Annotated in this window: 48 protein-coding genes and 2 pseudogenes (1 of these 50 only partly in view); 26 read left to right on the top strand and 24 right to left on the bottom strand. The window is 40.8% G+C overall.

Annotated elements, in window-relative coordinates; translation table 11 throughout:
• A partial coding sequence (locus tag CRO21_RS12610) for an efflux RND transporter permease subunit (RefSeq protein WP_141398135.1) occupies positions 1 to 312 on the top strand: 312 nt, incomplete at its 5' end.
• A gap of 177 nt (positions 313 to 489) precedes the next feature.
• On the opposite strand, the gene CRO21_RS12605 is transcribed toward CRO21_RS12610, so the two are convergent.
• From CRO21_RS12605 to CRO21_RS12575, 7 genes are all read right to left on the bottom strand, one after another.
• Positions 490 to 1167 carry a sarcosine oxidase subunit gamma gene (locus CRO21_RS12605; protein WP_345159289.1) on the bottom strand — a complete coding sequence of 226 codons (678 nt, stop codon included), beginning with the start codon at positions 1165 to 1167 and terminating at the stop codon, positions 490 to 492.
• Entirely contained in the window at positions 1167 to 4079 is a 2913-nt protein-coding gene (locus CRO21_RS17840; RefSeq protein ID WP_097079662.1) for a 2Fe-2S iron-sulfur cluster-binding protein, read from the bottom strand. Before CRO21_RS17840 ends, CRO21_RS12605 begins: the two co-directional genes overlap by 1 nt.
• 11 nt (positions 4080 to 4090) lie before the next feature.
• The gene (locus CRO21_RS12595) at positions 4091 to 4408 is read right to left on the bottom strand and encodes a sarcosine oxidase subunit delta (RefSeq protein ID WP_097079661.1); all 318 of its coding nucleotides are present in this window, start codon (positions 4406 to 4408) and stop codon (positions 4091 to 4093) included.
• An 11-nt stretch (positions 4409 to 4419) separates the two neighbouring features.
• Positions 4420 to 5658 (bottom strand): FAD-dependent oxidoreductase, encoded by a 1239-nt coding sequence (locus CRO21_RS12590; protein ID WP_097079660.1) that lies wholly within the window; start codon positions 5656 to 5658, stop codon positions 4420 to 4422.
• Positions 5659 to 5699: 41 nt separating this feature from the next.
• Entirely contained in the window at positions 5700 to 6587 is an 888-nt protein-coding gene (folD, locus tag CRO21_RS12585; protein WP_097079659.1) for a bifunctional methylenetetrahydrofolate dehydrogenase/methenyltetrahydrofolate cyclohydrolase FolD, read from the bottom strand.
• Positions 6584 to 7447, bottom strand: coding sequence for a formyltetrahydrofolate deformylase (gene purU, locus CRO21_RS12580; protein ID WP_097079658.1), 864 nt, complete (start codon positions 7445 to 7447; stop codon positions 6584 to 6586). The genes folD and purU overlap by 4 nt, the downstream gene beginning before the upstream one ends.
• 240 nt (positions 7448 to 7687) lie before the next feature.
• Complete coding sequence (locus CRO21_RS12575; RefSeq protein ID WP_097079657.1) at positions 7688 to 7924, bottom strand: hypothetical protein; 237 nt, start codon at positions 7922 to 7924, stop codon at positions 7688 to 7690.
• A 367-nt stretch (positions 7925 to 8291) separates the two neighbouring features.
• Between CRO21_RS12575 and CRO21_RS12570 the strand changes: the two genes are divergently transcribed.
• The gene (locus CRO21_RS12570) at positions 8292 to 9731 is read left to right on the top strand and encodes a methylenetetrahydrofolate reductase C-terminal domain-containing protein (protein ID WP_097079656.1); all 1440 of its coding nucleotides are present in this window, start codon (positions 8292 to 8294) and stop codon (positions 9729 to 9731) included.
• Positions 9732 to 9825: 94 nt separating this feature from the next.
• On the opposite strand, the gene CRO21_RS12565 is transcribed toward CRO21_RS12570, so the two are convergent.
• From CRO21_RS12565 to CRO21_RS12540, 5 genes are all read right to left on the bottom strand, one after another.
• The gene (locus CRO21_RS12565; RefSeq protein ID WP_097079655.1) at positions 9826 to 10959 is read right to left on the bottom strand and encodes an aminomethyltransferase family protein; all 1134 of its coding nucleotides are present in this window, start codon (positions 10957 to 10959) and stop codon (positions 9826 to 9828) included.
• A gap of 49 nt (positions 10960 to 11008) precedes the next feature.
• Positions 11009 to 12022, bottom strand: coding sequence for a heme-dependent oxidative N-demethylase family protein (locus CRO21_RS12560; protein ID WP_097079654.1), 1014 nt, complete (start codon positions 12020 to 12022; stop codon positions 11009 to 11011).
• 25 nt (positions 12023 to 12047) lie between these two features.
• The gene (locus tag CRO21_RS12555) at positions 12048 to 12992 is read right to left on the bottom strand and encodes a PDR/VanB family oxidoreductase (RefSeq protein ID WP_097079653.1); all 945 of its coding nucleotides are present in this window, start codon (positions 12990 to 12992) and stop codon (positions 12048 to 12050) included.
• Positions 12989 to 13507, bottom strand: coding sequence for a dimethylamine monooxygenase subunit DmmA family protein (locus CRO21_RS12550; RefSeq protein ID WP_097079652.1), 519 nt, complete (start codon positions 13505 to 13507; stop codon positions 12989 to 12991). Before CRO21_RS12550 ends, CRO21_RS12555 begins: the two co-directional genes overlap by 4 nt.
• A 377-nt stretch (positions 13508 to 13884) precedes the next feature.
• Positions 13885 to 15201, bottom strand: a complete 1317-nt coding sequence (locus CRO21_RS12540) for an ammonium transporter (RefSeq protein ID WP_097079650.1) — start codon at positions 15199 to 15201, stop codon at positions 13885 to 13887.
• A 284-nt stretch (positions 15202 to 15485) separates the two neighbouring features.
• Here CRO21_RS12540 and CRO21_RS12535 point away from each other — a divergent pair, with 284 nt between their 5' ends.
• The gene (locus CRO21_RS12535; protein ID WP_097079649.1) at positions 15486 to 16850 is read left to right on the top strand and encodes a flavin-containing monooxygenase; all 1365 of its coding nucleotides are present in this window, start codon (positions 15486 to 15488) and stop codon (positions 16848 to 16850) included.
• Positions 16851 to 16905: 55 nt separating this feature from the next.
• Here the strand turns inward: CRO21_RS12535 and CRO21_RS12530 are convergent, their stop codons facing one another.
• Both CRO21_RS12530 and CRO21_RS12525 read right to left on the bottom strand, forming a co-directional pair.
• Positions 16906 to 17496, bottom strand: coding sequence for a type 1 glutamine amidotransferase family protein (locus tag CRO21_RS12530; protein ID WP_097079648.1), 591 nt, complete (start codon positions 17494 to 17496; stop codon positions 16906 to 16908).
• 160 nt (positions 17497 to 17656) lie between these two features.
• On the bottom strand, positions 17657 to 18253 hold the full coding sequence (locus CRO21_RS12525) for a helix-turn-helix domain-containing protein (protein ID WP_097079647.1): 597 nt from the start codon (positions 18251 to 18253) through the stop codon (positions 17657 to 17659).
• A gap of 296 nt (positions 18254 to 18549) precedes the next feature.
• Here CRO21_RS12525 and glnT point away from each other — a divergent pair, with 296 nt between their 5' ends.
• The 5 genes from glnT (at position 18550) to CRO21_RS12500 (ending at position 24018) form a co-directional block, all read left to right on the top strand.
• Positions 18550 to 19941 carry a type III glutamate--ammonia ligase gene (glnT, locus tag CRO21_RS12520; RefSeq protein WP_228150444.1) on the top strand — a complete coding sequence of 464 codons (1392 nt, stop codon included), beginning with the start codon at positions 18550 to 18552 and terminating at the stop codon, positions 19939 to 19941.
• A 54-nt stretch (positions 19942 to 19995) separates the two neighbouring features.
• Positions 19996 to 20904: a class II glutamine amidotransferase gene (locus CRO21_RS12515; RefSeq protein ID WP_097079646.1), complete on the top strand. Its 909-nt coding sequence runs from the start codon at positions 19996 to 19998 to the stop codon at positions 20902 to 20904.
• A 59-nt stretch (positions 20905 to 20963) separates the two neighbouring features.
• On the top strand, positions 20964 to 21692 hold the full coding sequence (locus CRO21_RS12510) for a GltB/FmdC/FwdC-like GXGXG domain-containing protein (protein WP_097079645.1): 729 nt from the start codon (positions 20964 to 20966) through the stop codon (positions 21690 to 21692).
• A gap of 28 nt (positions 21693 to 21720) precedes the next feature.
• Positions 21721 to 23052: an FMN-binding glutamate synthase family protein gene (locus CRO21_RS12505; protein ID WP_097079644.1), complete on the top strand. Its 1332-nt coding sequence runs from the start codon at positions 21721 to 21723 to the stop codon at positions 23050 to 23052.
• 201 nt (positions 23053 to 23253) lie between these two features.
• Entirely contained in the window at positions 23254 to 24018 is a 765-nt protein-coding gene (locus CRO21_RS12500; protein ID WP_097079643.1) for a TorF family putative porin, read from the top strand.
• A gap of 70 nt (positions 24019 to 24088) precedes the next feature.
• Here the strand turns inward: CRO21_RS12500 and CRO21_RS12495 are convergent, their stop codons facing one another.
• The 3 genes from CRO21_RS12495 to CRO21_RS12485 are packed head-to-tail and all read right to left on the bottom strand — an operon-like array spanning position 24089 to position 26786.
• Entirely contained in the window at positions 24089 to 24880 is a 792-nt protein-coding gene (locus tag CRO21_RS12495) for a PAS domain-containing protein (RefSeq protein ID WP_097079642.1), read from the bottom strand.
• Positions 24881 to 24898: 18 nt separating this feature from the next.
• Positions 24899 to 25588, bottom strand: a complete 690-nt coding sequence (locus CRO21_RS12490) for a response regulator (protein ID WP_097079641.1) — start codon at positions 25586 to 25588, stop codon at positions 24899 to 24901.
• Positions 25578 to 26786 (bottom strand): sensor histidine kinase, encoded by a 1209-nt coding sequence (locus CRO21_RS12485; RefSeq protein WP_097079640.1) that lies wholly within the window; start codon positions 26784 to 26786, stop codon positions 25578 to 25580. The genes CRO21_RS12490 and CRO21_RS12485 overlap by 11 nt, the downstream gene beginning before the upstream one ends.
• A gap of 619 nt (positions 26787 to 27405) precedes the next feature.
• On the opposite strand from CRO21_RS12485, the gene CRO21_RS12480 reads away from it, so the two are divergent.
• The 9 genes and pseudogenes from CRO21_RS12480 to CRO21_RS12440 all read left to right on the top strand — a co-directional run bounded on the left by CRO21_RS12480 (position 27406) and on the right by CRO21_RS12440 (position 40987).
• Positions 27406 to 29769, top strand: coding sequence for a DUF1989 domain-containing protein (locus CRO21_RS12480; RefSeq protein WP_097079673.1), 2364 nt, complete (start codon positions 27406 to 27408; stop codon positions 29767 to 29769).
• A 139-nt stretch (positions 29770 to 29908) separates the two neighbouring features.
• Positions 29909 to 31123: pseudogene (locus CRO21_RS12475) on the top strand (ammonium transporter); the annotation flags it as partial.
• A gap of 186 nt (positions 31124 to 31309) precedes the next feature.
• A complete protein-coding gene (locus tag CRO21_RS12470) occupies positions 31310 to 32197 on the top strand; it encodes a DMT family transporter (RefSeq protein WP_097079639.1) in 888 nt (295 codons plus the stop codon).
• A gap of 89 nt (positions 32198 to 32286) precedes the next feature.
• A complete protein-coding gene (locus CRO21_RS12465) occupies positions 32287 to 32826 on the top strand; it encodes a sigma-70 family RNA polymerase sigma factor (RefSeq protein ID WP_228150442.1) in 540 nt (179 codons plus the stop codon).
• A gap of 30 nt (positions 32827 to 32856) precedes the next feature.
• Complete coding sequence (locus CRO21_RS12460; RefSeq protein WP_097079637.1) at positions 32857 to 33888, top strand: FecR family protein; 1032 nt, start codon at positions 32857 to 32859, stop codon at positions 33886 to 33888.
• Between the two features lie 274 nt (positions 33889 to 34162).
• Positions 34163 to 34471: a helix-turn-helix domain-containing protein gene (locus CRO21_RS12455; RefSeq protein WP_097079636.1), complete on the top strand. Its 309-nt coding sequence runs from the start codon at positions 34163 to 34165 to the stop codon at positions 34469 to 34471.
• A complete protein-coding gene (locus CRO21_RS12450) occupies positions 34471 to 35688 on the top strand; it encodes a type II toxin-antitoxin system HipA family toxin (RefSeq protein WP_097079635.1) in 1218 nt (405 codons plus the stop codon). Before CRO21_RS12455 ends, CRO21_RS12450 begins: the two co-directional genes overlap by 1 nt.
• A 217-nt stretch (positions 35689 to 35905) precedes the next feature.
• On the top strand, positions 35906 to 38389 hold the full coding sequence (locus CRO21_RS12445; RefSeq protein WP_097079634.1) for a TonB-dependent siderophore receptor: 2484 nt from the start codon (positions 35906 to 35908) through the stop codon (positions 38387 to 38389).
• A 390-nt stretch (positions 38390 to 38779) separates the two neighbouring features.
• Positions 38780 to 40987 (top strand): OsmC domain/YcaO domain-containing protein, encoded by a 2208-nt coding sequence (locus CRO21_RS12440; RefSeq protein ID WP_097079671.1) that lies wholly within the window; start codon positions 38780 to 38782, stop codon positions 40985 to 40987.
• Between the two features lie 83 nt (positions 40988 to 41070).
• Here CRO21_RS12440 and CRO21_RS12435 read toward each other — a convergent pair whose 3' ends face one another.
• Positions 41071 to 41841: an IclR family transcriptional regulator gene (locus CRO21_RS12435; RefSeq protein WP_097079633.1), complete on the bottom strand. Its 771-nt coding sequence runs from the start codon at positions 41839 to 41841 to the stop codon at positions 41071 to 41073.
• Between the two features lie 217 nt (positions 41842 to 42058).
• Between CRO21_RS12435 and CRO21_RS12430 the strand changes: the two genes are divergently transcribed.
• The 6 genes from CRO21_RS12430 to CRO21_RS12400 are packed head-to-tail and all read left to right on the top strand — an operon-like array spanning position 42059 to position 49226.
• Positions 42059 to 43414: an MFS transporter gene (locus CRO21_RS12430; RefSeq protein ID WP_097079632.1), complete on the top strand. Its 1356-nt coding sequence runs from the start codon at positions 42059 to 42061 to the stop codon at positions 43412 to 43414.
• A 32-nt stretch (positions 43415 to 43446) separates the two neighbouring features.
• Positions 43447 to 44262, top strand: a complete 816-nt coding sequence (locus tag CRO21_RS12425) for a shikimate dehydrogenase family protein (protein ID WP_097079631.1) — start codon at positions 43447 to 43449, stop codon at positions 44260 to 44262.
• Positions 44252 to 45079 carry a sugar phosphate isomerase/epimerase family protein gene (locus CRO21_RS12420; protein ID WP_171294048.1) on the top strand — a complete coding sequence of 276 codons (828 nt, stop codon included), beginning with the start codon at positions 44252 to 44254 and terminating at the stop codon, positions 45077 to 45079. The genes CRO21_RS12425 and CRO21_RS12420 overlap by 11 nt, the downstream gene beginning before the upstream one ends.
• Positions 45080 to 45083: 4 nt before the next feature.
• Entirely contained in the window at positions 45084 to 46853 is a 1770-nt protein-coding gene (locus tag CRO21_RS12410) for an FAD-dependent oxidoreductase (protein ID WP_097079629.1), read from the top strand.
• Between the two features lie 4 nt (positions 46854 to 46857).
• On the top strand, positions 46858 to 48612 hold the full coding sequence (locus tag CRO21_RS12405) for an FAD-dependent oxidoreductase (protein ID WP_097079628.1): 1755 nt from the start codon (positions 46858 to 46860) through the stop codon (positions 48610 to 48612).
• The gene (locus CRO21_RS12400) at positions 48609 to 49226 is read left to right on the top strand and encodes an NIPSNAP family protein (protein WP_097079627.1); all 618 of its coding nucleotides are present in this window, start codon (positions 48609 to 48611) and stop codon (positions 49224 to 49226) included. Before CRO21_RS12405 ends, CRO21_RS12400 begins: the two co-directional genes overlap by 4 nt.
• A gap of 172 nt (positions 49227 to 49398) precedes the next feature.
• Here CRO21_RS12400 and CRO21_RS12395 read toward each other — a convergent pair whose 3' ends face one another.
• Entirely contained in the window at positions 49399 to 50469 is a 1071-nt protein-coding gene (locus tag CRO21_RS12395) for a Gfo/Idh/MocA family protein (RefSeq protein WP_228150441.1), read from the bottom strand.
• Positions 50470 to 50836: 367 nt separating this feature from the next.
• Between CRO21_RS12395 and CRO21_RS12390 the strand changes: the two genes are divergently transcribed.
• Complete coding sequence (locus CRO21_RS12390) at positions 50837 to 51145, top strand: hypothetical protein (RefSeq protein WP_097079626.1); 309 nt, start codon at positions 50837 to 50839, stop codon at positions 51143 to 51145.
• A 189-nt stretch (positions 51146 to 51334) separates the two neighbouring features.
• Here CRO21_RS12390 and grxB read toward each other — a convergent pair whose 3' ends face one another.
• Both grxB and CRO21_RS12380 read right to left on the bottom strand, forming a co-directional pair.
• Positions 51335 to 51970, bottom strand: a complete 636-nt coding sequence (gene grxB, locus CRO21_RS12385) for a glutaredoxin 2 (RefSeq protein ID WP_097079625.1) — start codon at positions 51968 to 51970, stop codon at positions 51335 to 51337.
• A 25-nt stretch (positions 51971 to 51995) separates the two neighbouring features.
• Entirely contained in the window at positions 51996 to 52280 is a 285-nt protein-coding gene (locus tag CRO21_RS12380; protein ID WP_097079624.1) for a putative quinol monooxygenase, read from the bottom strand.
• A 206-nt stretch (positions 52281 to 52486) separates the two neighbouring features.
• Here CRO21_RS12380 and CRO21_RS12375 point away from each other — a divergent pair, with 206 nt between their 5' ends.
• The gene (locus CRO21_RS12375) at positions 52487 to 52960 is read left to right on the top strand and encodes a CinA family protein (RefSeq protein WP_097079623.1); all 474 of its coding nucleotides are present in this window, start codon (positions 52487 to 52489) and stop codon (positions 52958 to 52960) included.
• Positions 52961 to 52967: 7 nt separating this feature from the next.
• Here CRO21_RS12375 and CRO21_RS12370 read toward each other — a convergent pair whose 3' ends face one another.
• The 3 genes from CRO21_RS12370 to cysD form a co-directional block, all read right to left on the bottom strand.
• On the bottom strand, positions 52968 to 53336 hold the full coding sequence (locus CRO21_RS12370; protein WP_097079622.1) for a 5-carboxymethyl-2-hydroxymuconate Delta-isomerase: 369 nt from the start codon (positions 53334 to 53336) through the stop codon (positions 52968 to 52970).
• 78 nt (positions 53337 to 53414) lie between these two features.
• Complete coding sequence (gene cysN / locus CRO21_RS12365; protein ID WP_097079621.1) at positions 53415 to 55043, bottom strand: sulfate adenylyltransferase subunit CysN; 1629 nt, start codon at positions 55041 to 55043, stop codon at positions 53415 to 53417.
• 31 nt (positions 55044 to 55074) lie between these two features.
• Entirely contained in the window at positions 55075 to 55983 is a 909-nt protein-coding gene (gene cysD, locus CRO21_RS12360) for a sulfate adenylyltransferase subunit CysD (protein ID WP_097079620.1), read from the bottom strand.
• Between the two features lie 371 nt (positions 55984 to 56354).
• Here cysD and CRO21_RS12355 point away from each other — a divergent pair.
• Positions 56355 to 57116 (top strand): annotated as a pseudogene (locus CRO21_RS12355) (amino acid permease); it runs 635 nt beyond the window's last position.

Genomic DNA, 57116 nt, shown 5'->3' with positions numbered 1-57116 from the left:
TTTATTGCCTTATCAGGTGTGGCAGTATTAAACGGTTTGGTGATGTTGACCTTTATTAAAGAATTACGTGAACGTTATGATTTGCATTATGCAACCTGGCAAGGTGCAATTTTACGTTTACGTCCAGTGTTAATGACTGCGTGTGTGGCCTCATTTGGTTTTGTACCGATGGCATTGGCAACAGGCACAGGTTCAGAAGTTCAACGTCCACTTGCAACGGTGGTGATTGGAGGGATTATTTCCTCTACTTTATTAACTTTAGTGTTACTGCCTGTGATTTATCGCTGGATGAATCAGAAAAAGCAAGTTTAAGACTCAAACTTAAGACATTTAACAGGATTAAAATGTAGAAGTCCGGAGAAAATAAATTTCCCCTGATTGTTCAATCCTCTTCAATCTAATTGTATTTGAAGAAGATTAAATTCATAAAAAAACCAGATCCATATGTGATCTGGTTTTTTTAATATTACAGTAACAGCAACACTATTTTTAAGCACTGATATTGACACCAATCACTTGTCCATCAAATTCCGCAATTGCATCCAGTAGTACCTGCCATAAATACACCGCACTGGCACGATCACATAAAATATTAAATTTTGCCAGATCGGGACTGGAAACATTGATGATGATGGCATTGATTCGGGCGACAGATGTTTGTGCCACTTGTCCTGTGCTGAAAACGCTATGAGATAAATCTACCCCACATAGTTTTGCCATCACATCGACAATACAGCGACCACTGATCTGGAACCAAGCATGACTATCCTGACGAGGTAACAAATAGTTGGCGTGTTCCGATACCTGCCAATTTTTCTCAATGCTTGCGACGTGTTCACCAAAATCATTGAGTGTGCCGAGTAACAAGTATTCTGTCAGTGATAAACGTGCAACCCATTCATCGTTGTCTTGTGCTAGCGCAGTATTGGCGACGTCTGGCAGTTGATAACCTAAATCGTGTAGATAATCTGCACTGGCTATCCCACGAAAACCGACGCGACTCAGATTGGTTAAATCCAGCAAAGCACATTGCTGTATGATTTTTTCGGAGGAACTTGCCTGATCCAGAAAACTTTTACCACGACCAAAGTCCTTATAATTTAGACTTTTAATATTCTCAATCGGACTACGTTCCGCAGGTTGCCATTGGTTTTGAGTTTGCATCATTACATCTCCTGACGTTTGTTTTCTGGATCATAAAATGGTGCTTTGACGACTTTTGCATGGACGATCTCGGCACCTTCCACCCGAATCGGAAATGTGGCATCGACTGTGCTTTGCATAATAGACACATAAGCCAGACCAATGATTTTATCCAGTGTCGGTGAATATTCACAGGAAGTAATGTTGCCAGAAATATTATCACCCTCGAGTACAATATGACCTTCAAGCGGTTGCTTACTGTTTTTATCCAGTTCAAAGGCGACCAGCTTACGTTTCAGCGGTTGAGCCTCTAAAATGGCAATGGAGCGTTTGCCAACAAAGAAAGGTTTATTACGACTAACTGCCCAGCCCAGATCAACTTCCTGTGGATGTGACATACCATCGGTATCCTGACTGATGATGATGTGTCCTTTTTCCAGACGTAATAGCCGCTGGCTTTCCACACCAAATGGCAGCATGTCAAAGGCTTGACCTGCCTGCATTAGCAGATCCCACATAAATTCCCCATAACGGGTCGGAAAGTGAATTTCATACCCCAGTTCACCGACAAAGCCGACACGCATCACTCGTACGGGAATATTGTGAATCGTTCCCAGACGTACACCAAGATAAGGAAATGCTGCTGCACTTAAATCAATATCATGACAGACTTTTTCCATGACTTTACGGGCGTTGGGTCCTGCAATATTGACCGCAGAAATGGCTGTGGTGACATTGGTAATATCGACATTTAATCGCCATTGCACATTCCATTTCAGCATTTGTTGATAGATTCGATCTACCCCACTGGTGGTTGCCGTGACATAAAAATGCTGCTCGGATAAGCGGGCGCAAACACCGTCGTCAATCACGATACCATGTTCATTTGCCATGACGGCATAACGGGTTTTACCGATTGGCAGCTTGGCAAAACCAAAGGTGTACATGCGATTTAAAAATTCGGCGCTATCTGGTCCACGAATATCCAGACCACCCAAGGTGGATACATCAATCATGGCGACATTGTGGTGTACACAGTGCACTTCCTTGGCAATATTTTCCTGACGTTTATTGACATCACCATAAAACGCAGGGCGTTGCCATGTCCCTGCTGGCATCATTTGCGCATCAAGTTGTAGATGCCGTTGATGCATGGCGGTTTGGCGATAGGGATCAAAACCACGACCTGCGACATGTGCCAGTTTTTCTACGGTAAAAGGTGGACGGGCAGTGGTTACGCCTGTTTCAGTGACGCTACGCTGCGTGGATTTTGCCACCAGACGTGCAGTTGGCAGGGCAGAATGACGACCCTGTGACGGTCCCATACCCACTGTAGAATAGCGTTTGACCAGTTGCACATCACGATAACCGGTGCGGGTGGCATTCACAATATCGGCAATTTGTAGGTCTTCATCATAATCGACAAACTCTTTACCTTTCGGATGGGGAAAGATCGGCCATGGAAAATTAACCGAGGCTTCATTAAATGTTTGTAGAACAGGCGTAGCCACAAGCCCTAATTCACTTAATGCCAATTGTGCAACTTGTTGACCATCGGCAAGCACATGTTCAATATTTTGGATGCCATTGACTGAACCAGCAATAAATAAACCTTTGGGTAAGCCGGTAATGCTAAACATGGCTTTATTGTCAAGATAACTGAGTTTTCCACCTGCCTGACATAACAATTGATAGACAGGCATATAGCCTGAAGACATGCAAAGTACATCACACGCAATGGATGTGGGCTGGTTTGATACTTGTCCTTCGGCGCTAATACTACGAATATCTACGCCTGTGACATGCTGCATCGCAGTACTATGCTGTGCTTCATAAACGGTACTGTTCATATAGCAGTTGACATGCTGCTTTTCTAAACTGATTTTTAGAGCATTATTGGCTGGATTGGCGCGCATATCAACAATGGCTTGAATCTGAATGCCTGCTTCAAGGAAATCTAGTGCTGCCAGATAACCATCATCATTGCCCGTCAAAATGACTGCTTTTTGTCCTGGTTTTACTGCATAGAGTTTAATCAAGCGTTGTACAGCACTGGTTAAGATCACCCCCGGCAGGTCATTATTACGAAAGACTACAGGCTGATCAAAACTACCGCTTGCCACGATAGATTTTTTTGCACGAAGTTTGAACAGGCGTTTACCTTGAATAATCGGCAAATAATTGTCAGTAAACCATGCATTACAGACTGCATCGGTCATGATGGTGATATTTTGATGTTGTTTTACAGCGGGCAGTAGTTGTGCTTTGAGTTGTTCGGCTTTAACACCCTCTAGATCAAAACGTGCATAGTTTAAACTGCCGCCCAGAAGATGTTCCTGTTCGATCAGTATGACTTTTGCTCCTGCATCGGCAGCGGTTAATGCGGCCTGTAAACCTGCTGGACCAGAACCAATAATGGCAACATCGGTAAATAAATAAACTTTGTCATAATATTCGGGCTTAAAGTTTAAATCCAGAACGCCTAAGCCTGCTTTTTTACGAATGATGGGTTCCCAGAATTTCCAGATGCCTTTGGGTTTAAAAAAGGCACGATAATAAAAACCCACTGGCATAAATTTGGAAAATTTACCCAAAAAGGCATCCGAATCCTTGAGTAAAGAACCACTAAAATTTTGTCCTTCTACCACAAGATTGGGCTGAATTAATGTGGTATCTGCCAGTACATTGGCTTCTTGTTTGAGTTGGATTAGTGTATTGGCATCTTGTCCAGCCATAGTCAGCGGCGCACGGGGACGATGATATTTAAATGAACGGGACATGATCCAGCGTTGATTGGCGATTAAGGCACTGGCAATATTGTCACCTGCATAGCCTTGATAAATCGTACCATCAAACTGGAACGAAATCGGTTGGCTACGATCAAGCAGTAGACCATAAGGTAAGGGGAGCCGTTCAGTCGCCTGAGATTTATTCATGATTTAGACTCCTAAGCAGATTGATCTGCAACAGATTGACCCAGAAAATCCTGTGGGCTTAAACCCTTCTTGTTAAAGAATTCTCGTGGATCATAAGTGGCAATAATTTCATCACTGACGGTATGACGTTCGGCAATAAACCAGTAACTACTTGGCGTGTGCATCCACCATTCGGTGACAACACCTGCAATATTGTTACTATTAAAGACGTAATCTGCCCATTCTTCATCAGTGCAGCGATTCTGGTCGGGCATCAGTTTAAATTCTCCGCCATAGCTGAATTCGCTAATATTTCTGTCACCATTAAGTGGACAATGCATAATTTTCATCATTTTTCTCCTTAATGGCTGGCGGCAGTTGCGCCCATTTCATTGACTTGCTGGAATTTACTAAAGCGTTCCAAAGCAAACGGGGCAATTAATTTTGGTGTTTTGCCTGTTGCCACCAGCTCTGCCATGGTTTGACCACATATTGGTGTGGCTTTAAAGCCCCATGTGCCCCAGCCTGCATCAAGATAGTAATTGTCGTATTGCGATTTACCCATGATCGGGCTGTAATCCGGGGTCATATCGGTAATCCCTGCCCATTGCCGCATCAATTTGACATTTGCCATAAACGGAAACATTTCGATGGCATGTGCCAATAAGCTTTCTTTTAAATCCAGTGTCGAACGGGTGTTATAAAGTGGATAGGGATCAGAGCCACCACCAAACACAATTTCACCACGGCTGGTTTGCTGCACATAACAATGCAGGGCAGAAGAACTGACCAAGGGGGTTAAAAAAGGCTTGAACGGTTGTGACACCATCGCTTGTAACGGAAAGGTATGAATCGGTGCACGAATAGCAAGTTTATTCATGAGAATCGAGGACGCACCAGCAATCGCCTGTACTGCACAACCACATTGAATTGTGCCACGATTGGTTTTGATGGCTTTGATCTTATTGCCGTCTAGTACAAAATCCTGTACTTCGGTCAGTTGATGGATTTCCACGCCACGTTTGACTGCTTCTTTGGCATACCCCCACGCCACCGCATCATGCCGTGCCGTTGCACCATCGATGTGCCATAAACCTGCCAACACAGGTAAATGTGCAGGATCAAGATTTAAGCACGGCACCAGTTCCTTAATTTGTTGGCGATCTAGCATTTCGGTACGACCACCAAAATGTTTATTGACTTCTGCACGTTGTCGAAAGGCTCTTACCGTCGAATCTGTATGGGCAAGTGTCAACTGTCCACGCTCGGAATACATGATGTTAAAATCAAATTCATTGGACAGATTTTTAAACAGCTTGACCGATTCACTGTAAAATTTGACCCCTTCAGAGGTGAGATAGTTGGAGCGAATCACCGCAGTATTACGTGCAGTATTGCCACCGCCTAAATAGGATTTGTCTAATACTGCAATATTGGTGATGCCATGATATTTTGACAAATAATAGGCTGTGGCCAGTCCATGACCACCGCCACCAATGATGACCACGTCATAACTTGATTTCAGCGCTTTGGGCGGTGGGAAATCAACTTCAAGTGGATATTCTGAACTTAATCCATATTTGAGCAGACCCAATGGCATAATGTCTCCAAGTATCGTGCGAAATGCGATGTTAAAATGCGTTAATGTCCATGCTGAATATGTGTGGCATGCAAGGTATTTTTCATTAAATAAGCAATGGTCATGGGACCGACACCGCCAGGTACAGGCGTAATCGCACTGGCAATCGGATAAACACTGTCATAATCCACATCACCCACCAAACGGGTTTTGCCGTGTTGTTCAATACGGTTAATCCCGACATCAATCACCACTGCATTTTCTTTGACGTAGTCGGCGTTAATCATCTGTGGACGACCAATCGCTGCCACCAGAATGTCAGCTTGCTTACAGATGTCTTGAATATTCTGGGTTTTGGAATGTACGATGGTGACGGTACAATTTTCATGTAACAGTAAATTTGCCATTGGTTTGCCGACAATATTGGAACGTCCAATCACCACAGCATTTAAACCGCTTAAATCACCCAGATGATCCTTGAGTAAACGTAAGCAGCCTTTGGGTGTACAGGGCACCAGTACATCACGCCCCTGACTAAGCCCACCAACATTTTCACTATGAAAACCATCGACATCTTTTTCTGCCAACACGCTTTGCAATACAGTGTTTTCATCAATGTGTTTGGGTAATGGCAATTGCACCAAAATGCCATTTACCGAAGCATCTTCATTGAGTTCTTTGATCTTGGCCAACAAGGTTTCAGTCGAGGTATCCGCATCCATACGAAACTCGAGTGAGCGTATACCGACTTGCTCGGCTTTTTGTACTTTGTTGCGTACATAAACCTGACTGGCTGGATCAAATCCCACCAGAATTACCGCCAAACAAGGTTGAATACCTTGCTGTTTAAATTGATCGACTTCGGCTTTAACCTCTTGTAGTACCACTTCGGCAGTGGCTTTACCATCAATCACTTTATTGACAGCTTCTGTACTTAAACTGATGCTCATTTGAATACCACCGTACGGTCATCATTTAAAAACACGCGATGTTCGACAAAGTATTTCACCGCTTTCGACAGTGCTACAGTTTCGGTATCACGTCCGACAGCGACCAGATCATCGGGCAGATAGGAATGATCAACACGTTGAACTTCCTGCTCAATGATTGGACCTTCATCCAGATCACCTGTAACAAAATGGGCAGTTGCACCAATCAGTTTGACGCCACGGGCATAGGCTTGATGATACGGTTTGGCACCTTTAAAACCTGGGAGGAAGGAGTGATGAATATTGATGGCACGACCAGACAATTGGATACACAAATTGTCGGAAAGAATCTGCATATAACGGGCAAGCACGACCAGATCCGTTTTGGTTTCATCAACAATTTTCAGCAATTCGGCTTCCTGCTGTGCCTTGGTGTCTTTGGTTACAGGTAAGTAGATAAAGCGTAAACCTTCACGTTCTGCAACAGGGCGCATGTCTAAGTGGTTTGAAACCACAGCGGTGATTTCAAAATCAAGCTCACCTTTTTGACGACGATATAATAAGTTGAGGAAACAATGATCAAATTTGCTGACCATAATCAGCACCTTAACGGGTTGTTTTTTCTCAAAAAACTCTGCCTTCATCTGAAATTGATCAACAACATCTGCAAAGCCTGCTTTTAAGCCATCAATATCCCCAGAGCCATCATTAAAACGAAACACAATACGGGTAAAAAAACGCTTGGTGGTTTCATCATCAAATTGTGCCATTTCACTGATATAACACTGATTGGCTGCCAAATATCCAGAAATCGCTGCAACAATACCAGATGCGGCTGGACAGCTTATCTTTAATATATATTGGTCAATATCTTGCTGCATGGAGGAATCCTCTTGCTTTTATCGCTGAGTATTAAATAAAAAACATTTCGTTGGAGGTTTAAATTTCCTTTTAGGAAATTTATTTTATCTACAGTTAATTTATAATATATTTTGTGCTACGTCTAGCAGTTTTTGAATTTTTTTTTCTTGTCAGGAAACTTTATTGAAATTTAATAGAGGAAAAAGACGGGCAAGAAGACATGGGATCAACAGATCTTCTTGCTTAATGGGGAATCGACATTAATTCAGCACGTCTACACGATAAAATTGCTTTAATTCCAGTAATGTCTGAAATGGATTTTCAGCATTACATAAACTATTCAAATGTTCATGAAATCTATGCATCAACGAGCCATTGTTATTATTAATGACCCAGCCTTTGACCGATGCATCATCCACATTTTCCATATACAATTCACAGGTACTGGAATCTTGTAGTTTGATGCTTTTAATTTTAAAAAAACTTTTTCCATCCATTTTACTGACTCCTAAGATGAGAGGGCATCTTTGATGAAGCAAATTTAGTGCCATAAGAATATTTTTTAACTAAAAAGAATAAAATATTTAATTTTTAAATTATCTATTTGTTTAATAAAGGTTAAAATATAAGATTACATCTACATTATGGCATATAGCTTGCATTATTTAAGAATAATTTATTCTTTTTGAGAATAAAAACCTTATTTTAGTGCAATTTTTAGCCTTAAATGTATAGATGTACACCTTTAATTGGCGTAGTGATGACTCTTTATAGTGCATTATCATAAGGCATAAACTTATGTAGAATAGCTTATAATTTGTCTACTCTGCTGGACAAGCTGATTCATATTAAAGCTGGCGATTCATGTCTACCCTTGCAACTTATTTTTCAAAGCGACAATTTTGTTTTTCCATTGAATATATTGAACATGGTCAAACACAACTAGATTTTATTCAAGACATTGCTGGCGATCCGACCTGTGTCGCTATTGCAGATCGTGTACATGCCGATGAGGATCGTGCGCCCATTGAGATTACTCAATCCTTAATATCAAACACATCAGTGACACAGCAAAATGTGTTACTTCATTATTCGGGTAAGGGTAGAGATATCTCGGATTTGAAACAGTTTTTGCAAGAGGCAGCCCAGCGACAATATTTTGATGTGTTAATGTTGACAGGCGATCGACTAAAAAATCATGATTTTGGACAAACACAGCCAAAGCAGCGTAGTCGTTATCTGGAATCCGTTAATAGCGTGATGTATGCCAAGCAAGCCGATTCTAGATTTCATCTGGGTGTGGCATTTAATCCTTTTAAATACACCGAAAGTGAACGGGAAGCGCAATATTTAAAACTGCATAAAAAAATTAAGGCAGGCGCTGATTTTATTGTGACGCAACTGGGCTATGATTTGCTTCAGTTAAAACAATTACAGCTTTTTTTAACACAACATGCTTATCATATACCGGTCATGGTTTGTGTGATGCCTTTGACCTATGCTCGTGCAAAATCAATATGCAAACAAAGTGTTGCAGGGATTGTCATTCCTCCTGATTTACTGGAGTTCCTCAAACAGGAACATTTACGTGATGCCAAAGATGCCGAAGATAAAGTCTATCATCGTGCAGCCCTACATATTTTAATTGCCAAACATTTAGGCTTTGCTGGGATTCATTTATCTGCCTGTGAGCAGCCGCAACAGATCAGACAGCTTGAACAAGCCATCCTGAAATTTCAAGATTTAGATTTTAGCCAATGCTGGCAAAAATATTTGGACTTATTCGGACTGCCAGACATGTCTGCATTACGACCAGATTTAATCCCGCCACAATCTATTGGGGCTAGGCAAATGTTGAAATATTATAGTCTGGCTTATATCCATGACGCACTGTTCAATTCAAAAGTGGCAATGGTTGTTGGACGTTGGTTGTTTAAGGCAAAATTTTGGCAGCATCCGGTTGCAGATCGAACGATTTTAGCGGTTGAACATGGGATTAAATCGATTAGTGTCGGTTGTGATCGCTGCGGGCAATGTCGTTTGGCCGACACCCTCTATATTTGTCCTGAAACTTGTCCGAAAGGTCTGGCCAATGGTCCGTGCGGCGGTACCTCACTGGATCGTTGTGAATTTGGTGATCGTGAATGTATTCACAGTCAAAAATATCGGATTGCCAAGCAGGCAAAACAATTGTCAGTGCTAAAACAGAATTTAATTGCCACTGTGCCGATTCAATCACGGCAGCATAGTTCGTGGGTAAAATGGTTTAATCCAGCGCAAGACCGTCATAAACAATCATCATAAAAACACGTCGTAAAGCATCATCATTGCGCAGAAAAAGAAAAATCCCATCCGAGGGCAGGATTTTCCAAGGGGCTTACAGGTTGGGGAACTGGTATTAGCCTTTAACAAGGCGTTTTAATTTTTTCGGATCATCAAAGGGTAAGGTGTGGGCAATGGCATTGACGTCTAAACTGCCTTTTACCTGTAACACTGTATCTTGAACCGCATAAGGCACATCTAAACGGGCAATTGCCATGGATTTTCCAGTCAGACGGGAATACATGCCACAGGTAATCACGCCGACCTGTTTGCCATCTGCCCAAAGTGTGTCACCCATTGCAGCTGCTTGTTCGCCTTCGAGTAATACACCAAAGATTTTAAAGCGTTCTTTGCCTTTCAAGCGTTTATGTTCATATCCACCACGGAACTCGCCTTTGGTCGGTGAAACGGTAAAGTCCAATCCCAATTCCCACAATGTGTCACCAGACTTATCATTGGCAAATGGGAAATATTCAGAATTGTCATAAGGGAAGAACAATAAATAGCTTTCAACACGGCAATAATCCAGCGTGGTAAAGCTGGCAGCAACAATACCAAAATCTTTGCCTTGGGATAAAATGGTATCCCAGATCAGCGGGGCATCCATGGCTTTACAGAAAATCTCATAACCGCGTTCACCGGTATATCCAGTACGTGAAATCATTACAGGACAACCAAATAAACGGGTTTGCATGTGATGAAAATAAGCTAGATCACGAATCCCTGGCACATGCTTGGCAAGAAAATCAATTGCAGTTGGACCTTGTAACGATAAATCATGCAAATCATCATCGAAGATTACGGCGACCTGACGACCGACTGCACCACGGGTCAGCATTTCCAAACCAATCCCTGTCCCATGCACGACCAAAAATGAATTGGGACCGGTACGGTAAATAATACAGTCATCGACAAATTTACCTTCTTCATTTAGCATAGTGGCATAAGCTGATTTGCCAGGATAAATTTTGGAAATATCTCTTGTAGTGGCATATTCCAACAGGCTTTCTGCATGAGGACCGACGTAATGGACCTTCTTTAAACCTGAAACGTCCATCAAGCCTGCTTTGGTACGAATCGCCTCATGATGATCGGCAACATCTTGTCCTGCATATGTCCATGCAGTCCCCATACCGTTCCAGTCTTGCAGTGTTGAGCCCAGTGCCAGATGGCGGCTTGCCAATGCTGAAATGCGCCAAGAATTAGACATAATATTTTCCTTTCTGTTTTAACTAGATTAAAAAGTTTTGTGAAGCAAATTAAGCTTGATCGAATTGACTCAGCCATTGCACGACAGTCGGGCGGTAGCGGGTAATACCTTTGTATTCGGCAATTTCATCGGGTAAATCCCGTAACACACGATGCAGGCGTTTCGCCCATTCGGGATTGCTAACCAGATCATTCAAGCTGATCAAATAGGTACGAATACTGAATAACAAGGCATTGCTACGCGCCAAACGTGGCATAAATTGCAGCTCAACCCGTAAATGTACTAACTCGCCCACATTCTCAAGTGTGACCGAACTGCGTTCATGTCCCCATAAATGATAGGTTTCTGATGAGGTGTCCATGCGTGGATTAATGGTCATGGTCCAGTTGAGGCGGCGGTAGGGATTGTCTACCTGAATATTGAGCAGGAATTGCAGGGCACGTTTAAATACACCCAGATCATGTGCCACTTTGGGAACAGGCGCATGCCATTGGGTAAAACTCATGCCCGCATCAAAATTAAGTGACCAGTCGGCAGGACCGGTAATCATGCCTGCATCCATCCACAGATCACCATCACGTTGATCCAACATGGCAATATCACCTTGCAACTGACGACTGATAAATTCAAAGGGCGGTAAAGGCAGGCTATTGGCATCACCAAAGATGAAATGCACATCTATATTTAATGGTAGATTAACCCAGTGCCATCGTTTGCCATCCCGTTGCAACTGAAATAGATCTGGATAATCCTGAGATAAATGCAGCATTGCCATTTCTAGCAAATCCCATGCGGCATGCTGCATATGCGGCAAAATAATGCAACGGTTTGGATCACTGGCCAATGTCAAAGCACGCTCATTGGTTTCGGTCAGATAATGCTCATCAATATCAAACCAATGTGCAAATATCGTATCTGGTTTTGCCAATGCAGGTTCAAGGTTCACCGAATACATATAACTGTCTTCGGGGAACGGAAAGGGGAAGCGTTGTATCGCCTTGGGGCTGTTGTGGTATTTAAACTGACCACGCATACTTTCATCGAGATTAAACTGAATGCTCATGTGTTTTCACCTATCACGCTTTCATCTATAAATCTAAATCAAGGGAACAGCCATGCTTGGCACGAGAAACACAAGGCATGAGTAAAAGTTGCTTTTCTTGTTCCGATAAAAAGTGGTCATGATGTTCAACTTCACCATGCTGATATCTCGTTGCACATTGACCACATACGCCACCACGACACAGATTAGGTATCTCGATACCATTTTTTTCTAGCGCTTCAAGCAAGCTATAATCGCTGGCAACATGAATTTTTTTCTGGCTTTTGATCAAGTTGACATCGAAAGCAGCACCCGCTGGAGGGGCATTAAATGCTTCCCAATGTACACGCCGATCACACCAGCCCAACGCCGTGGCAGCCTGCTGTACGCCTTCGATTAAACGATCTGGTCCACAGACATAGACATGACTATTTAAGCCTTGATTTTGCAGTAATTGCTCGAGGTTTAAACGTTTACCGGTAGCGTCGGAATAGATATGGATTTGATCCTTGAATAGTTCTGTGAGTAATTGTTCATAAGCATTGCTGAGTTGATCACGACAGGCATAATGCAATTCAAAACTGCCACCAATATGCAGTAAGTGTTTGATGTGTGACATAAACGGTGTGATGCCAATGCCACCTGCAATAAAAATATGATGTCTGGCATGCGAATGCAGGGCAAATAAATTTAATGGTGCTGATACCTTTAAAATGTCACCGACATTGGCCTGCTGGTGTAAATAACGGGAACCACCACGGGACTGCTCCTGTAAACGCACGGCAATTTGATATTGATGACAGTTCAGCGGATCACTCATCAAGGAATAGGCATTGCGTACAACCCGATCCTGTATAGGCAGATTCACCACAATATGACTTCCCGAAGAAAAAGGCAGTAAATCCTGTTCCACGCCTTCAAAAGTAAATTCACGAATGATCGGGGTAATTTGTTTGACCTCACGAATCCGTACAGGCATTAAGGTATTCATGCGGTTTCTCCTTGAATTTCTTCGGCATTTGCACATACCGCCATATATGCGCCCAAACGTTCGGAAAAATGCGAGCGAATAAATAAATGGGTTGCACATTGTGGACAGTCACAAAATTCGTCAGCAGTACTTTGGAATAAGTGAAAACAATGCACACAATAAATACGTTTATTCAGACTTTCATTTTTGATGAGTTGAATCTCATCTTTAAGCAAACCGTGTACGGATAATTGTTGTGCAACTTGCCATAAGAAATATTCATCACCATAGACCAGTGCATGTATGCCGATATGGGCATCAGTTAAATTTGCGGCAATGGCGTGAAACAGTGCTGCCAGAGATGGATCATCATGGGCAGATAAAATCACTGCTTGTTCGAGCTGCTGGCATTTTTGGCATAGCTGTTGCGCATTTGGCGTATGTTGATCTTGTACGATAATTAAATACTCTGATGCTCTTGGCATATCATCCGTAACAGTTGCATATAAAGGGGTACTCGACATTGCTTGTTGCATGGCAGACTCCATTAAAATTATTACCGATAGGAAATTTTTATATCCAACAAGAAAGCAGAATATGTGCCAACTTTATATCTATTTGATTTTTAAAAATTATTTATATAAATTCATACTTAACAGGGCATTTTATGCTGATTCTGCGCTATATTATGACCGAAAAGCTCTAAAAAAGTGCATAAAATTTATTATTAATCAATGTCTTATCATATTTTTACAAGAATTTAAATTCCCTTTTGGAGATACCTAAAAAGGGGTAAAGTGGCTTCTAGGATCAATACCGATAGTCGAGTTGGTATACAGTATTTTTATCAATACGCATAAAAAAAGTCATCGTAACGATGACTTTTTAAATGAATTAAATTAAACAAAATTGCCTAGTTATTATATGCTCGTTCATTATGATCGGTAATATCCAGACCTTGCTGCTCTTGCTCAGCCGATACACGTAAGCCCACAGTTTTATCAATGATTTTAAAAATAATCCAAGTAAAGACTGCACAATACACCACGGTAAATAATGTTCCGATCACTTGGGCAAAGAATTGCGGAATAAATTGCAAACCTTCGACATTGCCACCTAAAGCGGGTGCTGCAAAGATACCTGTCAAAATACCACCGACAATACCGCCCACACCATGCAAGGCAAATACATCCAAGGCATCATCATAACCCAGTTTGTATTTAAGGCGAGTCACGGCATAGAAACAGGCGATTCCAGCGCTAAAGCCAATTACAATTGCTCCAAATGGGCCAACGTAGGCAGCGGCAGGTGTAATGCCAACCAAACCTGCAATAATACCTGATGCCAATCCTAAAGAGGTGGGATGATGATCGACAAATTTTTCAATCATTAACCAACCGACAATACCGCCACACGCTGCAAGTTGGGTATTGATCATGATCAAACCTGCACTTAAATCGGCAGCCAAAGCTGAACCGACATTAAAGCCGAACCAACCTGCCCATAATAGACCAGCACCGATCATGGTATACACCACGTTGTGTGGTGGCATTGGGGTACTAGGCCAGCCTTTACGTCGCCCAAGAATCAACGCACCGACCAAGGCTGCGACACCAGAGTTAATATGGACTGCTGTACCACCTGCAAAATCCAGTACCCCCCAGTTATGCATCAGTGCACCTTCACCACCCCAGACCATATGTGCCATCGGACCATAGACAAAGGTACTCCACAAGATGGTAAACAAGATAATTGCGCTAAATTTGATTCGTTCGGCAAAACCGCCCACTGCCAGAGCAACTGTAATCATGGCAAAGGTCATCCCAAATACGATACTGACATATTCGGGAATATCGCCTGCCAAAGAATCGGCATTAATGCCGGATAAAAATGCCAAATTTAAACCGCCTGTAAAACTGGCAAAATTAAACACACCGTCTTGCATACCTGTGCTATCAAAAGCCAGACTATAAACATGTGTCACCCAGAGGATCCCTGCGATGCCTGCAATCACCATAAATTGGGTAAAAATAGATAACACGTTTTTGGCTCTGACCATACCAGCATAGAACAGTGCCAAACCGGGAATAAACATAATCATCACAATAATAACCGAGGTCATTACCCATGCGGTTGAGGTTGGATTTAATGTCGCTTCTGAAGCAAATGAGAATGTAGGTAAAAGTAGACTACATACCATGATTAGGTTTCGTAAAGATGGGTACACCATATCTGCCTTCCTATTTTAAGTTTATCGAATTATGATGTGTTAAATATTCCTTTTGAGAATATTAATTTCACTAAAATAAAGCAAAAGATATACCAACCTTGTTATCTGATCAGACGGTTACAGTGAATATCGTGTGGTTTGATTTTGTGATTTGTGCTTAAAACTTGGATTTAGTTGCGGATTACTCCTTTTGAGATACCTACTCATAGGAATTTTATCCTGTCATCACAGCCTCTATTGTAAATCTCAATTCAAATGAATTTATTTAAGATTGGGAGTTAGATATGACTAGAGTGGCAATTATTGGGGCAGGCCCAAGTGGTATGGCGCAATTACGTGCATTTCAATCTGCACAGGCAAAAGGCATAGCAATTCCAGAGATCGTTTGTTTTGAAAAACAATCCGACTGGGGTGGTCAATGGAACTATACTTGGCGTACAGGAACGGATAAGAATGGTGAAGCGGTACACAGCAGCATGTATCGTTATTTATGGTCAAATGGACCAAAAGAAGCTTTAGAGTTCGCCGATTATAGTTTTGATGAACATTTTGGTAAGCCTATTGGTTCATATCCACCACGAGAAGTGTTATGGGATTATATTAAAGGCCGTGTCGAAAAGGCCGATGTACGTCAATATGTACGTTTTAATACCGCAGTACGTCATATTGAATTTGATGAGCAGACACAGCAATTTACCGTGACGGTACATGACTATGACCAAGATGCATTATATTCTGAAGTTTTTGATTATGTCGTGGTGGCAAGTGGTCATTTTTCTACACCGAAAGTACCAGAATATAAAGGATTTGAGGGGTTCGGTGGGCGTGTTTTACATGCCCACGATTTTCGCGATGCATTAGAGTTTCAAGATAAAACCGTGCTTGTAGTGGGAAGTAGCTATTCTGCCGAAGATATTGGATCGCAATGCTATAAATATGGTGCCAAACAAATTATCAGTTGTTATCGCACTGCACCGATGGGCTTTAAATGGCCTAAGAACTGGTCAGAGCGTCCTGCTTTGTTACGTGTAGATCAAAGCCATGCCTATTTCGCCGATGGTTCCAGCGCACAGGTTGATGCGATTATTCTATGTACAGGTTATCTGCATTATTTCCCATTTATGCAGGAAGCATTACGTTTAAAAACCGACAACCGTTTATATCCTTTGGGTCTATATAAAGGGGTAGTATTTGAAAATAATCCAAAACTGTTTTATCTGGGCATGCAAGATCAATGGTATACCTTTAATATGTTCGATGCACAGGCATGGTACGCACGTGATGTGATTTTGGGGCAGATTCAATTACCCGCACTTGCAGAGATGCAGGCACATACCCAGCAATGGCATGATGAAGAAAAAACACTGACCGAAGCAGGGCAAATGTATAAATTCCAGGGAGATTATATTCTGGAATTGATAGAAGCCACCGATTACCCGACCTTTGATATTGAAGCCATGCGTTTAATCTTCCTTGAATGGAAAAAGCATAAAAAAGAAAATATCATGACATTTCGTGATCATATTTATCGCTCGGCAATTACAGGTACGATGGCTGTGCCACATCATACGACATGGCTTGAAGCACTTGATGATTCTTTAGAAACCTATTTAACTGAACCAGAAGTCGTACAGAAAAAAGTAGTGTAATGACATATTTATAAATTTTGCTTGATGAGATAAGCTTTTACAGGCTCTTTTTTTACTAAAAAGGAGAGCCAAATTTTTGACTAAATGCATAAAAGCCTAATTTATAAATATTAAAAAATTGCTCTGCTTCTTCTGAACTGACGTCTACTGCTTCTAAAACAAGTTGAGTGAATTCAAGCGGAGCTGTTCCATTCGCAGTAATCAGATTCTCACATTTAACAGCCTGTTTTTCTATAAAGTCTTTTGAGTTATGGTAGCCTTGAAAGTCTTTCCAAAAAGCTAAGGCATTGCCCGTATGCTGAACATTATTGAGTAGGCCATTTTTGGCAAGATAGCTCACTGCATCACAAATAGCACCAACGACAACTCTATTTTGCAAACACGCTGAAATATAATCAAATAGTTGTTGATTTTCGATCTCCCAAGATTTCCCACCAACTAAAACAAGTAAATCTATTGTTTTCGGTTTAGGAAGTTCTGCCAACAAATAATCTATTGTTGTACGAAATCCACCCATTGAGATGACTTCTTTTTGAGTTGAAGCAGTTCTAATCTGCCAGTCGTCTTTTTGATTTAATTGACTTGAAAGGTACGCTCCTTCCCAATCAGCATAGTTATCTAATAATAAAAAAATTGCTGTTTTCATTTTAATACTCTTTCTATAAAATATTTTTTACATTTTATCATTTAAATTCAAAAACTTCTTTAATTCTAATAAAACAAGAAGCAATATTCAAAAATAAATAGACATTTCATAATTGTTGAAGTGTCTATTTTTTAAATGTTGAGATGTTATTAAAAACGGATTAATCATCATGATGGCTATAGTTCATAACAGATAATAATCGAATCGGTACTTTGACCAGTTTTTCTGGCCCATGTGGAATATCACCCTCAAAGGTTAAGCTATCGCCAGGTTGCATGTGGAAAAGGGCATGTCCATGACGGTAAATAATTTCGCCTTCCACCAGATATAAAAATTCAACACCCGAATGGGCAAAGGTCGGAAATTCTTCACTGGCATCATCCATACTGACCAGATAGGCTTCAAAGGTTTTTTTCGGTCCACGGGAATGGGTGAGTAAATGATAGGTATGTCCCTTTTCTGTACCACGACGTACCACTTCCATGCCTTCCCCAGATTTGACCAGCATCGCTTCACTTTCTTGTTGATCATACTGATTAAATAAGGTTGACATGGGAATGCCCAACACTTCACATAAACGACTCAAGGTATCCAGACTGGTGGAAACCTGTGCATTTTCAATTTTACTGAGCATACCTTGGCTAATACCCGAAATATTTGCGACTTCGGAAAGTTTCAATCCCTGTTGTTGACGTTGCCTTTTGATTTGAATGCCAATGTATTGTTCAAGTTTTAAACCCGTCTTGTTTTGTTTCATTATCGATCACTCTCCGCACTCTTTTGGTTCTGCTTTTGGCCTTCATTGCTACGTCAGCAGCCTAAGTTGACACCTTAGCATATATTCTTGAAGCGAAATAAATATTTCTTATAGGATTTTTTTAAAAAGTAGGCATTTACAGCTAAAAACTACCAAACCTTAAAAGTTGGCAAGGGAATTGCATTCTTATTGGTAAATAAAATTTCTTGGTAGGAATTTTAAGGTCGGTGGCATGAAACTGCAAAAACATGATCCGATCAAATAATTCGAGTCAACATAGTAGGAGCATATCAATCATGTTGCACGAGGTCACAGAATTTAAAAAAGATTTACCTGTTAGCGCAAGTAAGTCCAAGTATCGTAAAGATGTACAGCAAGTCATAGATCAATATAACTTAAAGTATGTCTTGGCGCAATTTGTAGATATTCATGGTGCGGCAAAAACCAAATCTGTTCCTATCTCGGGTTTAGATGCGATTGAAAAGAAAGGCGTCGGTTTTGCTGGTTTTGCCATTTCGGGCATGGGTATGCAACCGCATGGTCCGGATTTTATGGTCAAGGGAGATTTATCTACATTAATACCTGTGCCTTGGCAACCGGGTTATGGCCGCGTGGTCTGTGAAGGCTATGTGAATGATCAACCACATCCGTATGATCCGCGTTATGTCTTGCGCAAACAGGTCGAGCGTCTGGAGGAAAAAGGTTGGACATTAAATACTGGTTTGGAGCCAGAGTTTAGTTTATTTCGTCGTGATGAAAACGGCAAACTGAAACTGGTTGATGACTCGGACAGTTTGGATAAGCCCTGTTATGACTATAAGGGCTTGTCACGTTCTCGTCAATTTCTGGAAAATCTGACCGAGGCTTTAATTCCAGTTGGTTTTGATATTTATCAGATCGACCACGAAGATGCCAACGGGCAGTTTGAAATTAACTATACCTACAGTGATGCCATGAATTCGGCCGATATGTTTACCTTCTTTCGTATGGCAGCAGGGGAAATCGCCAATGATCTGGGCATGATCTGTTCGTTTATGCCAAAGCCAGACCCAAAACGTGCAGGCAATGGCATGCACTTTCATCTGTCTATTTCCAGTGCCGAAAGCAGTAATTTATTCCAAGACGATACTGATCCGAGTGGCATGGGGCTATCCAAACTGGCCTATCATTTTATTGCAGGTCTATTGGCACATGGACCAGCCCTGTGCGCATTTTGTGCACCGACAGTCAACTCCTATAAACGTCTGGTGGTAGGACGCTCACTTTCGGGCGCAACTTGGGCACCTGCCTTTATTGCTTACGGTTCAAATAACCGTTCTGCCATGGTGCGTATTCCGTATGGACGCATTGAATTACGTCTACCCGATGCGGGCTGTAATCCCTATCTGGTGTCCGCTGCGATTATTGCCGCAGGATTAGACGGCATCGAACGTCAGCTTACCCCACCACCTGCATGTAATGAAAATTTATATACCCTGTCACTGCAAGATATTGCTGCACGAGGTATCGAAACTTTACCGCAATCACTGAAAGAAGCGGTGCAGGCATTACAGGCAGACCCTTTATTTAGAGAAAAACTGGGTGCAGAAATTGTTGATGAATTTATCGAGCAAAAAAGCATGGAATGGGTGGAATACTCCCGTCATGTATCGGATTGGGAAGTACAGCGTTATACCGAGTTTTTCTAAATTACGGCTTAACTGAATTGATGCACCAAGCAAAATTGAAATTGGAGAAATAGCATGTGTGGAATTGTAGGTCTTTATTTAAAAAATCAAGCACTTGAATCAAAAATTGGTGAACTGTTTGAACCAATGCTGGAATCCATGACAGGTCGTGGGCCTGATAGTGCGGGTTTTGCGATTTATGGTGACGAAGTCAAAGATGGCTGGGTCAAACTTACCTTGCAAAGTACGGATGAAACATTTAACTGGCAGGGTTTTGCCGAAAAATTACAGGCGCAGTTACCCGCAGGTTTTGACTGGTTCCAGAATGCCACTGCGGCAGTGATTAAAGCTGAAGCAAATGAAGCCACTATACGTCAGTTAATTGGTGAGATTGCACCGCAACTTAAAATCATGAGTGTTGGGCAAAGTATTGAAATTCTAAAGGGGATGGGCTTACCTGTGGAAATTGCGACCCGTTTTGGTCTGTCCAAAATGAAAGGCAGTCACATTATTGGTCATACTCGGATGGCAACCGAAAGTGCTGTGACCATGGAAGGCAGTCATCCATTTTCGACAGGCGCAGATTTGTGTCTGGTCCATAACGGTTCATTGTCTAACCATGCCCGTTTACGCCAAGAATTAAAACGTCAAGGCATTCATTTTGAAACTGAAAATGATACCGAAGTTGCCGCAGGTTATCTGACTTGGCGGTTACAGCAGGGGGATACTTTGGCACAGGCACTCAATCATGCCCTAGATGACTTAGACGGCTTTTTTACTTTTGCCATTGGTACCCGTGATGGTTTTGCCGTGATCCGTGATCCTATTGCTTGTAAACCGGCCATCCTTGCCGAAACAGATGATTATGTTGCGATGGCTTCAGAATATCAAGCATTGGCAAAATTACCGGGTATAGAAAATGCCAAAGTCTGGGAACCAGAACCAGCAACCTTATATGTTTGGGAACGTACAGCTGCCGCATAAGGCATAACCAATTGATCACATAAATATTTAAAGATTGAAAAAGATTTAAGGAGCAGACCATGAGTGCTACAGCATTGGCAGAAGAATTGGTATTGAGTGCAGAAAAAAGCACATATGATTTAAGCAAAGACAGCATCCGTGAACTGAATCAAGCCTTGCATACCGCTGAAATTGTTGAACAGGTCAAACAATGGACAGTCACCAATCCAGATGGTCAACATAATATTGCCGTGGGGATCAATGCGCCTGTGACAGTAGATATTCAAGGACATGCGGGCTACTACTGTGCAGGTATGAATCAACAGGCAGATATTGTCGTGCAGGGCAATGTTGGTGTGGGTGTTGCAGAAAACATGATGTCTGGTTCGGTTCGGATTAAGGGCAGTGCCTCACAGGCCGCAGGTGCAACAGCGCATGGTGGCTTGCTGGTGATTGATGGTGATGCAGGCGCACGCTGTGGCATTTCCATGAAAGGTGTGGACATTGTCGTGGGCGGTAGCATTGGTCATATGAGCTGTTTTATGGGACAGGCAGGTCGTCTGGTGGTGTGTGGTGATGCAGGCGATGCACTGGGCGATTCACTTTACGAAGTACGAATCTATGTCAAAGGTACGGTGAAATCACTGGGTTCGGATTGTATTGAAAAAGAAATGCGTGAAGAACATTTGCTTGAGTTAAAGGAACTATTGCAAAAAGCAGGATTTGATGAAGATCCAGCCGCTTTCAAACGCTACGGTTCAGCCCGTCAACTGTATAACTTCAAAGTAGATAATGCATCTGCTTACTAACACTGTCGTCTGATTTGGAGAAAGAAACATGACTCAAGCAACAACACATATCGACCCTGTCTTACGTGAATCAGCGACATTTGACCGTTTGACCATTCAAGAAATTCAACGTGCCGCAGCCACAGGAATCTATGATATTCGTGGCGGTGGTACCAAACGTAAATTACCGCACTTTGATGATCTGCTTTTACTCGGTGCAAGTATGTCACGGTATCCGCTTGAAGGTTATCGTGAAAAATGTGGTACAGATGTGGTATTGGGCACACGATTTGCCAAAAAACCGATTCATCTGAAAGTCCCTGTGACCATTGCCGGTATGAGCTTTGGGGCATTATCTGCCAATGCCAAAGAAGCTTTAGGACGTGGTGCCAGTATTGTCGGTACATCTACTACAACTGGTGATGGTGGCATGACACCAGAAGAACGCGGTCAATCAAAATATCTGGTTTATCAATATTTGCCTTCCCGTTATGGCATGAATCCAGATGACCTGCGTAAAGCAGATGCTATCGAAGTGGTCTTAGGACAGGGCGCAAAACCAGGTGGTGGCGGTATGTTACTGGGGATGAAAGTGACAGAACGTGTGGCAGGGATGCGGACCTTGCCGATTGGGGTCGATCAACGCAGTGCATGTCGTCATCCCGACTGGACCGGTCCAGATGATCTGGCGATTAAAATTGCTGAATTACGTGAAATCACCGATTGGGAAAAACCGATTTATGTCAAAATTGGTGCCAGCCGTCCATATTACGATGTCAAACTTGCAGTCAAGGCTGGAGCTGATGTGATTGTACTGGATGGTATGCAGGGCGGTACAGCAGCAACACAGGAAGTGTTTATTGAACATGTCGGTATCCCGATTTTGTCCGCTATTCCACAAGCGGTACAAGCGCTACAGGAAATGGGCATGCATCGTAAAGTGCAATTGATTGTTTCTGGTGGGATTCGTACAGGTGCCGATGTAGCAAAAGCAATGGCACTGGGTGCCGATGCAGTGGCGATTGGTACAGCCGCCTTAATTGCACTTGGAGATAACCATCCACGTCTAAATGAAGATTTGAAAAAGATTGGTTCGGCAGCGGGTTACTATGACGACTGGCAAAATGGACAGGATCCAGCAGGGATTACCACACAGGATCCAGAATTATCCAAGCACCTTGATCCTGTCGAGGGGGGCCGTCATCTGGCTAACTATCTGCGGGTGATGGTATTAGAAGCACAAACCATGGCACGTGCCTGTGGAAAATCACACTTACATAATCTTGATCCAGAAGATTTGGTGGCATTAACTGTTGAATCTGCGGCGATGGCGCGTGTGCCATTGGCAGGTACAAACTGGGTACCAGGTCAGAAATTCTAAAATTTGATCAAGTTATTCAAGACCTGCTTTTCAATCCTTATTTATTTCATGAATATTTTTCTGACAATTGCATGGCTTTTGTCATGCATGAGGATTGAATTTGACAGCATTGCTGTTATTGGGTTGGGGCTAAGGGGTTTTGATAGGATTTCATCAAGTTTCAAATCACGTTGATTCATATTTATGATGGAGAACAATCATATGTTAAAACAAACTGCTGTCCTTGCAATGACTGTTGCAGTAATGTCCAATGCACTCGCTGCGGAAGAAACCAATTCTCTGGGCTTGAGTTTAAGCGGAACTGCGGCTCTGACAACAGATTATCGTTTTCGTGGTTTAAGCCAAACGCAAAATGATCCTGCGGTACAAGCGACCTTTACCGTTTCCCATGATTCTGGGGTGTATTTGGGTGTGTTTGGTTCTAATGTACATTTTGGTGATGATAGCCCACATTTGGAATTAAGTCCTTATTTGGGTTACAGTACCGAGTTGAATTTTTCTGATACCCTCAAACCTGTATTGGATATCAGTTATACCCGTTTTAATTATCCCGGCTGGTCGGACTGGGCATGGAATGAATTTTCGGTCAAATTAAGCTTTGCAGATGTCATCATTAATCATGATAGTTTACTGACCAGTATTAACTACGGTGATGATTATGCTGGATTTGCTGGAGATGAGTGGAATTTCAGCTTGGGATATGTAGTGCCAATTGCCGATACGGGCTTTGGTCTTGTGACAGGACTGGGCTATACCAGCATTGATCAAACTGGTGCTTTGGCAGATGCCAGTGCAGACGATTATATCGACTGGAAAGTGGGCATCAGCTATGATTTAAAATCCTTGGCCGGTTTAACAGCAGAGTTGGCGGCAGTCGGTACCAATATTGACACGGATGGATTGGCACGGGTTACAAAACGTGGGGTTGATACAGGTGCAGTATTTACCCTGAGCAAAAGTTTCTAAGTCATTTAAAATAAAAGCGTTGTAGCCATGTTGTTACAACGCTTTATCCTTTTAAGCATTTTTATCTGTATCAAGCATCCATATCTTTAAAGATTACACCTTCTACTCCCAGCACCATATCACTTTTTGAGTAAAGACCTTGTCCAATTTCCTTGACCTGAATCAGATTGTCATGGGCATCTCTCCAGCGGTAGGCAAGATAAAAAATCTGTTTATGATCCAAAGCCTGCTGTACAGATGACCAGACATAATCATTATCTGGCGGGTAAATACGCTGGCCATATAAAGGACTATTTATTAATTGTTCGGGTAAATATCCGGTAATTTGCTGACAGCCTTCATTGACGTATTCCATGGTCCAGTTGCGATCATTTCGTGAACGATACAACATGATCGGTAATCGTTGTAGCAAACCATCTAAACTCCGTTGCTGGGCTAGACGTAGTGAGGCTTGCTTAATTTGATGGGTTTGTTCGGTTAAAAAAAAGTAATAATAATTTGTGGCTTGTTGGGGATCATAAACATGCTGACAGCGTAGTTTAAACCAGAATAATTGTTGCTGATGAATCAAACGAATGCCGTGTTCGGTGTTTTTGTTGTGAGGATTAAGCAGTTGAGTGACCGTATAGAGATCATCGGGATAAATATAGCGTTTTAGCTCACGGATAAAATGTAAAGGAATTTCTTGCTGCTGGCGTGGAAAAATGGACTCAATAAAATGTTGCCACGTATGGTTATAACGCATGACATTAAAGTTTTCATCAAGCAGCAAAATACTTTCTGAGAATTGATCAAAACTGTCTAGCCATAAATGTTGTGTTTGTTGCTGCTTTTCAAATTGACGACGAAACCATCTGCTCATCACACGCTCCTTATTGTTCTAATCTAAATTTAAATGTTGATGCGTCCAGACCGAAAGCTCAAGGCGAGAATGAAGATTTAATTTACGTAATAAATTTTTAACATAAACTTTGACCGTACCATCGCTGATGCCAAGTTCCCGTGCGATGAGTTTGTTATTTAAGCCTTTGGCGATCAGCAATAAAGTTTCTTTTTCACGCTGGGTAATTTCCTGCAAAATGCTCAAATCGCTATTTTTGGCATATTGCGCTGGGCGATCCAGATCAGAAGCGGTTTTGATGACAGGTTGCTGGCGTAATTGTTGCGCCAATACATTAATACCATGTTGATTTAGTGCGGTTTGTCCAGTTAACGCTTGCGCCAGTTTTTGCAGAATTTCATCGGGTGCCGTATCTTTGGATAAAAAACCGTTTGCACCAAGACGCAGGGCTTCAATAATTTGTTGATCATCATCACTGGCAGTCAACATGACAATTTTAAGAGATGCATCATTTTCACGAATGCGTTTTAATACATCAATACCTGATGCCTCTGGCATATGTAAATCCAGTAACAGTAAATCTGGATAATGCTGTGCCATGTCCTGTAAAAGTGCCTGTCCAGAGGAATATTGTGCCAAGACATGATATTGCGCAGATTGCTGTAATAGCTCGGCAACACCACGTCGAAACAGTGCATGATCGTCGACGATACTGACTTTATATGGCATCGGTTTTCTCCTTTGGTGGGCAAGCATCAAGTTGAACCAACACAGTTGTACCATGTGGATGCCGTGGCATAATCTTTAAACTGGCACCAATACGTTCGGCACGTTCCTGCATGATTTCCAAACCAAAACTATCGCTGCGTTTATTTTTCAGTGCCATACCAATACCATCATCATGAATATAAATTTTTAAATCGCCTTGTTTTTGCTGTTCAATATAAATTCTGGCGTGCGTAGCTTGTGAATGACGAACAATATTACTTAAGCTCTCACGAATGATATAAATCAATTGTATGCTTTGTTTGGCGGTAATATTTAAATGCGGGACACGATTGTCCAGTTCAAAATCTATGGCAGATTGTCTGGAAAACTCATCAATAATTTTTTTTAAGGCGCTGGAAAAATCCAGATCTTGATGAATCAGACGGGATGCAGTAATTAAATCCCGTGTTTGCTGATAAGCATAATGGGTATAGTTGGCAAGCTCATGTGTACATTCTAATAATGCATGATACTGTGGATTGCTTTTACAGCTTTGATGCAGTTGTGCCGATTTAAGACGTAAAAAACCTAAGACCTGTGCAATGCTATCGTGCAGTTCCGCTGCAAATTCACGGCGTTCCTGTTCTAACACCGCTTGTTGTCGATCGTAAATATTTAACCACTGTTGTAGACCTAACGTTAAACAGCGATCTACTGGCTCAAAAGAGTGCTGATCAAATTGCGCTGTTTCAGTTAAATAGATACGCCAAATGAAACGATTATGATTTTTAGCAATCATTTTGGCGGAAAAAAGCTGATCGGAATAGGGAATTGCCTGTTGAATTATCTGGTTTTGATCGGCTTGAATGGACTTTCTTAATAATAATTGTTGTAAAAATTTAAGTTCCGTTCCACCAAGATAATCTTCTGGGGCATGATATAAAAAACATTCATGACTAAAAGGATAACAATAGACGATAAATAATTGTCGATCATGACATTGCCGTGCCCAACTTTGTTGCAATTGTTGAATAATCTGGGGCAAAGCGATGGATTCCTGATCCATAATAATCAATTGTATTTGTTGTTCTGCCAAAAAAAGCGCATATTCTGGTGAAGCACCTGATAATACCAATGTTGAGGCTGGTGCTATGTGTTGTGACGCCAAGGCGTGTGAAGTACCAAATCGTAATGACTTCCACCATTTTTGTCCTAACAACTTAATTTCTCCCGCCTAAGCACATGGTTTTATCGCTGATATGCAGAAGTGGCACTGCTTTTTAAATAATGAAGGCAAGATCTGGCAACAAATTTGCTTTGTCTATCATTGTCTGCATCTGAATGAGATAAGAAAAAAATCCAGTATTAAATCGCATTTTAAAATATCCTGTAAATTAAAAAATATTCCTGTTAGTTATTTTTAGCACAAATTATGCCAAGGTCTGTAAATTTACTTACCTATTTTTAAGTATGCCTTTGGGGCGATTGTGCTTTGCATAAAAACTTTAGATATTGGCTAGGGTCTGTCGCCATTTAATCTATGGTTGCGACAATGGACATTTTTTAGGCGATACAAGGCATGAATAGTGAGATTTAGTCATTCTAAATGAACTATTCATAACGCAGTAGCGTCAAAAAATCTCCTTGTCCCGTAGGGTTGTGGCTAAAATTCCCCCAAACTTCGTTATGAAACTTGACAAGGGAATAACCATTGCCTGCGTTTCATGCCTTGTTTGAAGAAATTTTAGCCTACAACGCAACCTATTTATCAAATGATGACAGACCCTAGATAAGCCAGTGTGCTTTGGAATAAATTTTTAATGATCAAGGTATTATATATGTCTGAACTTTTGCAGGAGCAGTCGCAAAGGCAAAATGCCAAAATTGGTGCGCATTATATTCATTTGCAAAAACCAATTGAGGCACTGAATATTCGTATTGATGCACAATATCTCAAAGTAATCAATATTCAGCAAGGTGATGTGATTGAATTTTGTCTTCCCAAAGGACAAAGCCTTGAGTTGTTAATTCGTGATCTTAACGGATATTTTAAACCCAGTTTAGTGCAAGCCATGAGTGATGCAGGGACCATTCAAATTACTGCTGCCAGCCAGACTTTGGCACAATTACAACAAAATCGTCAATCCAGTCTGCGCTTAAAACAACAATTGCAGCAGCATCAGATTGATGTGCAAGATCTACAACGTATTGTCTGTATTGACGGTACACAAAACATCAAATTTAGCTGTCTTGAAGATGGAAAAATGATGGTCTTTAATACTGGTCAAGATTTATGCATCGATCAACACGCATGTATTAATGAGATCACTGCAATTATACATACACAACAAGCCTTGACAGAATATTTGCCTGAACCCTTGGCAACACCCGTACAAGAAATCCGTATTCCTCGTGCCAGTGCCAAAACTTATCGGGTTAAAGCAGGGCAATGGATACAAATTATCGATGTTTCTGGCAAGCAATGTTCTGATTTTTTAGCCTTTGATGCCGAAGCACTGGCGCAAGGCAAAGAAATAGGTTTGGATGCAGTTGCCACACGGACTTTGCTTGGACACAGTACACCCACGCCTGGATTACACTCCCGTTTTGCTGGGGCAAATATGCAAACACTGGTCGAAATGGTGCAGGATACCGTGGGGCGGCATGACATGTTTCTTACTGCCTGTAGCCCAAAATTTTATGAAGATAGTGGCTATTTCGGGCATATTTCCTGTACCGAAAATTTTAATCAAGTCCTGAAGTGCCATGGTATTGCTGCAAAAACTGCTTGGCCTGCGATTAATTTCTTCTATAACACCCAAGTTGAAGCCTGTGGCACGATTTCTATGGACGAGCCATGGTCCAGACCGGGTGATTATGTGTTGTTACGTGCCGCCAAAGATTTAGTGTGTGCATCTTCTGCCTGTCCAGATGACATTGATCCGTCTAATGGCTGGATACCGACTGATATTCATGTACGAATTTATGATGAAAGTGAATATTTTCCCCGATCAATCGCTTACCGTGTTACGCCTGAGGAGATGCCTCGTATGACTAAAAATAGTGCATTTTATCCACGTATTGCGACTTTAACCTCACATATCGTCGATTATCGTGGTTATTGGGTAGCAGCACAATACGATGGGTGGGGAGCAAAATCTGAATATCTAGCCTGTCGGGAACGGGTTGCGATGATTGATCTCTCTGCATTACGCAAGTTTGAAGTGGTCGGGCCGGATGCCGAGAAATTTCTACAATATGCCCTGACACGTAATGTCAGAAAACTAGCAATTGGTGAAATTGCCTATTCGGCGATTTGTCTGGAAACAGGCGGAATGCTGGATGATGGCACGATCTTCCGTATGGGGGAGAACAATTTCCGTTGGGTCTGTGGTGATGACTACACAGGCGTGTGGCTAAAACAGCAGGCTGAAAAACTCAATTATCAAGTCAGTATTCGGGCATCTTCTGATCAGATTCATAATGTAGCAGTACAAGGGCCACATAGCCGTGAATTATTACAGCAATTGATCTGGACACCTGAACATCAACCTTCAATTGAGAAACTGGCATGGTTTCATTTTACTTTGGGGCGCTTGGGTGGACCAACAGGTTTTCCAGTGATGGTGTCACGTACGGGCTATACAGGCGAGTTGGGCTTTGAAGTCTGGTGCCATCCCGATCACGGCACACAGCTTTGGGATGCAATCTGGCAGGCTGGGCAGCCCTATGAGATTGCCCCAATGGGCTTTGATGCACTGGATATGTTGCGCATCGAAGCTGGACTGATCTTTGCTGAACATGAATTTAGCCCACAGACCAATCCATTTGAGGCGGGGATTGGCTTTACTGTGCCCTTAAAAACCAAGGAAGAAAATTTTATTGGCAAAGATGCTATTCAAAACCAAAGTCCACAAAGTCGGCATAAATTGGTGGGTCTGGTATTGGAACACAGTCAAGCTGCTGTACATGGTGATCTGGTTTATCCAAGTACAGGACGCTATCCAGTGGGCGTGATTACCAGTGCGACTAATTCCCCGATTTTACAAAAGCAGATTGCGCTGTGCCGCCTTGCACCACAGTACGCAGATTTAGGTACTGCGGTTGAAATAGGCAAGCTGGATGGTCAACAGAAACGTCTGACAGCGCAAGTGGTGGCATTACCTTTTTACGATCCAGAACGTATTCGTGTACGTTCGTAATCTCTATTTAAATCATTATCTTATTAAAAGTAATTGATTTAAAACGCTGAATAAAACCGATGAGAATGATGGTGTGATGCATGACAATCTACACACCATTGTGATAATGACACCTTAAATTTAGGGGAGCGGAGATGCATGGGTGATTACTGCAACTGTGTTGGTGATGATCATGTTTATTCCCGGTCTTGCCTTGTTTTATGGCGGTATGATTCGGGGTAAAAATGTACTATCGATTTGTACCCAGTTTTTTGCTTTTGCAGGCATTGTGGGACTGATGTGGATCGCTTTTTTGTATAGTCTGGTGGTGGATGCTACTGGCATGCAGGAAGGGGTATTTAATATTCATAGCTTTATTGGTGGACTGGACAAAGCCTTCTTAAAGGGGATGACTGAGTACACCATGTCTGGCGAAATTCCAGAATATGTTTTGACCGTATTTTTGATGACCTTTGCCATGATTACCCCCGCAATTGTGGTGGGTGGCTATGCCGAACGCATGAAATTTGGTGCCTTGATTATGTTTGTGATTTTATGGCCAGTTCTTGTGTATGCACCGATGGCACATATGGTCTGGGGTGGGCCTGGTTCAGCCATGCATAACTGGGGTGTACTAGATTTTGCAGGCGGTACAGCGGTACATATCAATTCGGGTATTGCAGCTTTGGTCGGTGCATTGATGCTAGGACGACGTAAAGGCTGGAAAACCTCAAGTCTTGCACCACATAATCTGGTTTATACTTTTATTGGTGCTGGGTTGTTATGGGCAGGCTGGTTTGGTTTTAATGTCGGTTCAGCTCTGGCAGCAAATCATAGTGCGGCTTTAATCTTTATGAATACTCAGGTTGCGGCTTGTGGCGGAATCGTCGGCTGGATGTTGATTGAAAAAATTACCGATAAACATGTCACCTCACTCGGTTTGGCTTCGGGTGCAATTGCCGGATTGGTGGGCATTACCCCCGCAGCGTCTTTTGTCGGACCGTTTGGTGCCAGTGTGATTGGTTTATTGACAGGTATGGTATGTTTCTTTGCAGTAACCCGACTCAAGCATAAACTCAATATTGATGATTCCTTGGATGTTTTTGCTTTGCATGGGATCGGTGGCATTGTGGGTGGCATTTTAACGGGAATCTTTGCTGCGCCTATTTTTGGTGGCAATGTTGAAGGCTTGCAATTTGTACCACAATTTTTTGCACAAATGATCGGTATCATTGTCACGATAGTTTATAGTGCATTCTTTACGTGGCTAATCTTTAAAATCATTGATTTAACTGTCGGTTTACGGGTGAGTGAAGAACATGAGGAGCAGGGACTGGATATTTCTGATCACAATGAACGTGCATATAATGGTTAACTGAAAAAGTATGATTTGAATTGCCCCCAATTTTTATTGGGGATTTTTATGCCACAGATCTCATAATAATCATTTCTCGTTATGGTCTTTTGCCTCTCAGCTTTTAAATAATTGAAATAAAAAAATATCGAGAGTTTTTGGATAAAAGCGTACATTAGTGCACTTAGAAATGACTTGGGTTGGGATATGGCATTGAGTTGGATAATTTTTACTTTGATGGCTGCATTTATGCAGGCATGGCGTAATGCCTTTCAGAAACAACTGAGTAGCAGTGTTGATGTGTATGGTGTGACTTTAGCAAGATTTCTTTTTGCATTTCCATTCGCAATACTTTATTTGACGGGGCTTTATTGGCAAAAACCTATTGTAGCGCAGGTGAATTTTTCAGCTCAATTCTGGGTTTATATTGTGATTGCCGGCTTGAGCCAGATTATTGCAACCGCTTTAATGGTGCAGCTCTTTAAACAAAAAAATTATGCCATTGGGGTTGGCCTTGCCAAGAGTGAGGCGATTTTGGCAGCCATTATTGGCGTCATCTTTTTGCACGATCATTTAACATTTATGGGTTATCTGGGTGTTGCGATTGGTGGGGTTGCTGTATTTCTACTCAGTAAAGGGCGTCATCAAACGACGCTGTCTTTATCGACTTTGCTGATCGGTGTGGGCAGTGGTTTGAGTTTTGCGATTACATCACTTTTGGTACGTGAAGCCAGTCTTGAATTGGGTATGTTGCCATTTTTACATCGTGCGGCATGGGTACTGGCTTGGGTGATTGGTTTTGAATGTATCATTTTATTGCTTTATCTGGGGTTATGTCGTCGACATACCTTATGGGCAATGTGGCAACGCATCGGATTAACTTTTAAAGTGAGTGTATGTAGTTTTTTGGCTTCCTTGGGTTGGTTTAGCGCTATGAGTATGCAATCAGTTGCGATTGTCAAAACACTGGGGCAAATTGAAATCTTTTTTAGTTTATTAATTTCTGCTTATTTTTTTAAAGAACAATTGGCCAAAACAGATCAATTGGGATTATTGTTGATTGTGATTGCAGCAATTATGGTGATTTGGGCTTAAGCATGCAATTTTAGCCAATACATTTACAATTGATAATAATTCTTAGCTGCATTATGATAGCAGCACCAATTAAAAATGGAATTAGGACTGTGAAATTTGCGGCTAGCGGTCTGAACGCTGATCTGCCTTTGGCATTATTGTATCAGGAACATTACGAATGGCTGTATTTATGGTTACGTAAGAAAACGGGGAATTCACATCATGCAGAAGATATTGCACAAGACACTTTTGCCCGTATTTTACAATCACACCAGATTTTGTTCGATATTCATGAACCGCGAGCTTTTTTGACCACAACAGCCAAAAACATCTGGATTAATCAGCTTAAAAGGCAGCAATTTGAAGCTGCGTATTTATCCGAACTACAAGTATTACAACAGCAACTCGAGCAGCAGACCTCACTTGAACAAAGTATGATGATTCTATCGGCCATAGAACAAATCAGTTTGGCATTACATAAAGTTTCATCGAAAGCACGACATGCATTTGTGGCGCATTTTATGGAAGGCTATACTTATGTTGAAATTGCCAATCAGCTTGGTGTATCGACCAAAATGATTCAAAAGTATTTGTCGCAGTGTTTAGTGGCGTGCTATACCATTCAGCGCCAATTAGAATTTGATATTTAGCGCCTATTTAATTTTTTACTGGAATCTAATGTGCCGCATCAGCCCACATCTAATGATCTTGACCAAGATCAGGAACTTGCCATTGCTGAAATGATCTCGGACTGGTTGATTCAGATCAATTCAGATGACGCTGTTGAGCAACAGTCGGCCCAAGATGCTTATCAACAGTGGAAAACTGAACACCCCCAGTATTTGCATATCGCCCAAAAACTGGAAATGTGTTTTGCACAAATGCAGCTTATCCAGCAGCAGCCCAGCTCAAATAAAACAGTGATTCAACCTCTATTACAGTCAAAAAAGAAAAAAACTGGCAAATCACGCACTACAAAATATGGTTTATTATTACTGGCTGGCTTTACACCTTTAGCCCTGTATTTCCAGCAAAATACGCCGACCTATTTGCTGGCAGATATTCGTAGCAAAACAGGTGAGTGGCGTACTGAGACACTGGCAGATGGGACACAAATCACTTTAAAAAATAAAACAGCACTTAATATCCACTATTCAAATGATCAAAGAATTATTGAATTGGTTATAGGCGATATTCTAGTAAACGTTGCACCGGACCCATCCCGTCCATTTAGTGTACTGGTTGATCAAGGTTCAATTCGTGCATTGGGTACTAAATTTAGTGTGGAATATCAAATCGACCATACCGATTTGATCATGCTGGAATCCAAAGTTCTTGCACGTTCTTCTAAACATCCTATAAAAGACGGATTTGTTCAGGAAAGACAAGTCAAGGCCGGTGAGCGCATCTATCTAACCCATGATGGTATTCACACTATGCCGAACGTGGATATTCAAAATATTGAATATGAATGGAAGAATCAAACATTAGTAGCAGAAGAACAATCACTTACAGTGGTATTAGATCAATTAAATCAGCATCATCGAGGTAATATTTATTATGATAAAAAGAAATTGGCAAATATCAACGTCACGGCTGTTGTACCATTGAATAATACTGAGAATGCGATGCAATTGTTACAAAATGCATTACCACAATTATCAATTAAACATATTGGTGGATATATCTATTGGGTGGATTTATCAGAATAGGGGAATGAGATATGAATCAAATACAAATTGTTAGTAGTCAGGGTAAGTGACTACTCTGTAATGATATGGCTTATTTCAATTAAACTTATAACTAGTGTAATTAATTGAACGAGCTCAGTCCGTATTTTCAAGCCATAAGCTAAAAGCAACTGATGATTCGTTGAATTGAATATTTCATCTTCTTGAACAAGAATACATTGATAGGTTTGAATTATAGTTTACAACTGATATTATAGTTCATATATGATATTTTAACTATTATAAGGGGTCAAATTTGAGCGTTAATATTAATTTTTTCCCTTTGGATGGGCAAATATTTTGTGAAAAATTAGCATTTTTGATCAAGCAAAAAAGGCTTGAACGACAGTTACGTCAGGAAGATTTGGCTCAGGCGATTGGCTCATCACTTTCTACTATTAAAAGAATCGAACGCGGCGACAAATCGGTGGAATACGGTGTCGTCATTAAAGCATTATGGTATTTGGGCATATTAGATCAGTTAAATCAATCCTTACCAGAAACCGAACAAAAAACCAAACAACGTAGAATTCGGCTGGCGAAAATAGATGAGGATAATTTTTGATGAAACAGATCATTTATCTTTATGCACAATTACCAGAACAGATTGATTTTGTAACGATAGGGCGATTATCTGTAGACAATGGCGTTGGACAATTTGTCTATGCACCTGACTATCAGCATCATTGGGTACCTGACGAAATTCATTATCCACTGCGGAAGGCACCCTATACCATCACCACAAATGATGGTATTCCCGGCTTTGTGATGGACATTATGCCTGATGCATGGGGACAGGCAGTTTTAAAACGGATTTATGCGCATAACAAGGATAGTGCCTGGACAGATCTGGATTTTTTAATTCAGGCGCAAAATGCCGACCGTTTTGGAAATCTTTGTGTGGGTGAAATCAGGCGAGTGACCAAAAAAGCGACTACTGAAAATTTTCAACCATTTATCCATTTAAATGAATTTCTTGATTTTTCAGATGCAATTCGGGATGGGGAAGCCATTCAACGCATGCATTTGGCTTTGGCACAAACCACATCTTTAGGCGGCGCACGTCCCAAAATCACCTTATATGATCAACACAAACTTTATCTGGCCAAACCCAAAGATCGGGATGATATTGTCAATATACCTCGATTGGAATTTCTGTGTTTACAGTTCGCACAACAAAAAGGTTTAAACGTGGCAGGGCATTCGTTAAAAACCGTCACGCATCATAATATGCCCAAAGATGTGTTAATTCTGGATCGTTTTGATCGTGAATATGACGAACAATCTGGGCAGTTTAAACGCTATCCTATAATGAGTGGTCTTACTCTACTGGATGCGTCGTGGAAAAGTATTGATCATAGTCGCTGGTCATATCCACTCATGGCCAATGAAATGATTCGTAAAGGTTTGGCGATTGAAGATATTCATGAGCTTTACAAACGTATGATTTTCAATGCCATGATTGGTAATAATGATGATCACCCCAAAAATCACGCCTTTATTTATAAAAAAGGTCGTTGGCATTTGGCTCCATTATACGATGTTGTACCGAATGTGGAATTTAAGCCGTCTACCTTGAGTATGCAAATCGGAAAACAAGGCAATGTGATCAATAAAGAAAATATCCTCAGTATGAGCGAACAATTCTTACTGGAACGGCAACAGGCTGAATTGATTTTACAGGAGATGCGTGAGTGGAAAGATGAATTACAGCACCTGTATAAAAAGATGTTGACTCAGCATGATTCTGAATTTGCTCAAAGTGCAATGTCGGTGTTTTAATGCGATTCATGATATTTCTGCTTAAAATATAAGCAAATTATAAAAATTTTAAATTTTTTCCAAAAGTTGGTTCCAGTTTCTTGCTGTTCAACTGTCAAGGTGAGTAAAAGCAATAATGATTTAGATTTAAAAATCATAATTGGCTTTTTTGGACGTTGTAGTGATCATCAGATGATCGTTATAAAGAATGAATCTTGATATTTTTAAGGGGCTGGTTATGTTCCAGATCAAACCACTTGCATTGGCTTTACATTTGGTGATTTTGGGTAGTAGTGGGCTATGTTTAAACTCGATCGTGTACGCATCGGCAGAAGTTAAAACATATAGCGTTGGGGCTGGAACATTATCAAGCACCCTAAGTAAATTTGCGCAGCAGTCGGGCGTATCTGTGATCGTTGATGCAGAAAAAATTAAAGGGATTAACAGCAATGGTGTGCAAGGTGCATATCATGTGGAGCAGGGTTTTGCAGAATTATTAAAGGATACCCATTATAAAATAGCAAAGACTGCACAGGGCTATGTTTTAGTAGAAAACCCGTCACCCGCAAAACAGAATAATTTAGCGCGTGATATGGGACAATTAAATCCCATTGAGGTCAATGCAGCAGGTACAGCGAATCGTGATGCGAATACAGTGCAATTGCCTGTAATTGTGGTGAGTGCTGAAAATGAAAACTCTTATACAGTTAAAGATACTTCAACTGCAACGGGTTTAAATTTATCATTACGGCAAACACCGCAGTCAGTCAGTGTGATTACTCGAAAACAGATTGATGATTTTAATGTACAGGATTTGCAAGACATCATTAAAGTTACACCCGGCCTTTATGGAAAAAATCAAGGCATTTCCAGTCAAGAAACCACCCCTTATGCAAGAGGATTTAGCATTGGTCATCTCAATGTTGATGGTATTCCTCTTGATATAACAGGATTTAATCAAAGAAATGTGGCCGCTGATATGGTGATGTATGATCGTGTCGAAGTTGTTCGTGGTGCAACTGGTTTACTTGAAGGTGCGGGTGAGCCAGCAGGGACTATCAATTTAATTCGTAAACGGCCTACACATCAGCCCTTATTGAATTTGAGCGCAAGTTATGGCAGCTGGAATAATCAACACGTCAGTATCGATGCGAGTCATGCTTTGAATAAACAAGATACTTTAAGGGCACGTGTTGCTGGATCATGGCAAGATAGCGATAGCTTCGTCGATGTAACCAATACCCAAAATGGAACTTTTTACGGCATAGTTGAAGCAGATTTATCAGCCAACACGACACTTGCTTTAGGTGGATCAATTCAGCGTACACGAACCAATGGAGTATTTCTAGGGATCCCTACCTATGCCAATGGTAATCATATGAACCATTCTCGATCAACATATTTAGATACTTCAAATAGTTATCAGGATCGAGATAACGATACGATTTTTGCCGATCTAAAACATACTTTAAGTAACAACTGGACAATCAAAGCATCTGCAACACATATCAAAGCAGATTCTGATGCAAAATACAGTTTAAATGAGCGTATCACTGGTAGTGAAACTACGTTTAATCAAGTGGAGTCTGGCTGGAAATATGGCACGGAACAGAATGTTTTTGATATTCGTTTAAATGGTGATTTTAATTTATTTAATCGAAAACATGAATTTCTGCTTGGTGCAAATTATCGCAGAGATAATTCAACAGGTGGAGAGACATGGCAAGGGGGTGGTCGTATTATTGATATAAATAATTATAATCCTTATGCATATCGGTTAATTGGCGAACCTGCAACAACGCCTTTATTATGGGGACGAAAAACTGAAGAGCATGGTCTTTTCGGGGCAGTAAATTTACAGCTATTTGAACCATTATATGCCATGATCGGTGGACGCTTTGGTTGGTATCAGCAAGATACAACAGGGTGGTATACTGCCACGCCAACATGGAAAAGAAGTCTGGATGAAAGCGCTGAATTTACGCCATATTTTGGTTTGGTTTATGATATCAATAAAAATCATTCGGTGTATGGCAGTATCACGGAAATATTCCAGCCACAAAGCAGTATTGATATAAATGGCAATACACTTGATCCATTAACAGGGACCAATTACGAGTTGGGTATTAAAGGTGAATATTTTGATGCTGCACTCACCAGTAGTTTGGCAATTTTTAGAATTAAACAACAAAATCGGGCAGTAAGAGATGAAGAAAATTGTCCTACAAGTGGTAGTATTTCATGTTCTCGAGCTGCTGGAGAAGTGCAAAGTGATGGTGTGGATGTTCAAATTACGGGGGCAATTACGCCAAATTGGCAAATTGCTTTAGGCTATACCTATGTTAAGGCTGAATATAAAAAAGATGCAATTGCGACAAATATTGGACAACGTATAAACACCGATGAACCCCAGCATCTTTTGAAAATCTATACTAATTATCAACTACCTGCACCCTATGATAAAGTTAACTTAAGCGCTTCAATCTATGGACAAAGTAAAATGTATCGTTCTGAAACAGATTACTATACTGCTCAAAATAGATATGCCACTGTTGATATCGGCGGTACTTATCAGGTGAATGATCATTTAAGCTTACAATTAAATATCAACAACTTATTTGATAAGAAATATTATAGCGAATTGGGATATTCATGGTCAGGCTATAGTGAGATTTATGGCAATCCACGTCATGTTTTGGCAAGTCTAAAGTATAAATTCTAATCTTTCGATCTTGGGATTGATATTTTATATTATCATTGAACAATTCTACCCTCTGCATAGTAACAAAAGCAGAGGGACTTTCTTCAATTGGTATATTCAAGATAATCTCCGGACTGTCTAAATTCTTGAACTATCCTGTTCCTGTTTTAAGCAATTCTGATAAATAAATGAGAAAAATAGATAAAAGTCGTTAATCAAGTACAATAATTCTGTAAAATGAGCCGCCATATACCGCAAGATCTTTACTTATGTGTGTAGTCGTTGTTGTCATCGACATATAGCGCATAAGTTGAGCTTTTTAAGTCAATGTATTATCTATCATTTGGCTTATATCAATATTTAGAAATTTTATGTGTCTATGCCGACACATCATCATTATTAGGTGCCAGCATGGAAATCAAGGTTAATTATCTCGATAATCTTCGACAAGAGGCCAAGTTCGACGACTTTAACGTCATTGCCGATCAGCCAATTCGCTACAAGGGTGATGGTTCAGCGCCGGGACCATTTGACTATTTCCTTGCTTCATCTGCCTTATGTGCTGCCTATTTTGTCAAGGTCTATTGTGCTGCACGTGATATTCCAACCGACAATATCCGTCTGTCACAAAATAATATTGTAGATCCAGAAAACCGCTACAAGCAGATCTTTAAAATTCAGGTTGAGTTGCCTGCGGATATTTCCGATAAAGACCGTCAAGGTATTCTACGCTCGATAAATCGCTGTACCGTTAAAAAGGTTATACAAACTGGGCCAGAATTTATCATCGAAGACGTCGAAAGCATTGATGCAGATGCCCAAGCATTGCTCATGCCAAGTCTTGCCGCTGAAAGTAGTACGTTTATTGCGGGTAAGGATCTGCCATTAGAGCAAACCATTGCCAATATGTCCGCTATTCTGGCAAATCTGGGCATGAAAATTGAAATTGCATCCTGGCGTAATATTGTGCCGAATGTCTGGTCTTTGCATATTCGTGATGCCCAATCGCCTATGTGTTTTACCAATGGTAAAGGGGCAACCAAAGAAAGTGCATTGGCTTCGGCATTGGGTGAATTTATTGAACGCTTAAACTGCAACTTTTTCTACAATGATCAGTTTTGGGGTGAAGAGATTGCCAATGCCGAATTTGTGCATTACCCCGATGAAAAATGGTTTAAACCGGGTCCAAATGATGAGCTGCCAGAAGAAATTCTCGATGAATATTGTCTGGAAATTTACAATCCGGACGATGAACTGCTTGGCTCGCACTTATACGATACCAACTCCGGCAATACCGAACGTGGCATTTGTTCATTACCATTTATCCGTCAATCCGATGCTGAAGTGGTGTATTTCCCCTCAAATTTAATTGAAAACCTGTTTTTAAGTAATGGCATGAGTGCCGGGAATACCTTGGCCGAAGCGCAAGTACAATGTTTATCGGAAATTTTTGAACGTGCGGTAAAACGGGAAATTCTAGAAGGTGAAATGACACTGCCTGATGTGCCACAGGAAGTATTGGCAAAATATCCGAGTATAGTGGCAGGCATCAAAGGTTTGGAAGAACAGGGCTTTCCCGTGTTAGTCAAAGATGCATCACTTGGTGGTCAATTTCCGGTGATGTGTGTCACCTTAATGAATCCGCGAACAGGTGGCGTATTTGCCTCCTTTGGTGCTCATCCCAAATTGGAAGTGGCTCTGGAACGTAGCCTGACAGAATTATTACAAGGTCGTAGTTTTGAAGGTTTAAATGACCTGCCACAGCCAACCTTTAGCAGTAATGCAGTCACCGAACCAAATAATTTTGTCGAACATTTTATTGATTCCAGTGGTGTGGTGTCTTGGCGTTTCTTTAGTGCCAAAGCAGATTTTGATTTTGTGGAATGGGATTTTTCAAGTGAAGGGGAAAATGCCAATGCCGAGGAAGCGGCAACCCTGTTTGATATTCTTCAAGAAATGGGCAAAGAAGTCTATATGGCGGTATATGAGCATTTAGGTGCCACAGCTTGCCGGATTCTGGTACCGGATTATTCGGAAATTTATCTGGTTGAGGATTTGATCTGGGATAATACCAATAAAGCCTTGGCATTCCGTGCCGATATTTTAAACCTGCATCGTCTGGATGATGAAAGTCTTGAGGCACTGCTGGAACGCTTGGAAGAATGCGAACTGGATGACTATACCGAAATTAAAACCTTGATCGGCATTGAGTTTGATGACAATACCGAATGGGGCCAGCTTACGATTTTAGAGTTGAAATTATTGATTCACTTAGCGCTCAAGCAATTTGAAGAAGCTAAAGAACAGGTAGAGGCTTTCCTGCAATATAATACCAATACGGTTGAACGTGGTTTATTCTACCAATGCCTAAACGTTGTATTGGAAGTTATATTAGATGACGAACTGGAACTGGATGATTATGTGGTGAATTTCCGTCGTATGTTTGGAGATATACGAATGGATGCAGTATTGGATTCAGTAGAAGGTAATGTACGTTTCTTTGGTCTGACCCCAACCAATATGCAGCTAGAAGGACTGGATCGTCATCTACGCTTGATTGATAGTTATAAAAAACTGCACAAGGCACGTAGTAAAATGATCAGTTTAGCAAGTGAATGAACAGTGATATATGATTGATCAGGCATAGAATGTTTGAAAAAATCAATAAAAAGTGATCTCAAGCGATCACTTTTTATCAAAACTTAACGGTGCACCAAATGAATAATCTGACCAATTTTTTCGGCTGTTTGAGAAAGGGCCGGAGCGAGTCGCTGTATTTTCGCATCATTTAAGCGTACTGAAGGACCTGCGATACTGACCGTCCCAAAAGGCTGGCCTGTGGTCGGATTAATAATAATTTTAGCCATTGCTGTCATACCCAATTCATAGGTATCACAAATTAAGCCATAGCCCTGATCAATAGAAGCCTGAATCATTTTTTCCAGCTCTTTCAGATTTTTAGGTGAGTTGGAGCCAAAATTTTCTGCTTTCTCGAATCCTTCACGTTCCACAATACGTTTTAAATCTTGTGGATTTAGATGGGATAAGTAGGCAAGACCACATGCAGAAGCCGGAAGATAAGCCACACCACCAGAATCAGGATCATATTTTAAACCCGATTTTGCACCCTGTGCTTTCCCAATCCAGATAATTTTTTCATTTTCAATTAAACCTAAGCGGACAAGTTCTTCTGATTGTTGGGCCAGTTCGTTTAAAAAAGGTTGAAAAGTCTCTGTAATAGAACGGGAAGAAAGATAAGTCAGACCCATTGAGGCAATTTTCAGGGTCAGTTTATAGTGTTGGGTGATTTCATCCTGATAGATATAACCCATATCCTTCATGGCACCTAACAAACGATGCATGGCTGATTTAGGGATATCCAGTTCTGAAGAGAGCTGACTTAATGCACAGCCATTCACTTCTTTTAATAACGCTTCAAGAACCTGTAAAGACCGATCATTATTACTAAGCATAAAAATCCTGATATATTTTTTGGAACAGTGTTCCAAAAGTATGAAAAACACATTATAGTAGTTGTAGATTCTATCTTAAATGTAATTTTGGATGAATTGTTTTGATCAATGAAATTAAATTCAATTGGTCATATGAAAAATGAACCTGAATTGATAACAAAACCAGCGATGCACGGAAAAAGCATCATCATCTGGTCAATGCTGAGGGAGCAAGTAAATGACTCAACAGGTAGATTTAAGGGAGTTTCTCGATGAAAATCGAATTTCTCCTCTGCAAAAATTCATCATATTTATATGCCTCATGATTGTCGTCGTTGATGGAATTGATATTTCCATTATGGGCTTTGTGGCCCCTGTGATTAAGCAGGAATGGGGTATCAGTACCACTGATCTGGCCCCTGTTATGAGTGCCGCATTAGTAGGTCTTGCACTTGGTGCGGTAATCTCTGGCCCATTGGCAGATAAATTTGGTCGAAAAATTTTATTAGTGGTCAATCTTCTGGGCTTTGGTATTTTTACTTTACTGGCAGCCTTATCCAGCAATGTAACTGAACTCATGATCTACCGACTAATAGCCGGATTATTTATGGGCGGTGTTATGCCTCAGGCCGTGACATTGGTGACAGATTACTCTCCAATGCGGGTGAACGGTCGTCTGGTAACGCTGATTCTAAGCGGATTTACAATTGGTGCAGCAATTGGCGGATTTCTGGCAGCATGGGTTATTCCTCATTTTAACTGGCATGCCATGATGATCATTGGCGGAATATTACCTATTCTTTTGGCTATTGTTGCCTGGTTTAAATTACCGGAATCCATTGGATATAAGGTATTAAAGAAACATCCTAAAGCCGAAATTGATGCCATTGTACATAAATTGGCACCTGATTTTAATACCAGCAATACAGAATTTGTCTTACCAAAAGCAAAAACCAATACCATTCATAATCCGGTGAAAACAGTCCTTAGTCCGTTTTATGTGCTTGGCAGTTTTTTACTGTGGTGGAGTTATGCTTCCGGCTTATTTGTAGTGTATTTATTAGGTAGCTGGTTACCCATGATGAGTCATGAATTTGGATTCACCATTAGTGAAGCATCCTTGATTACCGCTATTTATCAACTTGGTGGTCCGATTGGCTGTCTGGCATGTGGTTATTTAATGGATAAACTAAACCCGCATATTGGTCTGGTAATTGGCTATGGCATTGCGATTTTCTTTATGTTCTTTATTGGTGAAGTTGGTCATAACTTCATGTTGTATAGCGGCATGTGTTTCTTTATCGGTATGTGGATGAATGGTGCAAATGCAGGCATTAACAGTATATCCAGTTCATTCTATCCGGTTTTTGCTCGGGCAACAGGAAATAGCTGGATGCATGGTATAGGTCGCTTGGGTGCGGTAGCGAGTGCATTTGCAGGTGCATACTTTCTCAGTCTGGGTTGGCCAGCCAACAAAATTTTCCTAATTTTATGCCTACCCACTGCTGGCATCATGATGGCATTGCTGGTGATGAAAATATTGTATTCACCCAAAAAAATGCAACAACGTGAACTCGACAGCGCTCAAATTTAATTAAAACATGTATATACAAGGAGATTGAATCAATGGACATTCAATTAAATGGATCAACACGGCTCTATTTTGTGGTAGGACACCCCATTAAACAAGTGAAATCACCAGAAGGGGTAACTCAGGAACTCATCAATAAAGGACTTAATGCGATTGTTTCACCTGCTGATGTGCATCCGGATAATTTTGCTGACTTTATCAAAAGCAGCGGAAATATGCTCAATACAGATGGCTTGATTGTCACCGTACCACATAAAATTTCAGCTTTAAACTGCTGCGATCAAGTTACCGAAAGAGCAAGTTTTATTGGTGCTGTTAATACCATTCGTCGCTGTGCTCAAGGATGGGAAGGCGATATGCTAGATGGCAAAGGCATGGTACAAGCAATTCTGGCTCAGGGCATCATCTTAAAAAATAAAAAAGTTTTACTGGCTGGTGCCGGCGGGGCAGGTAAAGCCATTGCTTATGAGCTTTTACTGTCGGGTGTATCAGAACTTGCCATTTTTGAACTGGATCGCCAGCGACAACAACAATTGGTTGAACAGCTCAGTCAGCTAGGCAAAGCCAAAGTCTTTGCGCATGATAATGATCCTACGGGTTTTGATGTGCTGGTCAATGCAACCCCAATGGGCATGAATGGTGATCCTTCTGCTGCCTTTCAACTGAATCAGATTACGGCACAAATGGCGGTGGCCGATGTAGTAACCAGTCCGGAAAATACACCATTCATTTGTCATGCGTTAACGCAAGGGTGCACTGTAGTCAAAGGGACAGATATGTTTGCTCAGGTTCGTGATCTGATGGTGTCCTATTTGCTTGAAAATCAAAAGGATCACCATGATGCAGCGTAAATATTCCTTATCCTTTTTAACAGTGGCTGATGTCACACCTGTAGACGCAGTAAAAATTGCTTCGATCTGTGGATACAGTGCAGTAGGTTTACGCCTATTGCCGGCAGCTCCGAATGAACAGGATTATCCAATTTTGACGGATACACATCTCATTCAGGAAACTAAAGCAGCCTTACGGGATACCGGAGTAAAGGTTGCAGATGTCGAAATTATTCGGATTACCCCTAATTTCAATCCTCAAGATTATTTGAGTTTTCTAGATGTAGCGCAGCAACTCGATGCCAAAAATATTCTGGTTGCAGGAAATGATCCTGAGCAAAGCCGTCTAATTGACAGCTATGCAGAGTTTTGTCAACTCAGCGCACAATATGGCTTAAGTTGTGATCTGGAATTTATGCCTTGGACTAATGTAAAGAACTTGCAACAGGCAAAATTTATCGTTGAACAATCTGCTCAGGACAATGCAGCAATTTTGATTGATGCCTTACATTTTGATCGTTCCGATTCTACCCTGGCACAGATCAAATCGCTTAACCCAGCACAAATAAATTATGTGCAACTTTGCGATGGACTGGCCAAATATGACCCTTCAGATGAAGGTCTAATTCAAATTGCACGCTCCAACCGTTTGATACCAGGCCAAGGTGAAATTGATTTAATTGCATTGCTTCGTGCGTTACCACCAGACATTACGCTGGCAGCGGAAGTTCCTAACCCTACACTGGCGAAACGACCAGCACTGGAACGTGCACAAATCAATCTAGATGCCATGAAACAACTGGTGGCTCAGACTCAGCAGGAAACATTGGCGGGGTAAAGATATGAATGCGTCAATACAACATGATTTTCAAACATCTAAATCTCATATTCGTCATATACATCATTGTGATGTGCTGGTCATCGGTTCAGGTGCGGGTGGATTATCAACTGCTATTACCGCAGCAGCGCAAGGATTGAATGTGATTGTTGCAGAAAAGGCAACAGTTTTTGGCGGCACAACGGCAGTTTCTGGGGGCTGGTTATGGATACCGAATACGCCTCATGCAGAAAAAGCTGGTCAGGCAGAACCGATTGACATGCCAAAACAGTACCTTAAACAGGTTTTGGCTGAATATTATGATGAAAATAAAATTCATACTTATTTAACCCGTGCACCTGAGATGGTTGATTTTTTTGAGAAATCAACTTCGGTCAAATTTAATATGGGTACTGCGGTTCCTGATTTTTTTGATGTCGCTGGTTCTCGTGTTGGTTGGCGCTCTATTGTTGCTGCACCTTTTGATGGGCGAGAGTTGGGACCCAATTTGCATTTGCTCAAGCCTGCAATTCCGGAAACCACCGTGTGGGGGATGGGAATTGCATCCGGTGTAGATATGAAACATTTTCTAAATACTTTTCGTCATGTTTCATCTTTTATCTATGCCACCAAACGTGTCCTTCGTCATTTTGTTGATCTTTTATTCAGACAGCGTTCAACACAAATCGTTAATGGCAATGCTCTGGTGGCACGACTGTTAAAATCTGCATTGGACTATCGGGTAAAATTATTAGCCAATCACAAGGCTATTGAATTGATTAAAGATAATAATCGAATTACCGGTGCTTTATTTAACACTCCGCAAGGTATCGTCCAAATTAATGCCAAGTGTGGTGTGGTGTTGGCAACTGGTGGATTTCCACATGATGAAGCCAGAAAAAAACAACTTTTTAAACATGTCGCAGAGGGAACACCACATTATTCGGCAGCACCAGAGACAAATACTGGTGATGGCTTGAATCTGGCAGAAGCAGTAGGGGGAGAAGTTGATCAACAATTGCCTTCGGCAGGTGCTTGGGCGCCGGTTTCACTGATGCCACGTCTGGATGGCACATTGGGTCGTTTTCCTCATTTGGTGGAACGCGGCAAACCCGGATTAATTGCTGTTTTAGCCAATGGACAACGCTTTACCAATGAGGGAGATTCTTATCCTGCATTTATTAAGGACTTATTTAATCATAGTAAAACAGGTGAATTGGTACGTTGTTGGTTGATTTGCGATCATAAGTTTATTCGTCGTTATGGTCTGGGGGCAGTCAAACCATTTCCATTATCGATACAACCTTGGCTGGATAATGGCTATTTAAAATCTGACAATACACTGCAAGCTTTGGCACAACAATGTGGTATTGAGATCCAGCAATTTCAAAAAACTGTAGAAAATTACAACCATTTTGCCAAAGACGGGCAAGATCCACAGTTTGCTCGCGGAACCACGCCTTATCAAAAAGCACAGGGGGATAGTGAGCACTTCCCGAACCCGTGTATCGCACCGATTGAAAATGCGCCTTTTTATGCCATAGAGATTGTACCTGGTAGTTTGGGCACCTTTGCCGGATTACATACCACACTGGACGGCAATGTCCTGGATAAACATACACATCTTCCTATTCAAGGTTTATATGCAGTCGGTAATGACATGAACAGCATAATGGGTGGTCAATATCCAAGTGGTGGAATTACCTTAGGGCCTGCCATGACCTTTGGTTATTTAGCTGGCTTAGACCTAGCTAAACAAGCCCATTTAAATCAAATACAACATGCAAAAGGATAATCACATGGAAAAAGTGGTCGATTTACTGGTGATTGGTGCCGGAGCAGCGGGTATGTCCGCTGCATTATTTGCCAAGCTTAATGGTCTGGATGTCCTGCTTTGTGAAAAAACAGATCAGGTCGGTGGTACCTCCGCAACATCCGGAGGCACAATCTGGGCACCCGGTTCTCATCTAAGCGCTAAAGCGGGTGTCCCGGATGATATTGAACAGGCCCGTATTTTTTTAAAAGCAGTAGTGGCCGGACGTGGTGGAGAATCACTACGAGAGGCTTTTCTACAATCCAGTCCTCAGATGATTCGCGATCTGGATGAAAAAACCAGTGTAAAGTTAAATGCCTGTCTGGCCCATCCTGATTATGTTAAAAATCAGCCCGGGGAGGCTTTTGGCGGTCGTGCACTTGCACCCGCCGAATTTGATGGCAGTCTTTTAGGTAAAGATTTTAGACATGTACGTCCACCACGTCCGGAATTTATGGGGCTGGGTGGAATGATGGTTAACCGCAATGAATTAACGTCGTTATTAAATCCATTTTCGTCTGCCAGTAATTTTATTACGACATTAAAGGTGGTTTTGCCTTATTTCCTTTCTAGATTACGTTTTAACCGAGGCACACGTCTGGTTATGGGCAATGCGCTGGTCGGGAGTTTGTTTTATAACCTAAAACAAAAGCAAGTTCCTGTATGGTTCAATGCGCCTTTACAAACATTAATTTGTGAACAGGGCAAAGTCATTGGCGCAAAAATCATGACTGAAAAAGGGCCGATTACCATTAAAGCACGGCAGGGTGTTGTACTTGCTACAGGCGGGATCGGCTGGAACAGTAAAATTCGGCAGCAACTTTTTCCACAAGGTTTAACTCAGGATTCGCTGGCACCAGTATCTAATACTGCTGATGGTTTAACACAAGCCATGCATATTGGTGCAAAACTTGATCCTTCTGTAGACAGTAGTGTGTTGTATTTTCCCTGTTCTATTCATACCCATAAAAATGGCTATAAAGCAATTTGGCCACATATTATTTTAGACCGGGCAAAACCGGGCGTTATTGCCGTTAATCCGGATGGGCAGCGATTTGTTAATGAAGCAGATTCCTATCACGATTTTTGTATGGCTCAGATCAAAAGTAATGTGGGCAAAAATAAAATCGTTTCTTATCTGATTTGTGATCACACCGCGATTGAAAAATATGGGCTTGGCTTTGTCTTACCGGGCGCAAAAAAACTGAATTATTTTTTACAGGAAAAATATTTGTTTTCTGCCCCGACCTTACAAGCTTTGGCAGAAAAAACAGGCATTAATCCCAAAGGTCTAACACAAACAATACAACGCTTTAATCATTTGGTGGACAAAGGTGAAGATAGCGATTTTGCGAAGGGATCTGGTGTGATGAACCGTTTTAATGGTGATGCAGAGATTCAACCGAATCCTTGTCTGGGTAAATTGCAACAACCACCATTTTATGCGCTACCCGTCATTCCTATGGATTGTGCTAGCAGTGCCGGACTTGCAGGTGATGAGTTTGGCCGTGTATTGGATGACCAGCAACAGGTCATCCCCGGATTATTTGCTTGTGGAAACGATTTATCTTCAATTTTTAAAGGAACTTATCCGGGACCGGGAACAACATTAGGCCCGGGGATGGTTTTTGCTTGGCGTATTGCACAATTTGCAGCCGGGAAACTCAACCAGACAACATCTTCTTCGAATCAGCAACTCAACCCACCCCAAAGTTTAGCACAGGAGTACAAATCAGCATGAAACTTTATCAACTTATCAATATCACCATCAAAATGGGTACCGCCGGATCCGTCGCAGAGGGTATTCAACAGTTTTATCAGGCAGAAAATGCCAAAGCTACATTATTAGGTGTGTTCTTTTCCGATATTGGTCAACTGAATCAAATTGTCGTTCTTCTCGGGTTTAATTCACAAGCCGATCAGGAAAGTGAAAATCAGCGTCTTGCCGAACAGGAAAATTTATTCAATAGTCCAGAACATATTATCCGTTATTCTGTAGAGCATTTTGCCGGATTTGATTTTTTACCTGAAGTAGAATTAGGTGAATTTGGCCCGGTTTATGAAATCCGTACCTATGAATTAAAACATGGCGGTATTCCACATGTCCTCGATGCCTGGAAAAATGCCGTACCGACACGTACCCAATATTCCAAATTGACGATTGCCATGTATGCGCTGGACGGTAATCCGCGTATTGTAAGTATCTGGCCATATACATCTTTAAATGAACGTTCCGAAATCCGTGCGAAATCGGTTGCGGATGGTATTTGGCCACCTAAAGGCGGACCACAATGGCTTACCCATGAAATGAAATCAATGATTGCTTTACCCACAGCTGTTTCACCATTGAAATAATCCAAGTCCTCAATTGCAATCTAGCCAGTTTTTAAATCAAAGACTGGCTTTTAAATGTGACTTACCATAAAAAAATTAAAGTATATTTTTTATATATGGATCATATTTTGTGATAAATAAATATTTAATAGATCATAAAAAAGGAACCCAAAAGTTCCTCTTGTATAGGTAATTATGCTGTAGCAGCTAAAAATTGTAATGGTTCAATATGCACAGTACGTTGTTCTCGTGCAGATTTTTCAATACATTCCAGTAATTGAATATTTCTAATCGCATCTTCGGGAGAAGAAAGAGGTGAAATTTTTCCTTCACTGACTTCAATAAAATGCGAAAGCTGATTCATATAGACATCTTCATCTTTATTGGGTAACTGCTGCTTTTTAATCAATGCCGTAGACCAGCTTTTTGTCGAGTCATCAGGATAGCGCCAATATTCCAGATTTGGAACACTCAATGCACCTTCGGTACCGCTGATAAAATAACAATTTTGATCAGGTGAAGATGCGAAACTTGTTTTATTTTCCTCGGTATTTTGATCCCAACCCCACGGCGAAACTGCGGCATCTGAAGCGAGAAGTGTGCCTAGCGCCCCATTTTTAAAGCGAACTAAAATAGAAATTGTATCTTCGACCTCTAATTTTCGGTTGTGGTGTGAAGTCATGGCATGTACTGATTCAATTTCACCATTTAAATAACGCATCAAATCCAGATCATGGACTAAATTAATCGCTAAAACACCGGCACCGGACTTACGATGCCATTCGATTTCAAAATAGCTATCAGGTTTATAAACTGTCCATAATGCATTAAATGTATTAATTTTGCCTAATATGCCTTGTTGAATAAGATCATAAGCCTGTTGAATAATTTTATTATGGCGACGATGATGGCCGACCAAAATTGGAACATTAAGTTTTTTTTGTTCGGAAATTAACTGTAATGCTTCCTCAGTATTTAAAGCCAGCGGTTTTTCCAGTAAACAGGGAATACCATATTGCATACATTCGATCGCAGTAGATACATGGAAGCGATTGGGATTTGCTATGACAACACCATCTAATTTGCATCTCTGCAAAAGTTCTTCCAGATCTTTAAAATTTGGTACTTGAAATTCCTGTGCCATTGCTTCCGAAAATGGATCACATACTGCAATTAGTTCAGTTTCGGGATGTTTTTGAATGGTTTGAGCATGTTGCTTACCCATAATGCCTGCGCCAATGATGGCAATTTTTTTAATCGTCATTTTAAGCAACTCCTTGCTGTGACAGATGAGTAGGGGAAAGAGAAAATGTAAGTTTGTTTAAATCTTCCAGACTGAATGTAACTGACTCCATCTTTAAATTTTGCTGAAAAACTAACAGAAATTCAATGTATCAATCCCTAACAGTCATTTCTAAATCAGCATGTACTTCACTGAAATATCAATGAAATAATTGCTGTAAAAGCTTATCTATATGCAAAATTTTTATGATGAGTAATACTCAGCACATCCATGTACCAACTGATATATTAACAAAACTTTTTATTTTATGGAACATTGTTCCAAAATTTATGATAAGTTTATGATGAAATCTTAAAAACTACCATAACAATCTATTAAGGAGATCATCATGGCTATTATGGATTTTACACCTGTTCAGGAATTATTAGGTAAAGAGGTCTGTTTTCGAGATCTTGCTTTTGAGCAAAGTTTTGAAGAATACAAACAGTCATTTAAAAACGACGATTTTATGAATGAAGTTTATTTAGAAAGATTCAAGTTTGGGAGAATCGCTGGTTGTACAGTTGATTTAGATGAATTTGGACAGTTGAGTTATGGAATATTGGTTGAAGAAACTTATTATTCACTTAATGAATTACAACTGCTTTTTATTTCGAATAAATCCTTAAAATCAACCAGAGAATTGATTGATAAATAAGTCGAGTAGCGAGAGGTAATTTATTACCGAGCCGTCAAGTGCAGCACCAACATTTGATTGCGGAACGCAATATGTAGGGTGCTGTCATAGATATCTTATTTAACATAATATACATTATACGAAATATTTTATAAAATTTAAACCCAGAATGATTCTGGGCCTAAAATCATAATTTGACTATATTGATCCCTACATTGCCTGATCAAATAACAAATCTACTTTTGCCTTGTCATGTATATTATCCAGATATGTCTGTGCCTGCTCACCAAATACAATACCTTTTACAATTGTTAATGAGCGTAATAAAGGAAATAATTTAAAGTCGTCCAGATCAATCCGATTGTGCTTAGCAAGAATTGGCTCAAGTTGTTGTAGGCTTTGATTAGTCGGTTTTAAATAAAGCTCGGTATCTACAATCAATTGATCCAGATCACCAAAAGCTTTTGCTTCACGCTCACGATAAAATTGACGTGCTTCGGGTGTAGAAATTTCTTTAAATTGTCCTTTGGTAAATCTAGGTATGGCTAGCTTAAAAATATCGTCTGCTGCGCGCTCACACCATTCGCTTATTTCGCTATTTTGAGGCTCATGCGTATATTTTTCTTCACCAAATTGATCCAGATATTTCACAATATCCATGCTTTCTGTCATATAGGTTCCATCATCCTTTTGTAAAATGGGCACCACTTTTTTACCGACCATGCGAATAGGTGTTTCGGCATCACCCTCCATAATCACTTGATATTGCATATTTAAATTTTTAAAACCAGAAATCATGCGGGTACGTAAACAAAATGGACAATGTTGATAGATAAAAAGTTTCATCATTTTTCCTTAGCAATTTAAATGTTCAGTTCTGTTGATATTGTTTAAGTACTGTAGGTGCTGCAAGATAATCATCAATTGATGAAACGAGTTTATCCCAATGTGGTGTTGTATGATGAAATTCAATGGCTTGTTCATCTTTCCAATGTTCGATTAATAAGAATGTATTTTCCTGCAAGATGTCTTCAGCCATTTGATAATGCAGATTTCCAGCTTCTTTGCGGGATTCTTCAATAATTTCATGGAAAAGTTCCAGAAAATGGTGTCTTGCATTAGGTTTCACTTTTAAAAAAACATTTAAAACAATCATGGTTATATACTTTATGATAAAGATAAATAGATGATTTTCATTACAATCCAATTGGATGTTGTTTTCTATCAATTTTATGTTTTTTTAAGTTATTCAATACAATATTAACTGTTTTTGAACATTCAAAATCTGATATATTTAAGCATTAAAATTACATAACTTTTAAATAAAATTCTATTGTGTTCAATAGATTAGAGATTTAAACCATGCTAAAACCATGCTGTGATTATTTAGAACAACATCAGCTGACCATTGCCTTTATCGAAAGTGCCAGTTCCGGCTATCTCAGTAGCCAATTTTCTATCTACAAAAATAGCGGTGCTGATATTTTATTGGGTGGATTGGTCAGTTACGATCCAAGTATCAAAATTTCTATCTTAAAAGTCGATCCTGTTTTAATTGAAGAATATAGCGCGGAGTCTGCACAAGTCACTGATGCAATGGCAATTCAGGGTAAAAAATTATTTACTGAAGCTGATGTGATTGTGGCCTGTACCGGTTTACTTAAACCTGGTGGTAGCGAATCTTCACAAAAACCGGAAGGTACATTTTTTATTTCGATTTTATATCAAGCGAACATTTCTTCATTCCGATATTTTATTGGAGGTTCCCCGCTTGATCGTTTAAATCAACTGACTGAAAATGTGGCTAAGGAAGTTTTACAGATTATTTCAGCTTAAATCTATTTTAGAAAGCCTTAAGCTGTTTTTGGTAGACTGTCCTGTCCATCTCGATGATTTCAACACATAATTGAACTTCTAGCTGATTGGCATCAAAATCTTCAAATTGTTGTAATACATCCAATACATCGTGACTTATCTGTTGTTTTTGCTCAAGTGTACGGCCAGACAGTAGATATATTTTGACATGGATATAAGCCTGATTATTATGTCCTGCACCAATTACAAAATCCTGATCAACTCGCAGACGTGCTTTGATGTCATTGCGCTGGGCGATGCTACCGGTCGCAAATAAAGTTTGATTAATTTTTGTCAATAAATCAATTGCATTGAGTTTTTTGATATTTGCAGATTGTTCAACAATGACATGTGGCATACATATTTTCCTTGTATTTTATAGATAAAAAAACCCGATACATTCAGCATCGGGTTTAATTTTACTGTTGACTTAAACTTAAAGTTGAACCAGCTGCTGAATTTTCTGTACTGCAACATCAAGTGTTGTCGCATCAATACTGGAATCAGCAAAATCAACCTGATCTACAATAATGGTCAAACCAGTTTCTCGTAATAGATCAACCTGCTGTGCATCCAGGCCTGCTTTTGCCAAGGCAACAATACCATTTTCCAGCAAAGCACGTTCCAATTGCTGCGCTTGCTTGAAGATTTCGGCATTTACCGCCAATACCGCAGGTTTTTGTCCCAAACGTGCTGCACGTTCTTCACTACTTACAGCCTGCTCTTTATTAGACAATTGTGCAGTATCTTCAATCATCGCTGCGCCAATGGTGACATTGCTTAGACGATCGATAAAGATAAAGGCACCGGTATAACGGCTGTCAAGATAGTTATCAAATACAACTGGACGGTCAAATTCTACCGTAATATCAGCAATGGCATTGAGTTCAAGTTGTTCAGCCGGTATTTTTTCCAGTGTATTGACATCAATACGATAGTTAATTTCACTGACTTTAGCCGGTACATTTTGCACCCCAACCTTGACATTATATAATTTACCTTTAACCAAGGGTTGTTCATTCATCCAGACCACGGTCGCACGTACTGCACGGGAAACCTGTGGCAATGCCCGCGGATGAACAATCATATCGCCACGGCTAATGTCGATTTCATCATTTAAAGTTAAAGTGACTGCCTGACCGGCAAATGCATGTTGCAAATTGCCATCGTAAGTCACGATTTCTTTGATTGAACTGCGTTTACCCGAAGGTAGAGCCACAATTTCATCACCAACATTGACCGAACCTAATACGATATTACCGGCAAAGCCACGGAAATCCAGATTTGGGCGATTGACATACTGCACAGGGAAACGGAAATCTTTTTTCTTGGTGTCATGGGCAATTTGCACAGTTTCCAGAATATTCATCAACGTTTTACCTTGATTTTCTCCTGAAAAATACCATGGCGTATTTTCCGATGGATTAACCACGTTATCACCATTTAATGCAGAAATCGGTACAAAATGAATTTCTGTTGGCGCACGGTCACCCAGATATTTTATAAATTCCAGATAATCCGCCTGAATCTGATTAAATTTATCCTGAGAAAATTCAACCAAATCCATCTTGTTAATCGCAACAATAATATTACGAATACCCAGTAATGCCGAAATAAAGGTATGACGACGAGTTTGGGTCTGTACACCATAACGTGCATCAATCAGGATAATGGCAAGGTCACAAGTTGATGCACCTGTCGCCATATTACGAGTATATTGTTCGTGTCCCGGGGTATCGGCAATAATAAATTTACGTTTTTCGGTTGAGAAATAACGGTAAGCGACATCAATGGTAATGCCCTGCTCACGTTCTGCCTGTAAGCCATCGACCAGTAAGGCAAGATCGATTTTATCACCTTGTGTACCGACTTTTTTACTATCACGTTGTACTGCTTCCAGTTGATCTTCATAGATCATTTTGGAATCATGTAATAAACGTCCGATCAGCGTACTTTTACCATCATCAACATTTCCGCAAGTCAGGAAGCGGAGTAAGTCTTTTTGTTCATGCTGTTTTAAATACGCCAAAATATCCTGGCTAATCAGCTCGGATTGATGAGACATGTTTTTGCTCCACCTAATTTAGAAACTTAGACTAAAAATAGCCTTCTTGCTTTTTCTTTTCCATTGAACCAGCTTCATCATGGTCAATCATACGACCCTGACGTTCTGAACTTGTGGTCAACAGCATTTCCTGAATGATTTCAGGTAAGGTATCCGCTTCGGATTGCACTGCACCAGTCAATGGATAACAACCAAGGGTGCGGAAACGTACCGATTTTATGTCCGGTACTTCGCCTTCTCTTAATGGGAAGCGTTCATCATCAACCATAATCAAGGTGCCATCACGTTCTACTACAGGACGTTTAGCTGAATAGTACAATGGCACAATCGGAATTTGCTCCAGATAGATATATTGCCAGATGTCCAGTTCGGTCCAGTTGGACAATGGGAATACACGGATGCTTTCGCCTTGATTGACTTTACCGTTATAAATATTCCAGAGTTCCGGACGCTGATTCTTAGGATCCCAGCGATGTTTATTATCACGGAAAGAATAAACACGTTCCTTGGCACGGGATTTTTCTTCATCACGGCGGGCACCACCAAAAGCAGCATCAAATTTATATTTATCCAATGCTTGCTTTAAGGCCTGAGTTTTCATGATATCGGTATATTTGGAACTACCGTGATCAAACGGATTGATATTTTGTGCGATACCATCCAGATTTTTATATTCAATCAGATCCAGACCTAACTTCTTGACCATTTCATCACGGAAAGTGATCATTTGTTTAAACTTCCAGCCGGTATTGACATGCAATAGCGGAAATGGAAGTTTGGCTGGATAGAATGCTTTCATGGCCAGATGAAGCATGACTGCTGAGTCTTTGCCAATTGAATATAACATCACTGGATTGTCAAATTCGGCCGCCACTTCACGTATGATATGAATACTTTCAGCTTCTAACTGTTTAAGGTGGGTTAATCTTTCATCAGACATTGCAGACTCTAGCTATAACGTTAAATTTCAGCCCTGCATTCTAGCATACAATCGACTAACTTTTTGATAACTAGATCAATCTTATTTTTAGCGATGTAAATATGAATTAAGTTTTATGAAATATTCAGATATATGAATGAAATAGATTTCTTATAATATTTTTTTATATCAATATATAAAAAAATGAAATAATTTATGCTTATATTGCTTATTTATAAAAAGAATTTAGCAGACCTCACTCACGCAATGTAACAGTTTGATCGTATAGCAAAGATTTATTATTTAAGCAGGCAAATTTTATTTTTGACAATTTAACTTTATTCTGAATGCACTTGGACCTAGAATAGCCGGTTTTATTAAAATAGTTCGATATGTGTATGACTACACCAGCGCCACAACTTAAACGTTCTATGCAGGGTCGCCATCTTGTGATGATTTCATTAGGTGGTGCGATCGGAACTGGACTATTTTGGGTTCTGGTGAAGTCATTTCGCAAACAGGCGCAATTGGAGCGATTCTGGCCTATGCACTAGGCGGACTCATCGCCTATATGGTCATGTTGTGTCTGGGTGAACTTGCGGTACATATGCCGATTGCCGGTTCATTTGGGGAATACGCAGGTCGCTATATCAATCCTGCTACAGGCTATATGGTGGCTTGGATGTACTGGCTCACATGGACAGTGACCTTAGGTACCGAGTTTACCGCTGCCGCATTATTGATGCAGGAATGGTTTCCGCATGTTCCCATCTGGATCTGGATTGTGATTTTTGCTGCGACTGTCTTTTTTCTCAATATCAGTTCAACCCGATTTTTTGCCGAAGCCGAATTCTGGCTGGCACTGGTAAAAGTGGCAACAGTTGTACTTTTTATTATTCTGGGTACAGCTGCAATTGTCGGCATCATACCGATGCAGGGTTATGATACTGCGCCATTATTGAGTAATCTCACCAAAGATGGCTGGTTCCCGGAAGGTTTCTGGCCCATTTTTGCCACAATGCTGGTGGTTAACTTTGCCTTTTCCGGTACAGAGTTAATCGGTGTTGCAGCAGGTGAAACAGAAAACCCGGAAAAAAATATCCCACGTGCTATTAATGCAGCAATCTGGCGCTTACTGATCTTTTTTGTCGGAA

Origin of the sequence: Acinetobacter puyangensis (assembly GCF_900096995.1) — a bacterium.
Classification (GTDB): Bacteria; Pseudomonadota; Gammaproteobacteria; order Pseudomonadales; family Moraxellaceae; genus Acinetobacter; species Acinetobacter puyangensis.
Note: the sequence above shows the minus strand (reverse complement) of the source record. Positions and strands in the feature narration are given on the sequence as shown.

Excerpts from the sequence above, each read along its gene's own strand:
- CRO21_RS12605 (WP_345159289.1), bottom strand. The coding sequence starts at position 1,167 with ATGATGCAAACTCAAAACCAATGGCAACCTGCGGAACGTAGTCCGATT.
- CRO21_RS17840 (WP_097079662.1), bottom strand. The coding sequence starts at position 4,079 with ATGAATAAATCTCAGGCGACTGAACGGCTCCCCTTACCTTATGGTCTA.
- CRO21_RS12595 (WP_097079661.1), bottom strand. The coding sequence starts at position 4,408 with ATGAAAATTATGCATTGTCCACTTAATGGTGACAGAAATATTAGCGAA.
- CRO21_RS12590 (WP_097079660.1), bottom strand. The coding sequence starts at position 5,658 with ATGCCATTGGGTCTGCTCAAATATGGATTAAGTTCAGAATATCCACTT.
- folD (WP_097079659.1), bottom strand. The coding sequence starts at position 6,587 with ATGAGCATCAGTTTAAGTACAGAAGCTGTCAATAAAGTGATTGATGGT.
- purU (WP_097079658.1), bottom strand. The coding sequence starts at position 7,447 with ATGCAGCAAGATATTGACCAATATATATTAAAGATAAGCTGTCCAGCC.
- CRO21_RS12575 (WP_097079657.1), bottom strand. The coding sequence starts at position 7,924 with ATGGATGGAAAAAGTTTTTTTAAAATTAAAAGCATCAAACTACAAGAT.
- CRO21_RS12570 (WP_097079656.1), top strand. The coding sequence starts at position 8,292 with ATGTCTACCCTTGCAACTTATTTTTCAAAGCGACAATTTTGTTTTTCC.
- CRO21_RS12565 (WP_097079655.1), bottom strand. The coding sequence starts at position 10,959 with ATGTCTAATTCTTGGCGCATTTCAGCATTGGCAAGCCGCCATCTGGCA.
- CRO21_RS12560 (WP_097079654.1), bottom strand. The coding sequence starts at position 12,022 with ATGAGCATTCAGTTTAATCTCGATGAAAGTATGCGTGGTCAGTTTAAA.
- CRO21_RS12555 (WP_097079653.1), bottom strand. The coding sequence starts at position 12,992 with ATGAATACCTTAATGCCTGTACGGATTCGTGAGGTCAAACAAATTACC.
- CRO21_RS12550 (WP_097079652.1), bottom strand. The coding sequence starts at position 13,507 with ATGCAACAAGCAATGTCGAGTACCCCTTTATATGCAACTGTTACGGAT.
- CRO21_RS12540 (WP_097079650.1), bottom strand. The coding sequence starts at position 15,201 with ATGGTGTACCCATCTTTACGAAACCTAATCATGGTATGTAGTCTACTT.
- CRO21_RS12535 (WP_097079649.1), top strand. The coding sequence starts at position 15,486 with ATGACTAGAGTGGCAATTATTGGGGCAGGCCCAAGTGGTATGGCGCAA.
- CRO21_RS12530 (WP_097079648.1), bottom strand. The coding sequence starts at position 17,496 with ATGAAAACAGCAATTTTTTTATTATTAGATAACTATGCTGATTGGGAA.
- CRO21_RS12525 (WP_097079647.1), bottom strand. The coding sequence starts at position 18,253 with ATGAAACAAAACAAGACGGGTTTAAAACTTGAACAATACATTGGCATT.
- glnT (WP_228150444.1), top strand. The coding sequence starts at position 18,550 with ATGTTGCACGAGGTCACAGAATTTAAAAAAGATTTACCTGTTAGCGCA.
- CRO21_RS12515 (WP_097079646.1), top strand. The coding sequence starts at position 19,996 with ATGTGTGGAATTGTAGGTCTTTATTTAAAAAATCAAGCACTTGAATCA.
- CRO21_RS12510 (WP_097079645.1), top strand. The coding sequence starts at position 20,964 with ATGAGTGCTACAGCATTGGCAGAAGAATTGGTATTGAGTGCAGAAAAA.
- CRO21_RS12505 (WP_097079644.1), top strand. The coding sequence starts at position 21,721 with ATGACTCAAGCAACAACACATATCGACCCTGTCTTACGTGAATCAGCG.
- CRO21_RS12500 (WP_097079643.1), top strand. The coding sequence starts at position 23,254 with ATGTTAAAACAAACTGCTGTCCTTGCAATGACTGTTGCAGTAATGTCC.
- CRO21_RS12495 (WP_097079642.1), bottom strand. The coding sequence starts at position 24,880 with ATGAGCAGATGGTTTCGTCGTCAATTTGAAAAGCAGCAACAAACACAA.
- CRO21_RS12490 (WP_097079641.1), bottom strand. The coding sequence starts at position 25,588 with ATGCCATATAAAGTCAGTATCGTCGACGATCATGCACTGTTTCGACGT.
- CRO21_RS12480 (WP_097079673.1), top strand. The coding sequence starts at position 27,406 with ATGTCTGAACTTTTGCAGGAGCAGTCGCAAAGGCAAAATGCCAAAATT.
- CRO21_RS12470 (WP_097079639.1), top strand. The coding sequence starts at position 31,310 with ATGGCATTGAGTTGGATAATTTTTACTTTGATGGCTGCATTTATGCAG.
- CRO21_RS12450 (WP_097079635.1), top strand. The coding sequence starts at position 34,471 with ATGAAACAGATCATTTATCTTTATGCACAATTACCAGAACAGATTGAT.
- CRO21_RS12445 (WP_097079634.1), top strand. The coding sequence starts at position 35,906 with ATGTTCCAGATCAAACCACTTGCATTGGCTTTACATTTGGTGATTTTG.
- CRO21_RS12440 (WP_097079671.1), top strand. The coding sequence starts at position 38,780 with ATGGAAATCAAGGTTAATTATCTCGATAATCTTCGACAAGAGGCCAAG.
- CRO21_RS12435 (WP_097079633.1), bottom strand. The coding sequence starts at position 41,841 with ATGCTTAGTAATAATGATCGGTCTTTACAGGTTCTTGAAGCGTTATTA.
- CRO21_RS12430 (WP_097079632.1), top strand. The coding sequence starts at position 42,059 with ATGACTCAACAGGTAGATTTAAGGGAGTTTCTCGATGAAAATCGAATT.
- CRO21_RS12425 (WP_097079631.1), top strand. The coding sequence starts at position 43,447 with ATGGACATTCAATTAAATGGATCAACACGGCTCTATTTTGTGGTAGGA.
- CRO21_RS12420 (WP_171294048.1), top strand. The coding sequence starts at position 44,252 with ATGCAGCGTAAATATTCCTTATCCTTTTTAACAGTGGCTGATGTCACA.
- CRO21_RS12410 (WP_097079629.1), top strand. The coding sequence starts at position 45,084 with ATGAATGCGTCAATACAACATGATTTTCAAACATCTAAATCTCATATT.
- CRO21_RS12405 (WP_097079628.1), top strand. The coding sequence starts at position 46,858 with ATGGAAAAAGTGGTCGATTTACTGGTGATTGGTGCCGGAGCAGCGGGT.
- CRO21_RS12400 (WP_097079627.1), top strand. The coding sequence starts at position 48,609 with ATGAAACTTTATCAACTTATCAATATCACCATCAAAATGGGTACCGCC.
- CRO21_RS12395 (WP_228150441.1), bottom strand. The coding sequence starts at position 50,469 with ATGACGATTAAAAAAATTGCCATCATTGGCGCAGGCATTATGGGTAAG.
- CRO21_RS12390 (WP_097079626.1), top strand. The coding sequence starts at position 50,837 with ATGGCTATTATGGATTTTACACCTGTTCAGGAATTATTAGGTAAAGAG.
- grxB (WP_097079625.1), bottom strand. The coding sequence starts at position 51,970 with ATGAAACTTTTTATCTATCAACATTGTCCATTTTGTTTACGTACCCGC.
- CRO21_RS12380 (WP_097079624.1), bottom strand. The coding sequence starts at position 52,280 with ATGATTGTTTTAAATGTTTTTTTAAAAGTGAAACCTAATGCAAGACAC.
- CRO21_RS12375 (WP_097079623.1), top strand. The coding sequence starts at position 52,487 with ATGCTAAAACCATGCTGTGATTATTTAGAACAACATCAGCTGACCATT.
- CRO21_RS12370 (WP_097079622.1), bottom strand. The coding sequence starts at position 53,336 with ATGCCACATGTCATTGTTGAACAATCTGCAAATATCAAAAAACTCAAT.
- cysN (WP_097079621.1), bottom strand. The coding sequence starts at position 55,043 with ATGTCTCATCAATCCGAGCTGATTAGCCAGGATATTTTGGCGTATTTA.
- cysD (WP_097079620.1), bottom strand. The coding sequence starts at position 55,983 with ATGTCTGATGAAAGATTAACCCACCTTAAACAGTTAGAAGCTGAAAGT.